This is a genomic window from Streptomyces echinoruber, from assembly GCF_014651135.1.
Classification (GTDB): Bacteria; Actinomycetota; Actinomycetes; order Streptomycetales; family Streptomycetaceae; genus Streptomyces; species Streptomyces echinoruber.
The window spans coordinates 1-56,031 of record NZ_BMWH01000017.1 but is presented as its reverse complement, the minus strand read 5'-3'; the positions used below and the strand labels follow the sequence as shown (position 1 = coordinate 56,031).

Annotated in this window: 59 protein-coding genes and 2 pseudogenes (1 of these 61 only partly in view); 44 read left to right on the top strand and 17 right to left on the bottom strand. The window is 71.5% G+C overall.

The window, feature by feature from the left end; translation table 11 throughout:
- The 3 genes from IE225_RS33305 to IE225_RS19815 all read left to right on the top strand — a co-directional run.
- On the top strand, positions 1-408 hold the end of the coding sequence (locus IE225_RS33305; RefSeq protein WP_229879778.1) for a phosphatase PAP2 family protein. Its footprint begins 453 nt before the window's first position; only the last 408 of its 861 coding nucleotides appear in the window; its start codon lies off the left edge, out of view; the stop codon is at positions 406-408.
- Between the two features lie 145 nt (positions 409-553).
- A complete protein-coding gene (locus tag IE225_RS19820; RefSeq protein WP_190058905.1) occupies positions 554-1,234 on the top strand; it encodes a response regulator in 681 nt (226 codons plus the stop codon).
- Between the two features lie 172 nt (positions 1,235-1,406).
- Complete coding sequence (locus IE225_RS19815; RefSeq protein ID WP_190058904.1) at positions 1,407-1,577, top strand: hypothetical protein; 171 nt, start codon at positions 1,407-1,409, stop codon at positions 1,575-1,577.
- 247 nt (positions 1,578-1,824) lie between these two features.
- On the opposite strand, the gene IE225_RS19810 is transcribed toward IE225_RS19815, so the two are convergent.
- From IE225_RS19810 to IE225_RS19795, 4 genes are all read right to left on the bottom strand, one after another.
- The gene (locus IE225_RS19810; protein WP_229879777.1) at positions 1,825-2,934 is read right to left on the bottom strand and encodes a glycoside hydrolase family 5 protein; all 1,110 of its coding nucleotides are present in this window, start codon (positions 2,932-2,934) and stop codon (positions 1,825-1,827) included.
- A gap of 167 nt (positions 2,935-3,101) precedes the next feature.
- Positions 3,102-3,443, bottom strand: coding sequence for a response regulator transcription factor (locus IE225_RS19805; protein WP_190058902.1), 342 nt, complete (start codon positions 3,441-3,443; stop codon positions 3,102-3,104).
- 324 nt (positions 3,444-3,767) lie between these two features.
- Entirely contained in the window at positions 3,768-4,832 is a 1,065-nt protein-coding gene (locus tag IE225_RS19800; RefSeq protein WP_229879776.1) for a glycoside hydrolase family 6 protein, read from the bottom strand.
- A gap of 11 nt (positions 4,833-4,843) precedes the next feature.
- Positions 4,844-5,842: a S8 family serine peptidase gene (locus IE225_RS19795; protein WP_229879774.1), complete on the bottom strand. Its 999-nt coding sequence runs from the start codon at positions 5,840-5,842 to the stop codon at positions 4,844-4,846.
- Between the two features lie 644 nt (positions 5,843-6,486).
- On the opposite strand from IE225_RS19795, the gene IE225_RS19790 reads away from it, so the two are divergent.
- The 16 genes from IE225_RS19790 to IE225_RS19720 all read left to right on the top strand — a co-directional run bounded on the left by IE225_RS19790 (position 6,487) and on the right by IE225_RS19720 (position 22,141).
- On the top strand, positions 6,487-6,909 hold the full coding sequence (locus tag IE225_RS19790) for a GtrA family protein (RefSeq protein ID WP_229879772.1): 423 nt from the start codon (positions 6,487-6,489) through the stop codon (positions 6,907-6,909).
- The gene (locus IE225_RS19785) at positions 6,906-8,198 is read left to right on the top strand and encodes a glycosyltransferase (RefSeq protein ID WP_190058899.1); all 1,293 of its coding nucleotides are present in this window, start codon (positions 6,906-6,908) and stop codon (positions 8,196-8,198) included. Before IE225_RS19790 ends, IE225_RS19785 begins: the two co-directional genes overlap by 4 nt.
- Entirely contained in the window at positions 8,188-9,891 is a 1,704-nt protein-coding gene (locus tag IE225_RS19780) for a glycosyltransferase family 39 protein (RefSeq protein WP_229879771.1), read from the top strand. The genes IE225_RS19785 and IE225_RS19780 overlap by 11 nt, the downstream gene beginning before the upstream one ends.
- A 144-nt stretch (positions 9,892-10,035) precedes the next feature.
- A complete protein-coding gene (locus IE225_RS19775; protein ID WP_190058898.1) occupies positions 10,036-11,382 on the top strand; it encodes a hypothetical protein in 1,347 nt (448 codons plus the stop codon).
- 62 nt (positions 11,383-11,444) lie between these two features.
- Positions 11,445-11,882, top strand: coding sequence for a hypothetical protein (locus tag IE225_RS19770; protein ID WP_190058897.1), 438 nt, complete (start codon positions 11,445-11,447; stop codon positions 11,880-11,882).
- Positions 11,879-13,792: a PAS domain S-box protein gene (locus IE225_RS19765; protein ID WP_190058896.1), complete on the top strand. Its 1,914-nt coding sequence runs from the start codon at positions 11,879-11,881 to the stop codon at positions 13,790-13,792. Before IE225_RS19770 ends, IE225_RS19765 begins: the two co-directional genes overlap by 4 nt.
- Positions 13,789-14,490: a response regulator transcription factor gene (locus IE225_RS19760; protein ID WP_190058895.1), complete on the top strand. Its 702-nt coding sequence runs from the start codon at positions 13,789-13,791 to the stop codon at positions 14,488-14,490. The genes IE225_RS19765 and IE225_RS19760 overlap by 4 nt, the downstream gene beginning before the upstream one ends.
- Before the next feature lie 151 nt (positions 14,491-14,641).
- Positions 14,642-15,214, top strand: coding sequence for an RNA polymerase sigma factor (locus IE225_RS19755; RefSeq protein ID WP_229879770.1), 573 nt, complete (start codon positions 14,642-14,644; stop codon positions 15,212-15,214).
- A complete protein-coding gene (locus IE225_RS19750) occupies positions 15,211-15,513 on the top strand; it encodes an anti-sigma factor family protein (protein ID WP_229879768.1) in 303 nt (100 codons plus the stop codon). The genes IE225_RS19755 and IE225_RS19750 overlap by 4 nt, the downstream gene beginning before the upstream one ends.
- Positions 15,514-16,021: 508 nt before the next feature.
- Positions 16,022-16,288: an anti-sigma factor family protein gene (locus IE225_RS19745; RefSeq protein WP_190058893.1), complete on the top strand. Its 267-nt coding sequence runs from the start codon at positions 16,022-16,024 to the stop codon at positions 16,286-16,288.
- A gap of 105 nt (positions 16,289-16,393) precedes the next feature.
- Positions 16,394-16,528, top strand: a complete 135-nt coding sequence (locus IE225_RS33790; RefSeq protein WP_268250005.1) for a hypothetical protein — start codon at positions 16,394-16,396, stop codon at positions 16,526-16,528.
- Between the two features lie 269 nt (positions 16,529-16,797).
- Positions 16,798-17,352, top strand: coding sequence for an RNA polymerase sigma factor (locus tag IE225_RS19740; RefSeq protein WP_229879766.1), 555 nt, complete (start codon positions 16,798-16,800; stop codon positions 17,350-17,352).
- Positions 17,353-17,426: 74 nt separating this feature from the next.
- Complete coding sequence (locus tag IE225_RS19735) at positions 17,427-17,912, top strand: PPOX class F420-dependent oxidoreductase (RefSeq protein WP_190058891.1); 486 nt, start codon at positions 17,427-17,429, stop codon at positions 17,910-17,912.
- Between the two features lie 522 nt (positions 17,913-18,434).
- On the top strand, positions 18,435-18,917 hold the full coding sequence (locus IE225_RS19730; protein ID WP_190058890.1) for an SRPBCC family protein: 483 nt from the start codon (positions 18,435-18,437) through the stop codon (positions 18,915-18,917).
- Positions 18,918-19,319: 402 nt separating this feature from the next.
- Positions 19,320-20,219 carry a DUF2199 domain-containing protein gene (locus IE225_RS19725; RefSeq protein ID WP_190058889.1) on the top strand — a complete coding sequence of 300 codons (900 nt, stop codon included), beginning with the start codon at positions 19,320-19,322 and terminating at the stop codon, positions 20,217-20,219.
- Positions 20,220-20,635: 416 nt separating this feature from the next.
- Complete coding sequence (locus IE225_RS19720; protein ID WP_373303237.1) at positions 20,636-22,141, top strand: alpha-L-arabinofuranosidase B; 1,506 nt, start codon at positions 20,636-20,638, stop codon at positions 22,139-22,141.
- Positions 22,142-22,281: 140 nt separating this feature from the next.
- Here the strand turns inward: IE225_RS19720 and IE225_RS19715 are convergent, their stop codons facing one another.
- A complete protein-coding gene (locus IE225_RS19715; protein ID WP_190058887.1) occupies positions 22,282-23,019 on the bottom strand; it encodes a flavodoxin family protein in 738 nt (245 codons plus the stop codon).
- A gap of 739 nt (positions 23,020-23,758) precedes the next feature.
- Between IE225_RS19715 and IE225_RS34275 the strand changes: the two genes are divergently transcribed.
- The 8 genes and pseudogenes from IE225_RS34275 to IE225_RS19690 all read left to right on the top strand — a co-directional run bounded on the left by IE225_RS34275 (position 23,759) and on the right by IE225_RS19690 (position 28,636).
- The gene (locus tag IE225_RS34275; RefSeq protein WP_452739790.1) at positions 23,759-23,902 is read left to right on the top strand and encodes an NADPH-dependent FMN reductase family protein; all 144 of its coding nucleotides are present in this window, start codon (positions 23,759-23,761) and stop codon (positions 23,900-23,902) included.
- Between the two features lie 15 nt (positions 23,903-23,917).
- Positions 23,918-24,370: pseudogene (locus tag IE225_RS19710) on the top strand (flavodoxin family protein); the annotation flags it as partial.
- Positions 24,371-24,414: 44 nt separating this feature from the next.
- A pseudogene (locus IE225_RS33300) lies at positions 24,415-25,146 on the top strand (amidase); the annotation flags it as partial.
- A 197-nt stretch (positions 25,147-25,343) separates the two neighbouring features.
- The gene (locus IE225_RS33295) at positions 25,344-25,832 is read left to right on the top strand and encodes a PfkB family carbohydrate kinase (protein ID WP_229879764.1); all 489 of its coding nucleotides are present in this window, start codon (positions 25,344-25,346) and stop codon (positions 25,830-25,832) included.
- Positions 25,833-25,888: 56 nt separating this feature from the next.
- Positions 25,889-26,797, top strand: coding sequence for a methylenetetrahydrofolate reductase (locus tag IE225_RS19700; RefSeq protein ID WP_190058982.1), 909 nt, complete (start codon positions 25,889-25,891; stop codon positions 26,795-26,797).
- Positions 26,794-27,234, top strand: a complete 441-nt coding sequence (locus tag IE225_RS19695; protein WP_229879758.1) for a nuclear transport factor 2 family protein — start codon at positions 26,794-26,796, stop codon at positions 27,232-27,234. Before IE225_RS19700 ends, IE225_RS19695 begins: the two co-directional genes overlap by 4 nt.
- Positions 27,174-27,356, top strand: coding sequence for a hypothetical protein (locus IE225_RS33290; protein ID WP_229879756.1), 183 nt, complete (start codon positions 27,174-27,176; stop codon positions 27,354-27,356). The genes IE225_RS19695 and IE225_RS33290 overlap by 61 nt, the downstream gene beginning before the upstream one ends.
- Positions 27,353-28,636: an amidohydrolase family protein gene (locus IE225_RS19690; protein ID WP_190058886.1), complete on the top strand. Its 1,284-nt coding sequence runs from the start codon at positions 27,353-27,355 to the stop codon at positions 28,634-28,636. Before IE225_RS33290 ends, IE225_RS19690 begins: the two co-directional genes overlap by 4 nt.
- A 54-nt stretch (positions 28,637-28,690) precedes the next feature.
- Here IE225_RS19690 and IE225_RS19685 read toward each other — a convergent pair whose 3' ends face one another.
- Complete coding sequence (locus IE225_RS19685) at positions 28,691-29,200, bottom strand: MarR family winged helix-turn-helix transcriptional regulator (RefSeq protein ID WP_229879753.1); 510 nt, start codon at positions 29,198-29,200, stop codon at positions 28,691-28,693.
- Positions 29,201-29,795: 595 nt separating this feature from the next.
- Between IE225_RS19685 and IE225_RS19680 the strand changes: the two genes are divergently transcribed.
- Positions 29,796-30,392 (top strand): hypothetical protein, encoded by a 597-nt coding sequence (locus IE225_RS19680; RefSeq protein WP_190058885.1) that lies wholly within the window; start codon positions 29,796-29,798, stop codon positions 30,390-30,392.
- 90 nt (positions 30,393-30,482) lie between these two features.
- On the opposite strand, the gene IE225_RS19675 is transcribed toward IE225_RS19680, so the two are convergent.
- Positions 30,483-31,490: an ISL3 family transposase gene (locus IE225_RS19675; protein WP_229879812.1), complete on the bottom strand. Its 1,008-nt coding sequence runs from the start codon at positions 31,488-31,490 to the stop codon at positions 30,483-30,485.
- 301 nt (positions 31,491-31,791) lie between these two features.
- Here IE225_RS19675 and IE225_RS33285 point away from each other — a divergent pair, with 301 nt between their 5' ends.
- Positions 31,792-32,292 carry a SpoIIE family protein phosphatase gene (locus IE225_RS33285; RefSeq protein WP_308432527.1) on the top strand — a complete coding sequence of 167 codons (501 nt, stop codon included), beginning with the start codon at positions 31,792-31,794 and terminating at the stop codon, positions 32,290-32,292.
- On the opposite strand, the gene IE225_RS19665 is transcribed toward IE225_RS33285, so the two are convergent.
- Positions 32,293-33,231 (bottom strand): NADP-dependent oxidoreductase, encoded by a 939-nt coding sequence (locus IE225_RS19665; RefSeq protein WP_190058884.1) that lies wholly within the window; start codon positions 33,229-33,231, stop codon positions 32,293-32,295.
- A gap of 197 nt (positions 33,232-33,428) precedes the next feature.
- Between IE225_RS19665 and IE225_RS19660 the strand changes: the two genes are divergently transcribed.
- The 3 genes from IE225_RS19660 to IE225_RS19650 all read left to right on the top strand — a co-directional run bounded on the left by IE225_RS19660 (position 33,429) and on the right by IE225_RS19650 (position 36,149).
- Positions 33,429-35,018 carry an FAD-binding oxidoreductase gene (locus IE225_RS19660; protein ID WP_229879752.1) on the top strand — a complete coding sequence of 530 codons (1,590 nt, stop codon included), beginning with the start codon at positions 33,429-33,431 and terminating at the stop codon, positions 35,016-35,018.
- Positions 35,015-35,422: an SgcJ/EcaC family oxidoreductase gene (locus IE225_RS19655; RefSeq protein WP_190058883.1), complete on the top strand. Its 408-nt coding sequence runs from the start codon at positions 35,015-35,017 to the stop codon at positions 35,420-35,422. The genes IE225_RS19660 and IE225_RS19655 overlap by 4 nt, the downstream gene beginning before the upstream one ends.
- 112 nt (positions 35,423-35,534) lie before the next feature.
- Positions 35,535-36,149 (top strand): dTDP-4-dehydrorhamnose 3,5-epimerase family protein, encoded by a 615-nt coding sequence (locus IE225_RS19650; RefSeq protein ID WP_190058882.1) that lies wholly within the window; start codon positions 35,535-35,537, stop codon positions 36,147-36,149.
- A 135-nt stretch (positions 36,150-36,284) separates the two neighbouring features.
- On the opposite strand, the gene rfbD is transcribed toward IE225_RS19650, so the two are convergent.
- The 7 genes from rfbD to IE225_RS19615 all read right to left on the bottom strand — a co-directional run bounded on the left by rfbD (position 36,285) and on the right by IE225_RS19615 (position 43,130).
- Positions 36,285-37,214 carry a dTDP-4-dehydrorhamnose reductase gene (gene rfbD, locus IE225_RS19645; RefSeq protein ID WP_229879808.1) on the bottom strand — a complete coding sequence of 310 codons (930 nt, stop codon included), beginning with the start codon at positions 37,212-37,214 and terminating at the stop codon, positions 36,285-36,287.
- Entirely contained in the window at positions 37,214-38,245 is a 1,032-nt protein-coding gene (gene rfbB / locus IE225_RS19640; RefSeq protein ID WP_229879750.1) for a dTDP-glucose 4,6-dehydratase, read from the bottom strand. Before rfbB ends, rfbD begins: the two co-directional genes overlap by 1 nt.
- A 16-nt stretch (positions 38,246-38,261) precedes the next feature.
- The gene (gene rfbA, locus IE225_RS19635; protein ID WP_190058880.1) at positions 38,262-39,131 is read right to left on the bottom strand and encodes a glucose-1-phosphate thymidylyltransferase RfbA; all 870 of its coding nucleotides are present in this window, start codon (positions 39,129-39,131) and stop codon (positions 38,262-38,264) included.
- A 21-nt stretch (positions 39,132-39,152) separates the two neighbouring features.
- Positions 39,153-39,989 (bottom strand): SDR family oxidoreductase, encoded by an 837-nt coding sequence (locus IE225_RS19630; protein ID WP_190058879.1) that lies wholly within the window; start codon positions 39,987-39,989, stop codon positions 39,153-39,155.
- A 110-nt stretch (positions 39,990-40,099) separates the two neighbouring features.
- Positions 40,100-41,254 (bottom strand): nucleotide disphospho-sugar-binding domain-containing protein, encoded by a 1,155-nt coding sequence (locus tag IE225_RS19625; protein ID WP_190058878.1) that lies wholly within the window; start codon positions 41,252-41,254, stop codon positions 40,100-40,102.
- A gap of 209 nt (positions 41,255-41,463) precedes the next feature.
- The gene (locus IE225_RS19620) at positions 41,464-42,501 is read right to left on the bottom strand and encodes an AfsR/SARP family transcriptional regulator (RefSeq protein ID WP_190058877.1); all 1,038 of its coding nucleotides are present in this window, start codon (positions 42,499-42,501) and stop codon (positions 41,464-41,466) included.
- Positions 42,502-42,560: 59 nt separating this feature from the next.
- Complete coding sequence (locus IE225_RS19615; RefSeq protein WP_229879748.1) at positions 42,561-43,130, bottom strand: TetR/AcrR family transcriptional regulator; 570 nt, start codon at positions 43,128-43,130, stop codon at positions 42,561-42,563.
- Positions 43,131-43,549: 419 nt separating this feature from the next.
- Between IE225_RS19615 and IE225_RS19610 the strand changes: the two genes are divergently transcribed.
- Positions 43,550-44,485: an LLM class F420-dependent oxidoreductase gene (locus tag IE225_RS19610; protein WP_190058875.1), complete on the top strand. Its 936-nt coding sequence runs from the start codon at positions 43,550-43,552 to the stop codon at positions 44,483-44,485.
- Between the two features lie 68 nt (positions 44,486-44,553).
- Here the strand turns inward: IE225_RS19610 and IE225_RS19605 are convergent, their stop codons facing one another.
- Entirely contained in the window at positions 44,554-44,874 is a 321-nt protein-coding gene (locus IE225_RS19605) for an antibiotic biosynthesis monooxygenase family protein (protein WP_190058874.1), read from the bottom strand.
- A 188-nt stretch (positions 44,875-45,062) separates the two neighbouring features.
- Here IE225_RS19605 and IE225_RS19600 point away from each other — a divergent pair, with 188 nt between their 5' ends.
- Together IE225_RS19600 and IE225_RS19595 are read left to right on the top strand one after the other, a co-directional pair.
- Complete coding sequence (locus tag IE225_RS19600) at positions 45,063-46,619, top strand: FAD-dependent monooxygenase (protein ID WP_190058873.1); 1,557 nt, start codon at positions 45,063-45,065, stop codon at positions 46,617-46,619.
- A gap of 38 nt (positions 46,620-46,657) precedes the next feature.
- Entirely contained in the window at positions 46,658-47,785 is a 1,128-nt protein-coding gene (locus tag IE225_RS19595; RefSeq protein ID WP_190058872.1) for an acyl-CoA dehydrogenase family protein, read from the top strand.
- 372 nt (positions 47,786-48,157) lie between these two features.
- On the opposite strand, the gene IE225_RS19590 is transcribed toward IE225_RS19595, so the two are convergent.
- Positions 48,158-49,213, bottom strand: a complete 1,056-nt coding sequence (locus IE225_RS19590) for a beta-ketoacyl-ACP synthase III (RefSeq protein WP_190058871.1) — start codon at positions 49,211-49,213, stop codon at positions 48,158-48,160.
- A gap of 185 nt (positions 49,214-49,398) precedes the next feature.
- On the opposite strand from IE225_RS19590, the gene IE225_RS19585 reads away from it, so the two are divergent.
- From IE225_RS19585 to IE225_RS19545, 9 genes are all read left to right on the top strand, one after another.
- Positions 49,399-49,674, top strand: a complete 276-nt coding sequence (locus IE225_RS19585) for an acyl carrier protein (RefSeq protein ID WP_190058870.1) — start codon at positions 49,399-49,401, stop codon at positions 49,672-49,674.
- Positions 49,675-49,756: 82 nt separating this feature from the next.
- Positions 49,757-50,749: an acyltransferase domain-containing protein gene (locus tag IE225_RS19580; RefSeq protein WP_268250007.1), complete on the top strand. Its 993-nt coding sequence runs from the start codon at positions 49,757-49,759 to the stop codon at positions 50,747-50,749.
- A gap of 75 nt (positions 50,750-50,824) precedes the next feature.
- The gene (locus IE225_RS19575) at positions 50,825-51,073 is read left to right on the top strand and encodes an acyl carrier protein (RefSeq protein ID WP_190058868.1); all 249 of its coding nucleotides are present in this window, start codon (positions 50,825-50,827) and stop codon (positions 51,071-51,073) included.
- A 77-nt stretch (positions 51,074-51,150) separates the two neighbouring features.
- The gene (locus IE225_RS19570; protein ID WP_190058867.1) at positions 51,151-51,489 is read left to right on the top strand and encodes an antibiotic biosynthesis monooxygenase family protein; all 339 of its coding nucleotides are present in this window, start codon (positions 51,151-51,153) and stop codon (positions 51,487-51,489) included.
- 23 nt (positions 51,490-51,512) lie between these two features.
- Complete coding sequence (locus tag IE225_RS19565; protein WP_190058866.1) at positions 51,513-52,007, top strand: aromatase/cyclase; 495 nt, start codon at positions 51,513-51,515, stop codon at positions 52,005-52,007.
- Entirely contained in the window at positions 52,007-52,762 is a 756-nt protein-coding gene (locus IE225_RS19560; protein ID WP_190058865.1) for a cyclase family protein, read from the top strand. The genes IE225_RS19565 and IE225_RS19560 overlap by 1 nt, the downstream gene beginning before the upstream one ends.
- Positions 52,759-53,379 (top strand): malonic semialdehyde reductase, encoded by a 621-nt coding sequence (locus IE225_RS19555; RefSeq protein ID WP_373303232.1) that lies wholly within the window; start codon positions 52,759-52,761, stop codon positions 53,377-53,379. The genes IE225_RS19560 and IE225_RS19555 overlap by 4 nt, the downstream gene beginning before the upstream one ends.
- A gap of 113 nt (positions 53,380-53,492) precedes the next feature.
- A complete protein-coding gene (locus tag IE225_RS19550) occupies positions 53,493-54,758 on the top strand; it encodes a beta-ketoacyl-[acyl-carrier-protein] synthase family protein (protein WP_190058864.1) in 1,266 nt (421 codons plus the stop codon).
- Positions 54,755-55,990 (top strand): ketosynthase chain-length factor, encoded by a 1,236-nt coding sequence (locus tag IE225_RS19545; protein ID WP_190058863.1) that lies wholly within the window; start codon positions 54,755-54,757, stop codon positions 55,988-55,990. The genes IE225_RS19550 and IE225_RS19545 overlap by 4 nt, the downstream gene beginning before the upstream one ends.
- Positions 55,991-56,031: the final 41 nt, after the last annotated feature.

Here is a 56,031-nt window from a genome sequence, read left to right as displayed (position 1 = left end):
GCGCTGGTGGTCGGGCTGACCACCGTCTACCAGGGGTACCACTGGTTCAGCGATGCCCTGGGCGGCTGGGCCGCCGGGGCGCTGGTGCTGCTGGCCCTGCCGCGCTGCGAGCGCTTCGCCGAGCGCCTGACCGTATGGGGCGGGGAGCTCCGGGAACGCCCGCGGGCCGATCCCGTGCCGTGGCCGGCCCCCGCGGTGGCCGCGGCCGGCGGGGCGCCGAGGGCCCGTGGGCGCGGAGGACGGCGCCGGGCTGCGCCGGGTTCAGCCGGTGTGGCGGCGTGGGGCCCCTCAGCCCGTGCCCCCGTGTCTCCCGTGTCGCGGCAGGCGAGCCCCGCCGCGGCGACGGCCGCCTCGCATCCCCGGGTGTGGAATGAGCGCGGGCCACCTCGGGTTCCCGGTATGTCCTGAAGGTTCTAAAAAGTTCCTTGCTGTCTGGGGCTGCCTGGGCAGCGGAAGGAACGCTGGGACGACGCCGACCGCGTCGGCCGCGGGCACGTAGCGCGAAGCAGTCGTGGTGACGCCGTGAGCCGGTGCTCGACAACGGAGATCATCAGTGGCAGTGCATGTTCTGATCGCGGAGGACCATGCGGTGGTCCGGCAGGGCCTGCGTGACTTTTTGAGCCTTGACGGTGACATCGCGGTGGCCGGTGAGACGACCAACGGCCGGGAGGCCGTGCGGTTGGCCCGGGAACTGAGCCCGGACGTGGTGCTGATGGACCTGACGCTGCCCGTCATGGACGGCATCGAGGCCACGGAGCAGATCCGCGAGGAGCTGCCCGAGGTCAGGGTCGTGGCGCTGACGAGCGCGCTCGACGGGGGCACGGTGATGGCGGCGGTACGGGCGGGCGCGACGGGTTTCCTGCTGAAGAACGCGGAGGCCGACGAGCTGCGGCACGCGGTGAAGGCCGCGGCGGCCGGGAGGACGTACGTCTCCAGCGCCGCGGTCGCCCGTCTGGTGGACCAGGTCAACGGCGCGAGCGGGCCGGAGCGTCTCACCGAGCGTGAGTCGGAGGTACTGGTCATGCTGGCGCGCGGCAAGGCCAACAAGGAGATCGCGCGCGAGCTGGGCATAGGGCAGCAGACCGTGAAGACGTACGTCAGTCACATCTTCGACAAGCTCGGCGTGCACAGCCGGACCCAGGCGGTCGCCCACGCCCTGCGGCTGGGGCTCGTGTCGTCCGGTGAGCTCGCCCGCGGTCTCGTCGCGGTGGACGAGTACCGGTGGTCGGCGTGACGGACCCCACCCACCGGGAACGCGCCGGGCGGATCCGCCCGGACGGGGTGCGCTGCCGGCCGAGACCGTGATCGGCCCGGCCGGCGAGCCCGGCGCCGCCGTGCGGGCACCCTCCCGCGGGCACCCGCCCGGAAGGCGGCCCACGCGGTGATCCGCGCGGTCGGCCCGTGCGGTGATCGAGGAGCACGGCCGGAGCCGGCGGGCCGGGGCGTACGGCCAGGTCTTCGGGTCCGGCCTGCTGGACGCGTCGGCACCGATGCCGCCGATCACCGGGTTCACCGCGCCGGACGGTCCCCGGGAGCGGGCCACGGACGTCGCCGTACCGCCGTACGGGAGCGGCTGACCGGTCCGAGCGGTCCGAGCGGCCCGAGCGGTCCGAGCGGTCCGAGCGGCCCGAGCGGTCCGACATCCACCGCTACCGGCGAATCGACGACGGACCGGCGGGCGCGGAGGGGCCCTTTTTGACGTGTTGTGACGTGTCCCTTTCGACGCGGCCCGGGTGATCGGCAGGGCGGAAGCGGGCGCGTACGGCCGAGAGGCCGCGGGCACGATGCCCGCGGCCTCTGCCTGTCCGCCCGGGGGTGCGGGGACTACTGCGAGGACTGTGCCGTCCTCGCCCCCGGCAGCGGCTCCTGGTAGATGGAGAGCAGCGCCTTCTTGCCCGGGTCGACCGTCTTCCAGTCGTTCTTCAGAACGCCGCCGGTGTCGCCCGAGTCGGGGTTCCAGCACCAGTAGGTGTAGCTGATGCCGTTCTTCTTCAGGTACCGCATCAGGCTCTTCTGCCAGACGGCCTCGGTGTTGTTGCCCGTGCTCTTCTTGCCGCCGAACTCACCGAGCAGCACGGGAGCGGTGTTGGTCTTCTTCAGGAAGCCCCAGTGCTTGTCCCAGAAGGCGGGCATGTTGTTCGGGAAGCTCTTGTCCATGAACCAGTTCTGGTTGTACACGCCGGGCCCGTAGTCGTGCGCGGAGTACACGACCTTGTCGGACTCCTTGAGCTTGACCGGGTGGTCCTTGGCGCCCCGCAGCTCGCCGCCCCACCAGGTGGACTCGTTCTTGTACGTGTCGTTGCCCTCGACGAAGATCAGCCAGTTCGGGTTGACCGAGTGGATGGTGTTGCCGGCCTTCTCGGCGGCCATCCTCCAGTCGGTCTTGGGGTTGCCGTCGCCCCAGGTGGCCCGGCCGCGCGGTTCGTTGTGCAGGTCGGCGCCGATGACCTTGTCGTTGTCCTTGTAGCGCTCGGCCAGCATCTTCCAGTCGGACAGCCACTTGCTCTCGGGGAGCTTCTCGGTGTACCAGAGGTCGCTCTGGCCGTACTGGTCCGGGCGGTGCTGGTCGAGGATGACCATCATCCCGTGATCGGTGGCGCTCTTGACGACCTTGTCCATGATCTGCAGGCCGTTGAGGCCCTTGAGCTCGGGGTTCTTCTTGTAGTCGATGCCGTTGGGCTTGCTCTTGGCGTCGAAGAGCTCGTTGGAGTACGGCAGCCGGAGGGTGTTGAACCCGGTGTCGACCATCTGCTCGATCATGGAGTCGAGGTTGCGGGTCCACAGCCCGTGCGGTGCGAACGTGCCGGTTTCCAGGCCGAACCAGTTGACGCCGGTCAGCACCACCTTCTTGCCGTCGGCGTCGACGATGTCGCCGCCCTTGGTGTGCAGCGGGCCGTGCACCCCGGGAGCGGTGGTGTTCTTGGAGCCGCTCACAGAGTCCACTGTAAACGCGGTGGCGACTCCACCGGCGGCTGCGACCGCGACGGCCGCCGCCGCGACACCGAGCACCAGCCGCCGCCGACTGCGGTTCCGCTTCTTCTCTTCGGTCGCGGATTCGGACACGGGAGTGGTCGAACCGGTGTTGTTTCCCAGCGGGGAATTCATGAGGTGAGACTCCTGAGGAATTCGGGTGCGTCGGTCTTGAGAATGCTGATGCAGGGCGTTTCTGCCGGTGGTTCCGGGCACTCCTTGCATGGCTCTGCGGCCGCGGAAAGAAAGACCAGCAAAGCCGTGGGAAGGAGTTCGCCGATTCGGCGGGACTGCCGGTCCGACGCGTCCGCGTCGACCAGGACCACGTCCGGCATCAGCTCACTGACCAGCGGCATCGCCTCGGCGATGGTGGTGAATGCCCCCGCCAGTTCGCATCCGGGCTCGTCCTCCACGAGTTCGGAAAGGGCTCCCCGTACCTGCGGATGAGGCTCCACGATGAGAACTCTTTTCATGGGCGGTGGGCTCCTTCGGACTTTCTGTCGCGTTGCCCACGAGGCTAGGAAAAGAGTCCTGGCCGAATCTTCGTACGGCCGAGCTAATTTCGTGCACACCAAAAGGCCGAATCCCGCGCACGCCAAAAGACTGAATCCCGCGCACGCCAAAAGACTGAATCCCGCGCGCGCCAAACGGCTGAATTCCGCACACACCGAAAGACCGAACTCCGCGCACGCCAAACGGCCGAATTCGGTCTACTTCAATTGAAGTAGACCGAATTCGGCCGTTTGGTTACTTGTATTCCTTATGTGCGCGAAGAGAGGATGGGTGGTTTCGTCTCGTCACCGAGCGAGCAGGTAGGCGTACCGTGCGTCGAAGGTCCCCGCGGCCGCCGCGCAGCCGTCGGTCTGGCCCGGCGGCTTCACCCACAGGTAGGCATCGACGCCGCGCACGCCGGTGTCGGTCGTCGGGGCCCGTCCCAGGCGCCGGCCCGACGGATCGCAGGCGCGGTGGCCCCGGGCCGGACCGGCGCCGTTGCGGCTGGTGTCGATCACCATGGTCAGGCGGGCGCTGCCCAGCTCACGGAGGACCGAGCGGCCGTAGTCGATCTCGTCACGGGTCCGGTTGAAGTTCGACACGTTCAGCGCGATGCCGTCCGCGTAGCGGGTGGCCCCGGCGCGCCTGAGCCGGTCGGCCATGGTCCGGGCGGGCTGCCACCCGGAGTGGCCCGCGTCGTAGTAGACCGAGGAGCGCGGGGCGTGGTGGCGGAGCATGCGGCCCGCGTAGGACAGGGCCGCGAAGCGGATCCGCCGCTCCCGGGAGTTGAGGCAGTCGGCGAGTGCGAGGGCGTCGGGTTCGAGGACCACCAGCGCCTTTGCCGAGCCGATTCCCCGGGCGAAGTTCTCGATCCAGTCACGGTAGGGGGCCAGATCGCCGGTGCCGCCGTCGCTGTGTCCGGAGCAGTCGCGGCGGTGCACGGCGTAGGCGACCAGGACCGGCATCGCGCCCTGGACCCGGGCCGCGTCGACCACGGCGCGCACCTCGCCCGCCACCTTCGACGGATCCGGGTTGGTGAACCAGGCCCCCTGCGGCCGGGCGGCGATGCGCTTTCGGATGACCGCTGCCCGGGGATCCCGGGCGTGTGCGCGCACCCAGCGGGCGGCCGGGGTGTCGGAGGCGGTGTAGAGACGGGTCACGGCGGGGAAACGCGGCTTTGGCGGGGCGGGAGGCGGGGCGGCGCCGGTGCCCGGGTGCGGGGGGAACGGGACGGCCGTCGCCGCGGCGACCGCCACGAGGAGGCCGAGGGCGGCCAGCAGAGCCGCCAGCCGCACCCCTTGCGGACGTGGCTGCGTGCGCGCCGGGACGGGTGTTTCGGGGCGCGTGCGCTCGGGAGCGTGGCTGGTCAACCGGCCCGCCGTCAGTCGTCGTCCGACGGGGTGACGCTGCGCCGGATCAGGAACCAGGCGATGACGGCCAGGACGAACATCGCCGCGGTCACGGCCAGGACGACCAGCGCCGGCCCGGTGTCGGAGGACGTGCGGCTGTCGGTGTCCGCCGCCCGCTCGTTCGGCGGCGCGGGCACGGAGCCGGACGGGACGGCGCGCTGCGCCAGCGCCGCCGCGGGGGCGACGGCCCCCCAGCCGTACCGCGCGTTCCAGCGTGCCTTGCCGTGCCCGGCGGCCGTCCCGGTCAGTGCCCGGGTGACCTGCTCGACGGTCCACTTCGGGTGCTCGGAGCGCAGCAGCGCGGCCGAGCCCGCCACCCAGGACGCCGCGAGCGCGGTGCCGGAGCCGGTCCAGTAGTCGTGGTTCCTGGCGGTGGTCAGGATGTCGACGCCCGGCGCGGCCAGGTCCACGTCCTTGCCGTGGTGGGAGCCCGGCCAGAGCGCGCCCTTCTTGTCGACGGCGGCGACCGAGAGGACCCCCGGATAGGCGGCCGGATAGGTCTGCGCGTCGTTCGTCCGGCCGGTGTCGCCCGCGCCGGCCACGACCAGGGCGTTCCGGTCGGCCGCGAACTCGACGGCTCTCCTGAGGTCGTCGCTGGGGCGGAGGAAGGCGACAGTGACGTCGATGACGTCGGCTCCCCGGCGCGCGGCGTCCGTGATCGATTGGGCGGTCGCGGCGGTCGGGGCCGTGTTGTCGCGGTAGACCCGGAAGGGGAGTACGTGCGCCTGCGGAGCGAGCCCGAGCAGGCCGTGGCCGTCGTAGTTGCGGCCGGTTCCGGCGATCACGCCCGCCGCGTGGGTGCCCTGGACCGCGGCGGAGCCCTCGTCGTGCGCGCCGTCGGCGTCCTTGCCGCCGACGACACGGCCCGCCAGGTCGGGATGGGAGGCGTCGACGCCGGTGCCGATCACCGCGACCGTCACGCCCTCCCCCCTGGTGGTCTCCCAGGCCTGCTCCGCCTTCAGGGCGGTCAACGCCCATTCGGACTCGCGGAGCGTCCCGGAGTCCGCCGGAGCGGCCGTGCCCGAGAGGCCCGCCGGAGCGGCCGCGCTCGAGAGGCCGACGGCCAGTGCCAGCGCCGCGACGGCAGCTCCGGCGCGCGCGGCGAGTCTGGAACCCGGCGTTGAACAACCCGACGCTGAACGATCGGCCATGGCGACGCACCTACCTCCGGTGCTGGTGGGCCACGAGACCGGGCTGACGGAAACAGGACGGCCCGGCCGCCCCGGCCCGGCCCTCCCCTCCGGAGGACCGGGCCGGGACACTCCTGCGCGCTCCATGGTCCGCAGGCGGAGAGCGGCGCAGCACCCGCCGACGGGGGAGAGGGAGCTCCCCCCTTCGGGGGAGGAAAACCGCTCCCCCGGCCTTCGGGCCGATCGTGGCGGACCCCCGAATGGGGGAGGGAGAGATCCCCAGAAGGGGGCGGCTTCGCTCACCCGTTTATGTGATGCCCGCGCCTGCTCAGGAGCGCAGGCTGGTGTGTGATGTCCCGCCGAGCGGAGCCGGGGCGTCTCCCGCTTGGAGGGCACAGATGCGCTGTTTCCGGACGGTACCCGTGCACACCGGCGAACCGCGAGGGGAGACGGAACCGTCCCCGCGGCCTGCCGTGAAACCCGCCGTGTCCACGGCCCGGCGCGATCGGACCAGAGCGCTGCCGGCGAGCCGGATCCTGCGGTTCGCGGTGGTCGGCGGTGCGGGCACGGCCGTGAACACGGCGGTGCTGTACGTCCTCCACGGCGTGCTGCGGATGCCGCTCGTCGCGGCCTCCGTCCTGGCCGTCGAGCTCGCCGTGGTCCACAACTACCTGCTCAACGACTGGTGGACCTTCGCCGCGCGCACACCGTCACTCAGGGGATTCGGGAAGTTCAACGTGTCCATGCTCACCGGCCTCGCGGTCAATGTGCTCGTCCTGTGGACCCTGGTGCACGGCGGGGTCCAGCTCGTGGCGGCGAACCTGCTCGCCATCGGCGCCGCCTTCGCCGTCAACTACGCCTCCAGCGCCCTGTGGGTGTGGGACGGGACCGGGGGGAGGATCCGATGACCCTCCTCCTGCACACCGGACTGGTTCTGATCTCCGTCCTGCTCACGGTGCAGTCGGCCCACGTCCTGTACCTGATGCTCTACACCTGGGACCAGAAGGACGCCGAGGAGAGGGCCCGGGCGCCGGAGGAGTTCCTGCCGCCCCGGCTGTCCTTCAGCGTGCTGCTGCCGGCCCGGCACGAAGAGGACGTCATCCAGACCACCATCGAGCGGGTGGTGCGCGCCGACTATCCGGCCGAGCTGCTGGAGGTCTTCGTGATCTGCTCGGCGGACGACACCGGCACGATCGCCAGGGCCGAGGAGAAGATCGCCGAACTCGGCCGGGAGGGGGTGCACAACGTCGGGGTCGTCGTCTTCGACGACCAGCCCGTCAACAAGCCCCACGGCCTCAACGCGGCCCTGCCGCACACGAGCCACGACGTGGTGACCATCTTCGACGCCGAGGACGACATCCACCCCGCGATCTTCGCCCTGGTCAACACGGTGATGATCCAGGACCGGGTCAACGTCGTCCAGGCCGGCGTGCAGCTGATGAACTATCAGTCCACCTGGTACTCCGCCCTGAACGTCCTGGAGTATTTCTTCTGGTTCAAGAGCCGTCTGCACTACCACGCCCTCGAGGGGGCCATCCCGCTCGGCGGCAACACGGTGTTCTTCCGGCGCGAGTTGCTGGTGCGCCTGGGCGGCTGGGACGACCACAACCTCACCGAGGACGCGGACCTGGGGCTGCGGGTGTCCGCCGCGGGGGAGCGGGTGCGCGTGGTCTACGACGACCGCTACGTCACCAAGGAGGAGACCCCGCCCACGCTCGGCCACTTCGTCCGGCAGCGCACCCGGTGGAGCCAGGGGTTCATGCAGACCCTGCGCAAAGGGACCTGGAAGCAGATGCCCACCCGCAAGCAGCGCTGGCTCGCCTTCTACGTCCTGGCGTTCCCGCACGGGCAGGCGCTGCTGGGCCTGTACCTGCTGGTCTCCCTCGGCATGATGCTCTTTTTGAAGGTCCCGGTGCTGGTGGCGCTCATCTCCTGGCTGCCCGTGCTGATGCTGGCGGCGCACTTCGTGACGCAGGCCGTGGGCCTGTACGAGTTCACCGACGCCCACGGACTGCAGGCGACACCGAAAGCCGTCCTGCGGATGGCCGTCGCCTGGTACCCGTACCAACTCGTCCTCTCCTACGCCGCGCTCCGCGCCATGCGACGCCAGATGACCGGCCGCAGCGACTGGGAGAAGACCCAGCACGTCGGCGCCCACCGGGCCGAACCACCGGAGGCGGACTCCCATGTCGCATGAACCGGGACGGGATGCGGCCAGGCCCCAGTTGGTCGTGGTCCCCGACGAAAGACGCGCACCCGCCGCACAGGCCACCGGGCAGGCCCCGGCACCCGCTGGGCGCGCCCCGCAACCGGTCGTCACACTGGGCCGGTTCCGCCCGCTGGGGCGGCGCGGACGGATCGCGCTGGGCGCCGCCGTGCTCATGGGGCTCGTCACGCACGGCTGGCACCTGTTCCAGTACCCGCTGTACCTCACCGACGAGGGCATCTACATGCAGCGCGCGTGGTCGCTGGTGCGGCAGACCAGCCTGTCGCCGTACACCTACGACTACGACCACGCGCCCGGCGGCTGGATCCAGCTCGCCGGCTGGGCCTTCCCGTTGCCGAACCAGTTCGAGACGTTCGGCAACGCGATCAACACCGGCCGGTTCCTGATGCTGCTGGTCCACCTGGCCGGCGTCGTCCTGCTCTTCGAGATCGTCCGGCGGCTGACCGGCAGCCTCCTGGCCGCCTCCGTGACCTCGTTCTTCTACAACGTCTCGCCGATCGCCGTCTACTACCAGCGGCAGGTCCTGCTGGACAACCTCATGATGTTCTGGGTGCTGCTGAGCCTGTACCTGCTGCTCTGCCGCGACATGAGGATCCGCCACGCGCTGGGCGCCGGGGCCGCACTGGGGATGGCGCTGATCACCAAGGAGAACGCGGTCTTCTTCGTGCCCACCCTGGTGTATCTGCTGCACCGCAGGACGAGGGGTTCCGCCCAGCGCCGATTCGCCAAGTCGCTGTGGCCGTTCGCGCTGGCGGTCCCGGTCGGCGGCTACGTCCTGTACGCGGTGCTGAAGAACGAGCTCATGCCCAGTGGCCTCGACTTCGACCTGAACAACCCGCCGGCCGACCACGTGTCCCTGCTCTACACCCTGTGGTGGCAGATCAACCGCAACCAGGGCTCCCTGGTCGGCCATGGCAGCCTCCTGTACGCCAGCTGGCTCCCCCGGGACGGGGTGTTCCTGATCCTCGGCCTGCTCTCCGTACTGGCCGCCCTGTACTGGGGCGTCCGGGACCGCGGGCGGAACCCGGGCTTCCTGATCATCGGCACCCTCGCCTTCGCCTACAGCCTCTACCTGGTGCGCGGCAGCGTGCTGCTGGACTTCTACATCACCCCCCTGATCCCGCTGTTCGCCGCGACCATCGGCATGACGGCGGACCGGCTGCTGCGCCGCTTCCGTCCAGGGCTGCGCAAGGCGTTGCCCGCCGCATTCGGTGCCGTGGTGCTGCTCCTCCCGGCCACCGGCTACCTGCTGACGGTCAACGACGAGGGGCGGGTGGCGATCGCGGACCAGTACCAGCCGAAGCTGAACCTGACCCGCATGCAGGAGCGGCAGGTCGCCTGGATACGGAAGAACGTCCCGGCGAACGCGCGGATCATCATGGACGACGACCTGTGGAGCGAACTCCACGACGTGCCCCCCTTCTACCCGTTCGCGCATTCCCACTGGAACGCCTCGTCCGACCCCGACGTGCGCGACAAACTCTTCGCCAAGAACTGGCGGAACATCGACTACATCATCATGTCCAACAAGATGCGGCAGGCCATGGACGGCAACAACGGCGACGGGCGCGAGAACTGGATCCTGACCGCGCTGAAGAACTCCAGGAAGGTCTGGGAGACCAGTCAGGGCGACATCAAGCTGCAGATCTACCGGGTCGGTTAGTCCCGGGCCGAGGAGGTGAACGTCATGCCCGAAAACCCCGAGGGCAGGGAAAAGGGAACACCGGATAGCCCTGAGGGAACCGAGCGTATTCCTCCCGAAGGAACCGGAGGAACGAAGAGGCGGTTCACCTGGAAAAAGCTCCTGATGATCGCCGTGGCGCTCCTGGTCGTGGGCTCCCTCGTCCAAGTCGTCGCGAAGAGCGGCGGTTTCGGCGGGGCGCTCAACACCACCGGAGACAACTCCAAGTCCCACAACAGGAAAGGCGAGCCCAAGGAGCTCGACACGCCCTCCCAGAAGACGAAGACGGTCAGGCTGGGAGGACAGAAGGTCCCGAGGGAGGCCGGGCCGATCATCGTGATCAACCCCGGCCTGGTCGCGCCCGGCGGCAAGGCCACCGTCGAAGGCGCGGGCTTCGACGCCAAGTCCACCGTGGACCTGTTCCTGAAGACCTCGGCCAAGCAGACCGAGGGAAAGAGCATCGCCACGGCGAAGACCGACCGGTGGGGGTCGATCAACGCCCAGATCACCGTGCCCGAGGAGGTCAGCAGGGGCGCCGTCGTGGTCGCGCAGCAGCACGACGGCGACAAGGCGGCCGAGGCCCAGCTCGTCTCGGGCGGCGTGATCGGCTCCGTGAAGGTCAACAAGCAGGTGGGCAAACCCGGCGACTCGGTGTCGCTGAGCGTCCGCGGCTTCCAGGCCGGGGAACCCATCGACGTCTACTGGGGCCGCGCCGGCGGCAAGCCGGACGCCACCTTGACCGCCGACGGTTCCGGCGGCATCGGCCGCGCGGACATCAAGGTCGGCGTGGCCCCCACCGGCCCCAGCACCCTGATCCTGGTCGGCAAGAAGAGCCGGACCACGGCCAGCGCGCCCTTCCAGGTCCTGGGCCTGTACCCGTCGATCAAGTCGTCGCCCTACGCCCTGAAGGCCGGACAGCGGATCACTGTCTCCGCCGGCGGGTTCGCCCCCGGCGAGCGCATCCTCTACTACATCAACAGCGTCGGCGGAATCCCGGCCTTCACCACCAACGCGGACGCCAACGGCAAGGTCGGAGCCGTGTCCTTCAGCGTGCCCTTCGGCCTGAAGGGCAGGCAGAGCCTCACCGCGATCGGCGACCAGACCCGCGCCGTGGCCCGGTCCGGCTTCCAGGTGATGCCCTACTCGCCGGCCGCCGAGCCCAGCACGTACTCCGCCAAGGCCGGTACGACGGTGAGCTTCTACGTCACCGGGTTCGCCGCGAGGGAGAACGTCACCCTCTACGTCGGCGGTCCGAACGGCGACGCGAGGAAGATCACGACCTTCCAGGTCAACGACAAGGGCGCGGCCGATGCCGTGGGCTCCTACCAGATCACCAAGGCGGACGAGGGAGGCGTGACCTTCCAGCTCATCGGCAGCAAGAGCGGCGGCCAGGCCAAGACATCCGTCAACGCGGCCAAGCAAGGAGGCCAGCAGAACCAAGGACAGCAAGGACAGCAGGGGCAGGGCCAGTAGGCCGGACGGGACGAACGAGGGGCCCGAAGCCGGCGGAGCGACAGACACGGAAGGAGAGCACCATGAGTGTCGTCTTCGGGCCCAACACCCGAGGGGTCCTGCGGTTCCTCACCCGCATCGAGGACCTGTCGGCGCAGCAGATCGACCGGGTGGCCGGCCTGTGGCGGCAGACCTCCAGCCAGACCCGCGCCGAGGCATGGGCCGAGGTACGGCGTACCACCACCGAAGAGGAGCGCTACCGCATCCTGGTGGCGGCCTCGGCGGCCCGCCGGGCGGCCCTGGACACGGCGCTGAGCCACCAAAGGCACGACTGGGCGTTCTGGGCCGCGGTGTGGGACGCGGTGATGGCGATCGCCGTCTGCGACCGGATCGGCGATCACTACGACGTCCTGATCGCCCCGGTCGCCGCCGTCATGCCGTCGCTCGGAGCCTGCCGGCGCGACCAGTTCGGCACCCGCCACCTGCCGGACACCGTGTTCGGAAGGAGCGGACAGCCATGAACCACCGCATCACCGTCATGGTGGCCGACAACGACGCCGAGGTCCGCGAGGCGCTCGCGGACCTGGTCCGGTCCCACCCCGCCTTCCAGATGGTGGGGCTGGCCGTCGACCACGCGCAGACGGTCGCGGTGGTGAGCCAGACCCACCCGCGGGTGCTGGTCCTGGACGTGCAGATGCCCAGGGGCGACGCCCCCGCCACCATACGCACCCTCCGCGAACGCGCACCGGACACGAGGGTCCTGGCCCTGTCCGCGTACGCGGACCGCGAGACCGTGACCGACGTGCTCGCCTCCGGAGCCGTCGGCTACCTGGTCAAGGGCGCGCCCGCGGAGGAGATCCTGGAGGCGATCGCCCGTGCCGCCCGTGACCAGTTCAGCATCTCGGCCGAGCTCGCCGAAGCCTGCCTGGAACCGCTGCGGCACCTCCCCAGGCCGCCGGTGCCCAGGGCGGGAACCGCGCCCGCACGCATCGACGAGAAGGCCTGCCTGGACGTGCTCGAACGGGCCCCCTGCGGCGTGCTCGTCATCGGGGCGCAGGGCCGGATCGAACTCGCCAACGCGCCGGCCCGGCACATGTTCGGCTACAGCACGGCCGAACTGCGCGGCAAGCGGCTGCGGGACCTGCTGCCCGAACACCCGGGCCCCGGAGCGGAGGTCACCGGACGGGAACTCGCGCCCGCGACACCGGGTCTGCGCCGGGACGGCTCGGAGTTCCCGGCCCGCGTCGGCGGCGGCCGGCTGCGGGGCGGGCGCCCCCGCTACGTGGTGTACGTGACGGATCTGAGCGAAGCGGGCGTGACCGGTGACCGGCTGCGCCAGCTCGTCGAGTCGTCTCCCGACGCGATGATGATCGTGGACGCGGAGGGCCGCATCCGTCAGGCCAGCCCCCGCGCCGAAACCATGTTCGGCTACAGCCGTGAGCAGTTGCTGGGCACGCACCTCGAAGTACTGCTGCCCGACCAGCCGTTGACCGTCTCGCCGCGCGACTGGGCCGGCCCGCGCCAGGAGCCGACGGGACGCAGTGTGGAACTGGTCGGCCGGCGCCACGACTCCAAGCAGTTCCCGGCCGACGTGAGCGTCACCCCGCTGCGTACCGCCGAGGGCGTGTTCACCGTGCTGACCGTCCGGGACATCACCGAGATACAGCGCGCCCAGTTCGTCCTCGAGCGCAGCCTGGAACTCCTGGAGGGCACCGACCGGGACCGGCAGGCACTGCTCAGCCACCTCATCCATGTGCAGGAGGAGGAACGCAGACGCATCGCGGCCGACATCCACGACGACACCATCCAGGTCATCACCGCGGCCGCGCTGCGCCTGCAGCAGCTGCGCAGACGGCTGACGGACCCGAAGGACCTGCAGGTGATGGACCGGCTGGACGAGACCCTGAAACTCTCGCTCAGCCGCCTGCGGCAGCTCATCTTCGACCTGCGGCCCTCCAGCCTGGAGCACGGCAGCCTGGCCACCGCCCTGAAGACCCTCCTCGACCGGATGCGCGCCGAGACCGGCACCCGCTACAAGTTCGAGGACCAGCTGGAGGCCACCCTGCCGGTCGACACCATGGTGCTGATCTACCGGACCGCGCAGGAAGCCCTGATGAACGTGCGCAAGCACGCCCGGGCCACGACGGTGCGCGTCCAACTGCTCGGCGTCGAAGGGGGCTGCCTGATGCGGATCGTCGACGACGGCGTGGGCTACAACCCGCGCGAGGTCGAGTCCCGCCCCGGCCACCTCGGCCTCATCCTCATCCACGAACGCGCCCAGATGGCGGGAGGCTGGAGCCGGGTGGAGAGCGAGCCGGGAACGGGCACCACGGTCGAGTTCTGGGTGCCGCTCGTGGAGGCGCCGCCGGCGGCCCCGGAAGCCGGGGCGGAGGAGGACGGTGCCTCCGCGCCGGAGGACCCGGAGCCATGAAGCCCGAACCCGACCTCATCAAGGTGCTGCTCGTCGAGGACCACCGGGCGGTCGCGGAGGGGTTGTGGGCCCTGCTCGACGAGTACGACGACCTGACCGTGGTCGGCTGGGCCGACTCCGTCGCCGAAGCCGTGCCCATGACGGAACAGCTCTCCCCGCAGGTGGCGCTGATCGACTACCGGCTCCCCGACGGCACCGGCGCCGAGGCCGCAGCCCGCATCCGCGCCCTCGACCCCGCCGTCGTGGCCGTCTTCCTCAGCGCCGACACCAGCGACGCCGCCCTGCTGGCCGCGGCCGAGGCGGGCGCGAGCGGATACCTGCTCAAGTCGGCGGGCGGCGACGAGATCGCCACGGCGATCCGCGCGGCGGCCGCGGGCGAGATCCTCATCCCCGCCCGCACCCTCATGGAGGTCCTCGCCCGCCATCGCGAGACCACCCGCGCCTCCGACCAGCAGGCGGAACGACTGGGCAGGCTCACCGCCCGGGAAAAGGAGATCCTCGCCCTCATGACCCAGGGGCTGGACAACCGGGCCATCGCCGACCGCCTGACCATCAGCTACGCCACCGTACGCACCCACGTCCGCGGGATCCTCGAGAAACTGGAGGCCCGGTCCCAGCTCGAGGCGGTCGCCAAGGCCTTCGAGTGGGGCTTCCGCCCGGCCGCGCCCGACCCGGCACCGGAGCCGGACGGGCCGTGACGGTCCGCGGCCCCGCCCCGGGCGGCACGCACCCCGCCCGGCCGGGCCTGGAATGCCGCTGAGGCGGAAACCGCCTAGAGTGAACGAAGGGTATTTCGACCACGTTCGCCGCGGTCCGTACGGAAAGGGAATGCGGACTCAGGAGCGAAGGGTGTCCGTCATTGTGGAGGAGCGGCTGCCGTGCGCCCGGACGGAGCGGGACAAGAAGTACGCGCGGTGCGTGCTGCCCGAGACGGAGACGCTGCTGCGGGCGGCGAGGACGTTGACCGCGCGGCCGGACCAGGCCGAGGAGCTGGTGCGGGACACCCTGCTGCGGGCGTACCGGATGTGCGACCGGCTCGACGAGCGGCAGCCGCGCATCTGGCTGCTGACGCTGATGCACCAGGCCTGCGCCGACCGGCGTCGTGACGGCGGATCACCACCGCCGAGCGGCCGGGAGAGCGGCCCCGGCCGGGCGCCGGCGGGCGTTCCGGGGCGTCCCGGGGAACCGCCCGTGGCCGGGCCGGCGTTCCACGAGGCCGTGGACGGCGCGCTGGCGGCTCTGCCGGCCAGGTACCGGCAGGTGGTCCGCCTGGTGGACGTCGACGGTCTGTCGTACGCGGAGGCGGCCGGTCTGCTGGGCCTGCGCGAGGCGACCGTGACGAGTCGGCTGCGCCGGGCGCGCAGGCGCATCCGCGTCCGGCTGGCGGCGGCCGGGCTGGTGCCGGGACGAGGTGAACGGTGAGCATCTGGGGAAAGCGCGGACGGCCCGCCCAACGCGGGATGACCTGCATGAAGGCGGCCCGGGTCCTGCAGGCGTACCTGGACGGGGAGACCGACGAGGTGACCGCCCGTCGGATGGCGGCCCATCTGGAGGACTGCGGCCGCTGCGGACCGGAGGCCGAGACCTACCGGAGGATCAAGGGCGCGCTCGCCCGCCGGTCGGAGCCGGACCCCGACGCGGTCAAGCGACTGCGCAAGTTCGCCGAGGGACTGCTGCAGAGCGACGAGGACGGGGAAGAGAGGCGCACCACCGGGGTCTGAGGCCGCGGGGACGGCAGGAGCGGGCGGCTCGCGCAGCCCGTCACGGGCGCGTACGTGAACTCCGCGCCCGTTCCGTTGCCCGGGGCGGGCTTTCGGCACCGCGGCCGCCGCCTCGCGCCGGCGCGTGCCGTTTCGGAGGGGGCTGTCGGAGGGGGCTGTCGGAGGGGGCTGTCGGAGGGGGCGAGGGGAATGCCGAGGTGCCGCGAGCGGGTTCCCTGTGCGGGGAACGACCGTCACCGGGCGTCGACACCACCTGTAGGGCGGTACGCGCGGTACGCCGGGCCGTCGACCACCCGACGCACGGCGCGGACGCTCTGGCGCACGGTGCGGGCGGTCCGGTTTCCGAGCGCGCGTGCCCGAACGAGCGCCGTCCGTGTGCCGTCCGTATGCGCGGGTGCCGAAGCCGTCCTTCAGCGGGGGACGGCGTCGACGCGGCGGCCGGTCCGGGATCGAGGCGAGGTGGGCGATGAGGCTGTGGCCGAGGCGGCGGGAGGCGTCGGAGCGGAGGATGAGCTGCGCCCGGTCGAGCCGCGCCCTGCAGGCGTATCTGGACGGGGAGGTGGACGAAGCCACCGCCCGCCGGGTGACCTCGCACCTGAACGGCTGCCGCGACTGCGGGCTGGAGGCTGATCTGTACCGCGAGATCAAGAGCGCACTCGCCCGGCAGCAGCAGCCCGACCCGCGGGCGGTGGAGCGGCTGTACACGTTCGCCGAGTCCCTGCTGCACACCGGCTCGGACCCGGGCGACGGGGGCGATCGCGCACCTGGCGGATGAACGCTCCCTGCCGGCTGCCCGGATCCGGACCCTGCTCTCCGGCCGGCCGTCCGCAAAAGGGGCGGGCGAGTTGTTTCACCCTTTCGGCGGACGGCCGGGAGAACCGTGAGGCCGCCGGCCTCGCTGCTGAGCCGGATCGGCCGGATCGGCCGGATCGGCCGGATCAGCCGGATCGGCCGGATCGGCCGGATCAGCCGGATTGGCTCAATCGGCTGGATCGTCGCGGGATTCCGGGTATGACGGCCCGCCCCGCCTGCCGGCGGCCCGGTCAGCCACCGGCAGGCGGGGCGGTGCGGGCGGTGCCGTCACCGAAACGGCGTATCCAAACCTCGGCCGCGCGGCGCGGCCGCCCGGGGTGCGGCCTCGCGCGGCACTCCGCCCGCGATCGGTATCGGCACGGTCTGGGGGCACCCGGCTCCGTCCCGCGCCGAAAACCCGCGTTATGGCGTACCTCGTTCCGTGGAATGCTCCGGTTGGCCTGGGGGATTCCAGCCCGTGGGAGAGAGAGCGTGGCCGAGCCGTCGAAGGTGCGGGACAAGGCGTTCGCGGAGTTCGTGCTGCCCGAGGTGGAGGTGCTGCTGCGGGTGGCGATGACACTGACCGCGCAACCCGCCGACGCCGACGACCTGGTGCAGGACACGCTGCTGCGCGCCTACCGGGCGATCGACCGGTTCGACGGCAAGCATCCGCGCGCCTGGTTGCTGACCATCATGCGCCGGGTGGAGATCAACCGGCACCGCCGCCGCAGGCCCCACCTCCTCGACGACCCGGACACCGACCTCGACCGTGTGCCGTCCGCCGGGGCGGCGGCCTCGCCGGAGGAGGTGGTGGTCGGCAAGGGCTTCGACGAGGCGGTCGGCGCCGCACTGGCCGCCCTGCCCGACAAGCATCGCGAGGTCGTACGGCTGGTGGACATCGGCGGACTGAGCTACGCGGAGGCCGCCGAGGTGCTCGGCGTACCGGAGGGGACCGTGATGAGCCGGCTGCACCGGGCCCGCAAGCGCATAAGGACCCAGCTCGCCGCGGCCGGACTCGCACCGAAGCCGGGCAGGAGGAGGACGTGACCGGGCGCCGGGACGGCCGCCGTACCGCTCCGACGGGCCGTCGTACGCCCCGAAGGGCATGACAGCGAAGGCACGTGAGGAGTCCGATCCCCGAAAGCCACCGCGATCTGCTGGAACGGCCGCTCTTCGTCCATCCGGCGACGATCCGGCCGGACGGCGGACCGCAGGTGAATCCCCTGTGGTGCTCCTGGGACGGCACCCGTCTCCGTTTCACCGGCATCAGGACCCGCTTCAAGTTCCGCGACGTGACGGCCGATCCACGGGTCGCGGCCTGCGTCAACGACCCGGACGAGCCGTACCGCCACCCGGAGATCCGCGGAGTCGTCGAGCGGGTCGACGACGACTCCTCCGGCGCGTTCTTCGCCGAACTGGCCGAGCGGTACCGCAGGGAGCTCGACGGGCGGCTGCCGCCGGACGTGGAAGACCGGGCGGTGTACGTGGTCCGGCCGACCGCCGTCAGCCACCAGCGGGCAGCCCGGACAGGACCTCGTCGGTCGTGCGCACCGCGGCCCCGGCCCGGGCGAACCGGCCGAGCACGCGGTCCTGTTCCTCGTCCGTGACCGTGACGGCGGAGTGACCGTGACGGCGGAGGCGTTCAGGGACGGGGAGGAGCGCTGACGGTACGCGCTGCTTCCGGCCGAGGCGCGGCTCATGGCGAACGCGGGCGACGAACGGCGACGGGACTGCGCCGGAGTGCGGGTGTGCGCCCGGCGCGCATCGCACGCCCTCGGGTACCCGTCGGTGCCCCGCTGCCGGGTGGACGGCGACGGCTCCTCCGGGCGCGTTACCGCCACCGTGACGCGGCCGGGCGCGTTCACGGCGGTTTCGGGCCGGTGGCGCGTAATGGACGGTGTGATCGCGACCGCGGTCGTGGCAGCCTGATCGCGCACCGGTCACCGACGAACGACAGACACGAATCCCCCAACCGGCCACCCGAACCGGTCGGCCACCCGAACCGGCCGACCGGCCAACCATCCGAACCAACGCCGGCCACCCGGCCGGCCGAACCGGTCAACCGGAAAACCGATCGACGCTGTCCTGGCGAACGAAGCGATGCGTCTTGCCGATGGTCCCCACGTGGAGTGCGCGACGGAGATCGCCGCGCCCCGGAACGGGTGGGGGAACTGGTCTCGGACATCTCCACCTCGGCCCGCCACAGCCCGGAGCTGCAGGAGGTGGAGTGGCTGGGCGGGGCCACGGGGCCCGCGGTCGGCGCCTGCTTCTCCGGCCGCAACCGCAACGACGGGCTGGGCGAGTGGCGCACCGTCAGCCGTATCGCCCAGATGTCGGAGCCGCGTGTCTTCGAGTGGGAGGTGGTCCACTACAACGACCGCCGGCACGGCGAGCCGCTGGCCATCTGGGCGTACACCCTGGAGCCGCTCGCGGACGGCTCCGGCACCCGCCTGCGGCACGGCATGCGCTTCGGCTCCGCCCGCGGCCCGCTGCACGAGGTGATCGAGCGCTATCCGGAGCGCGAGGAACAGATCGTCGACGGCCGCCTCGCCCTGCTGCGCACGGGCATCGAGACGACACTGGCCGGAGTGAAGGCCGAGGCGGAGGCCTGACGGCGGGCGCCGCCGTCACCGCACCGGGCGCCCCCGGCGGACGGTGCCGCAACCCGGACCGTCCGGAAGGCCGTGGCCGAGGGGGGAGCTCTGCGGCGCGGGGACGGGGAGAGGGCGCGCTTCGAGGATCCTGGCGGCGCGGCTCGCACCTTGCGGGCCGCGCCGCTTTCTCACGGAGTGGCGTGCGCGTCCGTGACGCCGAGGATGCGAAGGAAGGCGGTTGCCGCGGGCGTGCGTCTGCCGACCCTCCGCGGACGTACAGGTCGTCTCTCTGCGGACGCACAGGTCGTCGTGGACGCCGACCCCGGCCGTGCGGTGGCTGTCACCGCACGGCCGCACACGCCCGGACACCACCCCGGCCGCGTGATCACGGCCTCCTGCCCCACGCTTTAGGGTGTCGGCATGAGCACCCCATCCGCCTCCTGTTCCTGCTGCGGTGAGCCGCTCGCCGACGAGCAGCGCATCGACGTCCGCTTCGGCCTGCCGGACGCGGCGCTCACCGCGCCGGAAGAGGCTCGGCACACCCTCGGGCCCTCCGCCCTGCTGCGTGTGGAAGGCATCGGGTCCTTCATCCGCTGCCTGCTGCCCCTCGCGCTGACGGGCGGGATCGAGCTCGTCCTGGGCGTGTGGGTGGAGACCGACGAGGACACCCTCCGGCGCGCCGCAGCCGTGTGGGAGGACCCGGCGTACGCGGAGCTGGTGGTGCGAGGCGGGCTCGCGAACGCGGTCCGCCCCTGGGGCGAGAGCATCCTGGGAGCGCCCGTCACCGCCCGGGTCGCACACGACGACGAGCTGCCGTACGTCGTCGAAGGCCACGACGGGACGGCGCGCCGGCTTCTCACCGAGACCTGGGACCGCGACCACGTCCTGAGCCGCTTCCCCCACCAGTTGCCCGTCGCCGTGCGCACCCCCCTGGACGACGAGTGGTCCGTGGAGCGCTCCGCGGGACTCGCCGGCCGCGTCGCCGACGGGGTGCATCAGTTCGCGGGCCCCGACCGCAGCGTGGCGGCCACTGTCTTCCGGGACGACAGCCCCGGCCGCGCCCCCGAGGACTTCCTGGCCGCTCTCCTCCAGGGCGGCCCCGAGGCCCCGCCCGCGCAGCGGCTGACCGAGCACCTGCCCGACGGCCTGCGCCACGCCTTCTGGCTGACCCCGGACGATCACGACCGGCCCCGGCACGAGCTCTACGGCTACACGGTGGCGCGGGACGGTTCCGCCGCCGCGGTGTTCTGCACCCACGAGTCGGCGGACGCGCTCGCGTGGGCGCACCACGTGTGGCGCTCCCTGGACCGGGGCCGCTGAGGCCCGTCCTTCCGGCTACGCGTGCGGCCGGTCCCCTCCTGCCTCCCGGGCCGGCGCCGCCGCCATCGGCGCGGTGTCCAGTCCGCCGGCCTCGGACTTCAGTGGTCGAAGTATCGGACGTGCGCAATGTGTTGACACCCTTCGGGCGCTTCCTATCATCAAAGCTCGTCCGTCACTACGACCAACGTTCGAAACATCGAACATTGGGAGCCTCTCTGGCGGCCTTGGACGCGCACGGCGGACTTCGCCCCACTCCGGAACTTCCCGAATGGCATGCACATGACCTTGGCGGATTCGTCCGGCCCCGGCGGCGGGACGCCGCCGACCTCACTCATCCTCAGGAGAACCCCATGTCTGTGACAGCGGCCCGCTTAAAGCGGGTCAGGCTGCTCGCTCTGCCGGTACTCGTGCTGGCCATGGCCACGGCCATGCTCGGCGGTCGGGCCGCCGCCGGCAGCGGCGCCGCGGCCGCCGGCTCGCTGCCCTGCGACCTGTACGCCGCCGGCGGCACGCCCTGCGTGGCCGCGCACAGCACGACCCGCGCCCTGTACTCCGCGTACAACGGACGTCTCTACCAGGTCAAGCGCGCATCGGACGGCTCCACCCGCGACATCGGCGTGCTCGGCGCGGGCGGATATGCCGACGCCGCCGCGCAGGACTCCTTCTGCGCGGGGACGAGCTGCCTCATCACCGTCATCTACGACCAGTCCGGCCGCGGCAACCACCTCACCCAGGCACCGCCCGGCGGCTTCTCCGGCCCCGCCGAGGGCGGGTACGACAACCTCGCGGAAGCATCCGCCGCACCGGTCACCGTGGGCGGCCACAAGGCGTACGGCGTCTTCATCGCCCCCGGCACCGGATACCGCAACAACCACACCAACGGCATCGCGACCGGGGACCAGCCGGAGGGCATGTACGCGATCCTCGACGGCACCCACTACAACGGCGGTTGCTGCTTCGACTACGGCAACGCCGAAACCAGCAGCCGGGACACCGGCAACGGCCACATGGAGACCGTCTACTTCGGCAACATCAAGGTCTGGGGCTACGGCACCGGCAACGGCCCCTGGGTCATGGCCGACCTGGAGAACGGCCTGTTCTCCGGAGTCAACCGCGGCTACAACGCCAACGACCCCAGCGTCAGCCACCGGTTCCTCACCGCCGTCGTCAAGGGCGGACCGAACCATTGGGCGATCCGGGCCGGCAACGCACAGTCCGGCGGCCTGTCCACCTACTACGACGGACCGCGCCCCAACGTCTCGGGCTACCACCCCATGCACAAGGAAGGGGCCATCATCCTCGGCATCGGCGGCGACAACAGCAACAGCTCCGCCGGCACCTTCTACGAGGGCGTCATGACCTCCGGCTACCCGTCGGACGCGACCGAGAACGCCGTACAGGCAAACATCGACGCGGCCGGGTACGCCCCGTCCACCCTGGCGGGCGCCCCCACCGTGGGCTCCAGGGTCTCGCTGCGGGCCACCACCGCCTGCTGCACCAACGACTACCTCCGGCACAACAGTTCCGACAGCAACGCCGCCATCGCGGCGATCTCCTCGTCCAGCTCCTCCGCCGACAAGGCCGCCGCCACCTGGATCGTGCGCCCGGGCCTGGGCGACGCCTCCTGCGTCTCCTTCGAGTCCGCCGACAAGCCGGGGCAGTACCTGCGCCACTACGACTTCCGGCTGCGCGTCGACACCCTCGACGGCAGCGCACTGTCCCAGCAGGACGCCACCTTCTGCCCGCAGGCGAGCCACAACGGCCAGGGCATCTCGCTCCGGTCCGCCAACTACCCGAGCGACTTCGTACGCCACTACGACTACGGCGTCTACATCGCCGGTCACGGCGGCTCCCACGACTGGGACAACACCACCGCCTGGGCCGACGACACGAGCTGGGTCGTCACCTCCCCCTGGGCCTGACACCCGCCACGCGACACCCGCACCACGGTCGTGCCGCCCACCCCGGCGGCACGACCGCCTCCTGCGGCCCTTGCGGGACTGTGAATCGTTCGGTGAGGGCGGGACCGGGGCGGAAACGGCTGCCCCAATCGGGGGTTGTCCTACCGGTGTTCGGGGTTCTCGTAGTCGTGGCGACAGCCGGCGTCCCAGGCGGTGCGCTGGTTGCCGTAGGCCGGAATGCCGCCGAGGTCTTTCAGCGCCCGGGCCAGATGCAGCAGGTTCCAGGTCATGAAGGTGGTGTTGCGGTTGGTGAAGTCGTTCTCCGGACCGCCCGAGCCGGGATCGAGGTAGGAGGGGCCCGGCCCCGCCTCGCCGATCCATCCGGCGTCCGCCTGCGGAGGGATCGTGTACCCGAGGTGCTGCAAGCTGTAGAGCACGTTCATGGCGCAGTGCTTGACGCCGTCCTCGTTGCCGGTGATCAGGCAGCCCCCGACACGCCCGTAGTAGGCGTACTGTCCGGCTTCGTTGAGCAGGCTGGAGCAGGCATAGAGGCGTTCGATCACCTGTTTCATCACGGAGCTGTTGTCGCCCAGCCAGATGGGCCCGGCGAGGACGAGGATGTCGGCGGCCATGACCTGCCGGTACAGGTCCGGCCAGGCGTCCGTCTCCCAGCCGTGCTCCCGCATGTCGGGCCACACCCCGGTGGCGATGTCGTGGTCCACGGCCCGTACGACGTCGACGCGCACCCCCTGGGCGTCCATGATGGCGGTGCTGCGGTCGATCAGGCCCTGGGTGTTGCTGGTCTCCGGTGAACGCTTGAGGGTGCAGTTGATCACCAAGGCCCTCAGATCGTCGTACCGGGCCGGCGGTGCGTCGTTGGCGGGCGACGAAGCGGTCACACGGTCCTCCCGGAGCCTGCCGCCGCACGGCGGACGGCGGTACGTCCATGTCCGTTCCAGCCTGTGCGCCGACCTCGGCGGCCGCCACCGCAACACCTCCGAACGGCCCCGGCGGCGCTTGACCGCAGGTACGGTCCGCGCGAGGCGCATCACCACGGGCGCGCCGACGGGCGCGCCCGGTCGTTCCGCGGGGCCAGGACCGCGCGCGTTCCGTGGGGCCAGGACCGTGCGCGTTCCGTGGGGCCAGGACCGTGCGCGTTCCGTGGGGCCAGGACCGTGCGCGTTCCGTGGGGCCAGGACCGTGCGCGTTCCGTGGGGCCAGGACCGCGCGGGCGAGGCCGCCGAGGCCCCGGCCGTCGGCGGCCCCCGACCCGGTCTCGCATCAGGGCGCCGGACGGGGACCCGCCGCCGCCCCCCGCTTCCTCTCCCTCCGATGAAGGCGAAGGAGCGCAGCCACATGCAGCCGAGGGCGATCGCCACGCATGCAGGTCAGGGCCTCGCGCGGGCGGGGGTAGTCCGCGGTAGGTGTGGCCGTCCTCGTCCTCCAGCGTGTGGTCCCCGCCCGCGCAGGGGTGGCCCCGCAAAGAAAGGACCAGGTGCGGAGCGCGACGCGTCGGCTGTCCGAAGCGGCTTGCCTTCCGGCTCGGCACCTGAGTAGAGTCTCTTCCGTCAAAGCTTTTCTGGATGCTTTACGTATAAGTAATTCGCCGCTCCGGGCGCTGTCGCCAAGGGGGATTTCATGCAGGTCAAGGTGGCTGTGGCGTACCACAGCGGTTACGGGCACACGGCGAAGCAGGCGGCTGCCGTCGTGGCCGGGGCGGAGAAGGTGCCGGACACCCAGGTCACGCTCGTCTCGCTCGCGGAGCTGACCGACGAGCTGTAGGAGACGCTCCAGGAGGCCGACGCGATCATCTTCGGGACGCCCACCTACATGGGCGGCAGCAGTGCCGTCTTCCGTGCCTTCATCGAGGCCACGAGCAAGGTCTGGGGGGACAACCTCCGCTGGAAGAACAAGATCGCCGGTGGCTTCACCAACAGCGGCAACATGTCCGGCGACAAGCTCAACACGCTGTTCGACATCGCCCTGTTCGCCGCCCAGCACGGCATGATCTGGGTCGGCCTCGCCGAGTACGGCGGCTGGAACACCTCGGCCGGCAGCCCGGAGGACATCAACCGGCTCGGCTGCTGGCTCGGTGCCATGTCCCAGGCCAACAACGACGAGGGACCCGACGTCACGCCGGGCGCCGGCGACCTGCGCACCGCCGAGGCTCTGGGCCGTCGCATCGCCGAGACCACGCACGTCTTCCTGGCCGGGCGTCAGGCCGTGGACTTCGAGGGCGCGTCCGCCTGACCAGCGGGCACGACCTCGCAGTCGAAGCCTGTGTGTGGGGGGACATGGGGATGACCGACTGGCAGGAACTGGCATGGCTCGACGCGCACGCCCAAGCCGATATGGTCCGGACGGGGCAGATCGGTGCGGACGAACTGGTCGAGGCCGCGATCGGACGGATCGAGGCGGCGAACGCCACGGTCGGCGCGGTGCCCATCACCGACTACGAACGGGCCCGGAAGCAGGCCGGTGCCCCGGAGTTCCGCAGAGCGCTCACCGGATCGGAGCCACCGGGGCCACTGGCCGGCGTGCCCTTCCTGCTCAAGGACCTGGGGGCAGCCTGCGCCGGACTGGAGGCCACGCAGGGGTCCGGTCTGCTGGCGGGCTTCGTCCCCGACCAGGACAGTACGCTGGTCGAGCGGTTCAAGGCCGGCGGACTGCTCATTCTTGGCCGGAGCAACTCGGCCGAGTTCGGTGTCCTGCCCACGACCGAACCCCGTCGGCACGGTCCCACGCGCAACCCGTGGGACCTCGGCAGGTCCGCCGGCGGGTCCAGCGGCGGTGCCGCGGCGGCCGTTGCGGCAGGCCTGGTGCCGCTCGCCCACGCCAACGACGCCGGGGGTTCCATCCGTATCCCGGCCGCGTGCTGCGGAGTCTTCGGCCTCAAGCCCACCCGGGCCCGCACCCCGCTCGGCCCCCAGGTGGGCGACCTCATGAACGGGCGCGCCGGTGAGCATGTGGTCAGCCGCTCGGTACGGGACAGCGCGGCGGCCCTGGACCTGATCGCCGGTCCCGCCCCTGGCGATCCCTACCCGGCGCCACCGCCGCCCGGCCCGTTCCGCGACGCCGTCGCGAAGCCCCGCGCCGGCTGCGCATCGCCTTCACCACGCGCGCCGGCACCGGTCCCCTGCACACCGCGTGTGCCGAGGCCGTCCTGCAGGCCGCCCGGCTCTGCGCGGACCTCGGGCACACGGTCACCGAGGACGCGGCCGCCATGGTCCGGCACGCCGAGGCGTGCCGCCGCCACGGCATGCCGTTCGCGGCGGACCCGTCCCAGCAGCTGGCCCGCCTCGAACCGGACGCGATCCCCGGCCTGTTCGAGGGCGCGCGCTATCTGTTCACGAACGCCTACGAGCAGGCGCTGCTGTTGCGGCGCACCGGCCTGAGCGGGCAGGACGTGCTGCGCCGGGTCGGCGCGTGGGTCGTCACGCTCGGGGCCGACGGCGCCCGGATCGAGCGGCACGCCGCCCCCGCCGTGACCGTGCCCGCCGTTCCCGTCGCGCGAGTGGCCGACCCCACGGGGGCGGGCGACGCCTTCCGGGCGGGTTTCCTCGCCGAACACGCGCGCGGCCGCGACGACACGGAGGCGGTGAGAACCGGCTGCGCGCTGGCCGCCACCGCTTTGGAGTCGGTCGGCAGCCAGGACTACGAGGCGAGTTACGGGTCGGTACGGGAGCGTGCCCTCGCGGGGGCGGGACGGTGACCGGCGGCCTCCCGAGGGGCGGCGGCGGTGGCCGTGACGTCACCGTCGCGTCGGCCCTGCGGCGACCCGGGCCGTCGTTCTCGGTGGAGTTCTTCCCGCCGCGCGACCCGGCGGGCGAGCGGCGGCTGTGGCGGTGCGTGAGGGAACTGGAGCCACTCGCCCCGGTGTTCGCGTCGGTGACGTACGGCGCCGGCGGCAGTACCCGGGAGCGCACGGTGCAGACCACGGCCCGGCTGCGCGAGCAGACCACCCTGTGCACGGTGGCCCACCTGGCGGCGGTGGGCCACTCGGTCGCCGAACTGCGGCACGCTCTGTCGTGGTACGCGGCGACCGGCGTACGCAACCTGCTGCTGGTCCGCGGTGACCCGCCCGGTGACCCGGGCGGCGAGTGGATCGCCCATCCGCAGGGCCTCACCCACGCCGCCGAACTGGTGGCGCCGGCCCGGACCCTCGGCGACTTCTGCGTCGGCGTGGCCGCCTTTCCGCACGGGCATCCGCGCTCGCCCGACGCCGCCTCGGACCTCGCACACCTGGTGCGCAAGATCCGGGCCGGCGCGGACTTCGCGGTGGCGCAGCTCTTCTTCGACGTGGAGGCGTTCCTGCGGCTGCGGGACCGGCTCGACGGACAGGGCTGTGACGTGCCGCTGCTGCCCGGCGTCCTGCCGATGACCACCCCCAAGGTGCTGCGCAAGGCGGTCGAGCTGTCCGGGGTGTGCGGGGTGTGCGGCGAGCCCGAGCAGGCGCGGGTCCTGCTGCGGTACGCCGACGACCCCGCGGCGTTCCGCGCCGCCGGCCTGGACGCCGCCGTACGACTGTGTGCGCGGCTGCTGGACGAGGGCGTTCCGGCCCTTCACTTCTATTCCCTGAACACCACGGCGGCCACCCGGCACGTCCTCGACGCCCTGGGCGTCGGGACGCGGCCCGCGATGGCGCCGTCCCTCCGACTGGAAGCCGAGCGCGTATGACTCTCCGTCCCGCCCGCCGTTCCCTGTTCCGCGCCGGTGCCGCCGCCGTACCGCTGCTGACGGCGCCACCGGCTCTCGCCGGGCGGGCGGTCGCCGCCCCGTCCGGCGAGCAGCCCGGGAGCCAGGCGCTCACCCGCGCCTTCGTGTCCCGGTGGACCACCGCCTACCTGGAGGCGTGGCGCACCAAGGACGCCGCGGCCGCCGTACGTCTCTTCGCCCCCGACGCCCTGTACGAGGCGGTGCCCGGCGACGAGTCCCAGACCTACCGGGGCCGGGACGCGATCGGCCGCTACTGGCGTGACGTCACCTCGGGGCAGTCCGACATCGGCCACCGGCAGGGCACCCCGTCGTCACCGGCGACCGGGCGGCCGTCGAAATGTGGGTCACCCTGCGCGCCCCGGCCGCCCATCCGGACGGGGACCACTGGATCACCCTGATCGAAACCAACGTCCTCACCTTCGGCACCGTCGGATCCGAACGGCTGTGCACCCGCAACAGCGAGTACTGGATCCTGCGCACCGGCCGCCACGACCCTCCGCAGGGCTGGGGCCGGGCATGAGCGGACGCCATACCCTCATCGCCGGCGGGCACGTCCTGAGCATGGACCCGGCGATCGGGGAACTGCCGTGCGCCGACGTGCTGGTGGAGGACGACGTCATCCGGTCCGTCGGCCCGGACGCCGGTGACGCGGACGCCGACGACCGCATCGACGCCCGTGGCCGCCTGGTGCTGCCCGGTTTCGTCGACACGCACCGGCACATGTGGCAGGCGGTGCTGCGCGGCTGCGGAGCCGACCAGACGCTCGGGGAGCACTTCGAGACCGTCCTCGGTGCCCTGGGCCCCCGGCTCACCCCGGACGACCTGTACGTCGGCAACGCGCTCAGCGCGTTGGCGGCCCTCGACGCCGGCGTGACCACGGTCCAGGACATCTCGAACGTCGGCAAGCCCACTCCCGAGCACACCGACGCCCTCCTCGACGCCCTGGAGTCCTCGGGCGTGCGCTGTGTCTTCGCCTACGGGATGGGCCCGGCGCAGGACGCCCGCCGTGTCCGCGAGACTCGTCTCGGCACGGATGACGCCCTGGTGACGATGGCCATCAACGCCGACGGCGGCGGGGACGGCGACGGCCGGCGGATCTGGTCCCTGGCCCGGGACCTGGCCGTTCCGGCCGCCCCGCACGTGCGGGGCGGCCGGCCGGTCTCCCGGCTGCACCGGCTGGGCGTGCTCAGGCCCGGCACCGTCTTCATCCACGGCACGGGCCTGGAGGAGGGCGAACTGCGGCTGATGCGCGACAGCGGGGCGGCGCTCTCGATCGCGCCGGCGATCGAGATGACCATGGGCCACGGTCTGCCGCCCTTCGGAGCGGCGGCCGCGGCGGGTCTGCGGCCCGGTCTGAGCACGGACGTCGAAGTGGCCGCCGCGGCCGACCTGTTCGGCCCGATGCGCACGGGTTTCCAGGTGGCGCGCCTGGCGGCCCTGCAGGGTCTGACGGAGGGGCCGGACGGGCAGGCCGCCCTGCCCACGACCCGGGACCTGCTGGAGTACGCCACGATCGCCGGTGCGGAGGTCCTGGGCCTCGGCCGCCGGACGGGGTCGCTCACCCCGGGCAAGCAGGCGGACGTGGTGGTGCTGCGCGCCGACCGGCCAGGGGTGGCTCCGGTGTACGACGCCGTGGGGACGGTGGTCTCGGCCATGGGCCCGGGTGATGTGGAGACGGTGCTCGTCGCCGGCCGTGTGGTGAAGCGCGACGGCAGGCTTCTGCACCCTGGTCTGCCCCGCCTGCTGGAACGCGCGGCAGCGGTACGCGACCGACTGCGGGAGCCGGCGCCGAGGAGGTGAGCACCGGCTGCGGCGGGCCCGGCCGTCCCGAGGCCGGGCCCGCCACCGCTGGGCTCACCGGTGGACGAGGACGCCCTCCTCGACGGCGGCGAGGGCGACGCGCAGGTGTTCGCTCAGGGCCCGGGCGGTGGCGTCGGGCATCCGGGAGACGAGGCGGGTGTGGGCCGCGGTGGTGGCCCGCACCGCCTCTTCGGCCGTCTTGACACCCAGCGGGGTGAGTTCGACCCAGCTGCTCCGCCCGTCCTCGGCGTCGGCCTGCCGGCTCACGTACCCGGCGGCCACCAGCCGCTTGATCACGTTGCTGGTGCCTCCGGAGGACAGCAGCAGTGCCTGCGTCAGATCGGTCGGTTTGAGCCGGTACGGCGCGCCGACCCGGCGCAGGGTCGCGAGCACGCCGTACTCGGCCTGGGTGAGGTGCAGTTTGTCCAGCGCGGCGGCGGCGGCCAGATCGAAGGCCGACATCAGCAAGGCGGTGCGCTTGGCGAGTTCGAGGGGGAGGCCGGCGATCTCCGGCATCTCGACGCGCCAGGCCGAGATGATCTCGTCAACGTGGTCGGGCTCCACTGGCACCACCTTCTTTCACGGTTTTGCTCAAGGTAAAGATACGGGGAGGCCGAAAACGCTCGGACCTCGGCAGCCGCCTCACCCGCGGGGCCAGTTCACATTTTAGCTTTCTGGGTACCTTTGCATAATGCTTCCTTGTTGGTGTTTCTTGTACGAGTGCCCGACACGCACGTCGCGTACTGATGGCCACCTTGGCCCTGACCGCTGTGGGAGCCTGCGCGCCCGACGGCTCCACCGGGAGCCGCAGCCCCGCACCCGCACCCGCACCCGGAAAGGCGACCGCCGTGCCGGACCTCCGCCTGTCCAAGACCGCCGCACCGGCCTGCTTCGCCGGCAGCGGCGCCACCGCTCACCTCCAGCCCGGTGCCTCCCGCTCCCGCATCGTCACCCTGGGCTCCGGCCCCGTGGTGTCGTCCTCGCCCCCATCTCCTGGGGCGATGTCTGCGAGTGGGCCGCCGAGGCGAAACGCCTGGCCGCGGCCGGTTACCGCGTCGCCGGCCTCGACTGGGGCGCCGACCGGCGACGCACCGTCTCCCACGCCACCCGCCTGCTGCGCGCCCAGGGCGCCGACCGGGTCGCCCGGGTCGGCGGCTGCATGGGCGGCAACGTGATGCTGGGTCTGGCACCGAAGACGAGCGGCGCCGAACGCCCGGTCGGAGTGGCGGGCATCAGCCCCCTCGCCTCGCTCGGCGGCTACGCGCCCTCCGCCTCGAAGCCCTACGACGGCCGGCTGTTCCTCCTCGGCACGGCCGACGACCCGCCGGCCGACGCCCGCCGCCTGCGCGAGGTCGCGGCGAGCTTCCCGAGCGCCGAGGTGGTCGTCCTTCCCGGCACGCTGCACGCCGCGGAGATCTTCACGGGCCCACACGCCGACCGGGCGCGCAAGGAACTGGACACGTTCCTGGAGCTGTCGTTCGCCCACGCGACCACGTCGAGCCCGGGTATCCGACCCCTCGACGGCTTCCCCACCGCGCCGGGAGGAGGCCTCCGATGTCGTACGCACCCGCGCTCGCGGGCGCGCCGCAGGCCGGCCGGGCGGGCGCAGCGTTGGGGCACGTCCCGTGGCGCGGCGTCGACCGTGGCCGGCCGGGCAGGTTCCGCGCGGTGGCCGGCCTTGACGACTTGGCTCTCCACAGGGCGGAGCGCAGGGACCTGGTCCGGCGCACCCGGCTCCCCATCTTCTTGCCCGTGACCGGCTGTCGGCGTCGCTTGAATCGTGGTTCTGGTCAACTTTCCGTGCCAGAGCCACGGAGGGTCACCACAACCGCGATCACGAAAGGCCTCACGCCGCGAGGAGGACCCGTTTGCGGAGCAGGTCGAAGTCGGCGCGGCCGAACATCTGCCGCTTGATCATCTTGATCTTGTTGTTGTGGCCTTCGACGGTGCCGGAGCTGTAGCGGAGACTGAGCCCGGCGACGACGGCGTCGAGGTCCTGGCCGAGACCGGTGACGAAGCCGTGCGGGGCGGGCACGTCGTCAGCCTGCACGCGCTCCCTCCACTGACCGAGGTCCCCACCCCGACGGTCGTTCATCAACTCGGCGAAGGCGCGGACTTCCTCGAACAGCCGGCGGACGACGGTGCAGCCCTCCGCCCACCGCTGATGGAGGCAGGACTTGCAGGGGGCGAGGATGCTGGCCCGGACGGTCCACCGTCCGACCAGGAGCTCGTCCGCGGTGGCCGCATGCGCGAGGCGGCGGACCGTGTTGCGGGCCAGGCCCGGTCGGCGGGCGATCGGCCGCCGACCGAGGCCTTCACCCAGCAGGGCATGGACGGCCGCGTGCTGTTCGCGTACCCGGTCGGACAGACGGCCCGACTGCCGTGGTTCGTCCGGGGAGCGCGGTGCAGGCTCCGGGCTCCCCAGGGGCTCGGCGGCGCGGACCGGGGCGGTGTTCTCCGGCTCGCGCAAAAGGGCGCGGTGCTGGATGACCGTCTTCTCGACGGCCTCCGCCAGGTTCTTCCAGACATGCCACCGGTCCGCGACGTGCATCACGTCCAGGGCGCCGAGTCGTTTGGCCTCGGCGTATGCGGTGGACCGGTCACGGCATATCACCTCGACGCCGGGGTGGTCGGCGAGCCAGGCGGCCGCCGTCGCCGTGACCCGGCCGGGCAGCAGATCGATGGGACGGCGCGTGTCGATGCCCACCAGGATCGTGCCGTAGTCGTGTCCCTTGCGCAGGGCGAACTCGTCCACCCCGAGCACCCGCGGCGTGTGCACTCCGGGCTCCGGCAGACGGCGTATCAGCCGCAGGAGCGTCGACCGGCTCGCCCGGACGGCGAGCGTTTCCGCCAGGCGAACGCGGTCATCGGGCCGCTCGTCGCCCAGGGATCGTCGTACCGGCGGGCGAGCAGCACGCTCACGACGGGCAGCGCCCCGACGCCCAGTTGCCCCACGCCGCTGGCCCAGGTGACCGGCCGGAGCGGGCGGTCACGGACGAGTACGGCCGCCCCGCTCAGCAGGTCGGCGGGCCGGGGCCGGGCCTCGCACGCCCGATCCCGGATCTGGGCCGCAGCGAGAACAGCAGCAGGCCGCCCGCCGTCGCTCCGGCGCCCAGCACGGCCAGGGCGAACACGGCACCCTTCTCGGGCTCGGCCTGTCGTACCTGCCGACCCGGAAGATCGACGCCGCGCCCGGGCCACTGGTCCTCCTCGTCACGAACGGACTGATCGAGCGCCGCCACGAGGACCTCCAGCACTCCTTGCGCACCCTCGCCGTCGTGACCGCCGAGGCGCCCGCGGCCCCTGAGGAGGCCTGCGCGCACCTGCTGGACCACCTGATACCGGACGGCAGCGACAACGTGACGCTGGTGGTCGTGCGCCTGAACGCCGTCCACCCGGACCGGCCGGCGCCGCCGCCGCTGGCCGGCGGCACCTCCGGAGCCGGGCGAATCCGGCCGCTTTGGCCGGGCTGGGGCTCACCGGGGATGCGGGCCGCTCACCTCGCCGGCGGACGCTGCCGGCCCGGACGGGCCGCACGGCCGCCGCCCCGGCCACGGGCTCCCGGCACGAGCGGGGAGGCGGTGGGGCCGTGGGCTGCCCGGGCCAGGGTCTGGCCGGGGCAGCCGGCCGGGGGTCCGCGCCGCCGCAGGGGCTGATCAGTTCGCTTTGCCGTGCGGGAGGATGACGAGCTTGCCCCGGACGTGGCCCTGCTCGCTGACCCGATGCGCCTGGGCAGCCTCTTCCAGGCAGTACGTGGCCGCGATCGGCACGGTCAGCCTGCCCTGGGCTGCCAGCGCCGCCGCGGCGCCGATCCGCCGGGCGGCGCCCTCCGCGTCCGCGGAGATCATGCGCACCCCCAGTCCGGCGGCGGAGAAGTCGGCGATCGTGACCACGCGGTCCGCACCGCCGGCCACCTCGATGAGTGCGGGCAGCGAACCGCGGCCGGAGGCATCGAGTACCGCGTCGACGCCCTGCGGGGCGACGGACCGGATGCGGTCCGCGAGCCCCGCTCCGTACTCCACCGCGACGGCGCCGAGCGAGCGCAGGTACGCGTGATTGGCCTCCCGCGCGGTTCCGACGACCCGGGCGCCCCGGAGCGCGGCCAACTGGACGGCCACCGTCCCCACACCGCCCGCGGCGCCGTCGATCACGATCGTCTCGCCCTCCCGCAGCTTCAGCTCGTCCAGGGCGTACAGGGCGGTGTTGGCGGCGACCGGAAGAGCCGCGGCCGTCTCCCACGGCACCGGGGCGGGCTTCTTGGTGAGCATCCCGGCACCGACGACCACCGCCTCGGCGTAGCCGCCGAAACCGATCGAGCCGAGCACCTCGTCACCCACGGCGAATTCGGTGACGCCGGGCCCGACCGCGTCGACCACCCCCGCCACGTCCCCGCCCGGCACCACCGGGAACTCGACCGGTAAGAAAGACGCCGCAGCACCGCTGCGGACCTTCCAGTCCAGGGGGTTGACTCCCGCCGCACGCACGGCCACCCGGACCTCGCCCGCTTTCGGGGCGGGAAGAGGACGCTCCACCACCTGCAGCACCTCGGGACCGCCGTATTCGGAAAAGGTGACCGCCCGGTAGTTACCCTGCATGGACTTCCTCCTGAAAAGATTTCACCGACGGCGTCGGAGCATAGCAACTCCACTTGCTTGCAAGGCTGCTGACGGTTACGAAGCAGCCAGTGGCGTGGTGAGTGTTCCTTGAGCAAGTGAGGAGCGCGGCGCTCGACCGTGGTCAGCGACAGGACCACGTGCGACCGGCCGAGTCCTGAACAAGAGGAAGACTTCTCATGGCAGACACAATGAGTCCTGCCTCTCCGGCAAGGACGCCGCCCCAAAGCGGCGCGACACCGCCTCCCGTCACCGTCCGGCCCGGCGACCCGCGCTACGACGACCTGGCGTTGCGCCGCCGCAACGAGCGGTTCGACCAGCGGCCGGCGTACTTCCAGCTGGCCTGGACCACCGACCAGGTGGTGGCCGCGGTGAACGAGGCGGTCCGGGCCGGACGGCCGATTTCCGTACGCAGCGGCGGGCACTCCATGGAGAATTCCGTGGGTGAACACCCGGACGGCGTGGTCATCGACATGGCGGGAATGAACGCCGTCTACTACGACCCGGAAGTCCGGGCCTTCGCCGTGGAGTCGGGTGCGACATTGGGGGAGGTGTTCCGCCTTCTCTACCTCAATTGGGGAGTCACCATTCCGGGCGGCTGGTGCCACTCCGTCTGCGTCGGCGGCCACATCCAGGGCGGCGGTTACGGAGCGCTCTCCCGCAGCCTCGGCTCAGTGGTGGACTACCTCCACGCGGTGGAGGTCGTGGTGGTGGACGGCACCGGCTCCGCCCGGGCGGTGGTGGCCACCCGCGATCCCGAGGACCCGAACCACGACCTGTGGTGGGCGCACACCGGCGGCGGTGGGGGCAACTTCGGAGTGGTCACCCGGTACTGGCTGCGCTCACCCGGGGCGGAGGGCGACGATCCGGCGGCCCTGCTGCCCAAACCCCCGGCGTCCCTGCTCAGCGGCGCGATCATGTGGTCCTGGACCGATCTGCCGCGGGACGCGTTCCGGCGGCTGATGCACAACCACGCCGCCTGGCACGAGGCCAACAGCGACCCCGACAGCCCCGCCCGGACCTTGCACTCCACCCTGATGATCACCTGCCGGGGAGAGCAGGACACACCGGCCGACGTGCTGGTCTTCGCGATGCTGGACGGCAGCCGGCCCGACACACGGGCTCTGATGGACGGGTACCTGGACAGCCTCGCCGAAGGAGTCGGAGGCATCCGCCAGGTCGGCGAGCCGGCACCGTGGCTGCACGCCGTCATCCCGCACGACGTGGACGCCGACTCCCAGCGGGGCTCCGAGTACGCCCGGTACAAGGGGAAGGCCGGCTACCTGCGGCGCGGGTACACCGACCGGCAGATCGACGTCCTGTACGACCATCTGACCGAGCCGCGGCCCCACCTGGAGATCGGCAGGCTGTGGCTGGTCTCGTACGGCGGGAAGGTCAACGCGGTGGCCCCGGCGGCGACCGCACTGGCCCAGCGGGACTCGATCCTGAAGGCGGTCTACACCGCCACCTGGACCGACCCGGCGCACGACGCGGAGAACCTGGACTGGCTGCGCCGCTTCTACCGCGACATCTACGCGGACACCGGCGGAGTTCCGGTGCCCGGCGAGGTCAGCGACGGCACGTACATCAACTACCCGGACACGGACCTCGCCGACCCCCACTGGAACACGTCCGGAGTGCCCTGGCACTACCTGTACTACAAGGACAACTATCCGCGGCTGCAGCGCGTCAAGAGCCGGTGGGACCCGCTCCACGTCTTCCGGCACTCCCTGTCCATCCGTCCCGCAGAATCCGGAGGAAACGCATGACGAGCACCGATGCCGCCCGCACGGAGATCGAGAGCGCGGTCCACGACGTCCTGGACCGTCTGCAGCAGACGTGGACGGCCAACGACCCGGACGCCGTCGCCGACCTCTACACCGAGGACGCGACGCTGGTCATGACGGGGGTGTTCCTCAACGGGCGGGAGGACATCCGCAAGTTCATGTCCGACGCGTTCGCCGGTCCGCTGGTCGGCAGCCGCCCGCACAACGTGCCGAGGCTGATCCGTAAGGTCGGCGCCGATACGGCTGTCGTCAACAGCGACATCGGCATCGTCCTTGCCGGCAACGACGGCGTCGCCGAAGGCGACGAACGCGTGGCCACCTGGGTCCTGACACGGCGGGACGGCCACTGGCTGATCGCGGCCTACCACAACTGCCCCGTCGGCTGAACCACCCTCCCCGTGCACCACGGCGCACCTCTCGAGCGCCGTGGTGCACTCCCGTCCCGGGCCGCCGGACATCACAACGTGCGGCCGCGCCTCGCCCCCGGAGCCGAAGACCATGCAGGTGCGCAAGCTCGCAGTGCAGGACGCCTACGAACTCGTCCCCCCGACGTTCCCCGACCGGCGCGGTGTCTACTGCGCCCCGTTCCAGGCCGCCGTGCTGGCTGGCGTGCTCGGGTACACTCCCAGATTCGTGCAGGTCAGCCACGCGGTGTCGCACCGGGGAGCGGTACGGGGCCCGCACTACGCCGACGTTCCGCCGGGGCAGGCCAAGTACGCCTTCTGCACGCAGGGGTCGCTGCTGGACTTCGTCGTCGACGTCCGGGTCGGCTCCCCGACCTTCGGCGCGTACGACACCGTACGGCTCGATGCGACCGGTTACCACGCGGTCTACCTGGCCGAAGGGCTGGCCCACGCGGTGGTCGCGCTGGAACCCGGCACCACGCTCACCTACCTGACCTCCACCGGCTACAACCCGGCCGCCGAGCACGGCATCGACCCGACGGACCCGGACCTCGGCCTACCCCTGCCCGAGGGCCTGAAGCTGATCCTGTCCGACAAGGACCGGTCGGCACCGTCCCTGGCCCGGGCCCTCGCCGAGGGCCGGCTGCCCCGGTACGAGGACTGCCTCGCGCACTACGACCGGCTGCGCCGGGCCGCCGCGGTCGCCTGACGCACACCGCCCCCGGCGCCCGTCCGCCGTGCCGGCCGCCTGGCGTGGGTGTGGCCCGGCCGCACCACCCGGCCACAGGAAGGGCGGCGCGGCCGGGCCACAGGGCGAGGTCCGCGTCGGAGGGGCCGCTGTCGGTCAGGCCCGCTGGACGGCCCGTCCCTCGCCGGCGCGCTCCGCGCGCAGGGCCGCGGTGACCTCCGGCAGGGCCGCCTGCCACGGCCGCGGCGCAGGCAGTCCGGACGCGGCCCACGCACGGACGCTCAGCACCGAGTAGGCGGGTCTGCGCGCGGGACGCCCGAACTCGGCCGACGTGCACGGCCGCACCCGCCGGGGATCGGCACCGAGAAGCCCGAAGACCGTCCGCGCCAACTCGTACCAGCTCGCTCGGCCAGTGTTGACGTAGTGCAGCACCCGCTCGGCCGGGCCGGCGCCCTCGGCGACGCGCCCGGCCAGCGACAGCAAGCCCGACGCCAGGTCGGCCGCCGAGGTGGGGGAGCCGGTCTGGTCGTCGACCACCGCCACCTCGTCGCGTTCCCGTTCCAGCCGGGCCATGGTGCGGACGAAGTTGACGCTGTGGGTCGAGTACACCCACGCTGTCCGGACCACCCAGGCCTCGGCGCCGGAGTTGAGGACGGCCCGCTCGCCCGCGAGTTTGGTGCGGCCGTAGGCATTGAGCGGGTTCGCAAGGGCCGACGCCTCGTACGGCTCGGCCGCCGTGCCGTCGAAGACGTAGTCGGTGGACAGGTAGATGAGCGGCACACCGTGTTCCCGACACGCCGCCGCCAGGTGTCCCGCACCCAGGGCGTTCACCCGGAACGCCCGCCGCTCGTCGCTCTCGGCGGCGTCCGCGTCGGTGTAGGCGGCGGCGTTGACCACCACGGGCGGCAGACCGAACTCGCGGGCCGCGGCGGCGAACCTGCCGAGTGCGGCCGTCGTGGCCTTCGGGTCGGTGATGTCCACCTGGTGCGACGTCGGCGCCACGAGGACGTTCTCCGGCGGGCACACACGGGCCAGTTCGGTACCGACCTGGCCGCGGCCCCCCGGTACCCAGATCGCCTTCCTCATCATGCCCCCCGGGCCGGGGCGGTGACCGCACCGCCGACTGCCGCACGGATCTTCAGCGGTTCCCACCAGGAACGGTTCTCGGCGTACCAGCGCACCGTGTCGGCCAGGCCGGTACGGAAGTCGATCCGGGGCCGGTAGCCGAGCTCCGTCCGGATCCTCGTGTCGTCGATCGAGTACCGCAGGTCGTGCCCGGGCCGGTCGGGGGCTGGCCTGACCGCGTCCTGCCAGTCGGCCCCCAGCTCCCGCAGCAGCAGGGAGGTGAGCTCGCGGTTGGTCAGCTCCGTCCCGCCGCCGACGTGGTAGACGGTGCCGGGCCGGCCGGCCTCCGCGACCAGCTGGACACCGCGGCAGTGGTCGTCGACGTGCAGCCACTCGCGGACGTTGTGGCCACTGCCGTACAGCGGCACCGTGCCGCCGTCGAGCAGGTTGGTGACGAAGAGCGGGATCATCTTCTCCGGGAACTGGTACGGCCCGTAATTGTTGGAGCAGCGGGTGACGCAGACGGGCAGGCCGTACGTCCGGTGGTAGGCCAGGGCGAGCAGGTCCGCGCTCGCCTTCGACGCGGAGTACGGTGAGCTGGGGTCCAGCGGCTGGTCCTCGCGCCAGGAACCCTCGGCGATCGATCCGTACACCTCGTCCGTCGACACCTGGACGAACCTGCCGACACCCGCGTTCCGGCAGGCTCGCAGCAGCGTGTGCGTGCCCTCGACGTTGGTCCGCACGAACTCCGCCGCTCCGGTGATGGAGCGGTCCACGTGGGACTCGGCGGCGAAGTGCACCACCACGTCGGTCCCCGGCAGCAGGTCGTCGAGCAGGTCCGCGTCGCAGATGTCGCCGATGACCAGCCGGAGCCGCTCGTCGCCGGCGACCGGTTCCAGCGCGGCCTCGGTTCCCGCGTAGGTGAGCTTGTCCAGGACGACCACGGCGGCCCCGGCGAAGGCCGGATAGGCACCGCGGACGAGCCGGCGTACATAGTGCGATCCGATGAACCCGGCACCCCCGGTCACCAGGATCCGCAGCTGTCGCGACATCCGTTCCTGCCTCCCCTCAGCCGGCCTGCGCCGCGGTCATGACGTACTGGCCGTATCCGGAGTTCTGTTGCTTGCGGCCCAGCGCGTAGCAGGAGTCCGCGTCGATGAACCCCATCCGTAACGCGATCTCCTCCAGGCACGCGATGCGCACACCCTGCCGGTGCTCCAGCACCTGCACGAACTGGGCGGCGTTGAGCAGGCCGTCGTGCGTCCCGGCGTCCAGCCAGGCGAAGCCGCGCCCGAAGGACCTCAGCCGTGCCCGGCCCTCGGAGATGTAGACCCGGTTGACGTCTGTGATCTCCAGCTCGCCCCGCGCCGAGGGAGCGAGGCCACGCGCGATCTCCACGACGTCATTGGTGTAGAGGTACAGTCCGGTGATCGCCTCGGAGCTCTTCGGCCGAGCCGGCTTCTCCTCGATGTCCACCAGGCGCCCCTCCGCGTCGAACTCGGCCACCCCGTACCGCTGCGGGTCGCGCACCGTGTGACTGAAGAGGGTGCAGCCGATCAGGTCCCGCATGCTCGTCTGCAGCAGCTCGGACAGACCCTGGCCGTAGAAGATGTTGTCCCCCAGGATGAGGGTCACCGGATCGGCGCCGAGGAAACGGGCACCGATCCGGAACGCGTCGGCGATGCCTGCCGGCTGCGGCTGCTCGGCGTACCTCAGGTCGAGGCCGAGTTCGGACCCGTCGCCGAGCACCTGCCGGAAGAGAGGCAGGTGCGTCGGCGTCGAGATCACGAGGATCTCCCGCACGCCGCCGAGCATCAGCGTCGACAGCGGGTAGTAGATCATGGGCTTGTCGTAGACCGGCAGGAGCTGCTTCGACATGGCCATCGTCAAGGGGTGCAGCCGACTGCCGGTGCCTCCGGCGAGGATGATCCCTTTCATCGTCCAGCCGTCCTGACGGGCTCAGCGGAAGTCGTCGGCGTGGTCGAGGGCCCACTGCCGGTAGGACCGGCCGGGGCTGCCGAGCAGCTGCTGACGCTGGTCGATCACCGGCACCGGCCGCTTGTTCCACATCTCCAGGTACCGCAGCAGCTGGTCGACGACCTGGCTGCGGCCCCAGCGGCTCAGCGTCTCGCGGTACTGCTCGGGCTGGAGTTCCTCGAACCTGATCGGCCGACCGATGGCCTCGCCGATCAGGACGACCTGCTCCCGCTGGGTGACCGGCGCCGGCCCGCTCAAGGCGTAGGCGACGCCGGCGTGCCCGTCCTCGGTGAGGGTGAGCACTGCCACGTCGGCGATGTCGTCCTCGTGAATGGGCGCCGCGTAGGCCTCCGGATACGGCGCGTGCACCACCCCGTCGGTGCGGATCGACTCGGCCCACTGCAGGGTGTTGGTGGAGAACGTCCCGGCCCGCAGGAACGTCCACGGAAGCGACGACTGGCCCAGCGCCCGCTCTACCTGGACGTGCAACTGCGCGATCGGGTTGGTGTCCGCGTCCAGGAAGGTCAGCGACCGCGTCGACAGGAAGGTCACGTGCTCGATCCCGGCGTCCTCCAGGATCTCCACCTGCGCGCCGGCGGTCTCCGGCTTGGCGTACAGGAAGACCTTGGAGACGCCGTCGAGCGCGTCGGCGAGCGTCCGCGGGCGCGCCAGGTCGACTTCGACGATCTCGGCGGTGCCGTCGAAGGAGGTGTTCGCCGGGTCGGAACTGCCGACGCGCACCTTCTCGCCCGCGGCCAGCAGCCTCTTCGCGACACTGCGACCGACATGTCCACGGCCACCGGTTACCAGAACAGTCACAGGGATCTCCTCATGATGCGGCAGGAAAGGGGGAGGGGAGTTCTTGGCTCGATCGGCGGAACCGGCGGGACGGCCCCGTCAGCCGGGGCGTCCCGGGTTCCGGAGCGCGGCTACTTGACGATGTCCTCGAGCAACGCGGCGGTCTCCCGCGGCGTCGGCATGGCCTGGATCTCCTCCTGCACCTCGGCGGCGGTCCGGGCCAGTTCCGGGGACGCAAGGGCGCGGGCGATGAGCTCCGCGGTCAGTTGTGTCCTGTCGGCGGCGACACCCAGCCCGCGCCGGGCCACCACGTGCGCGTTGAAGTGCTGGTCGGCGCCGTGCGCCAGGATGATCTGGGGGACGCCGGCGCACAGCGCGGCCAGAGTGGTGCCGGAGCCGCCGTGGTGGACGACCGTGCTGCACGAGCCGAGCACGGCGTTCAGCGGCAGCCAGCCCTCCAGCCGGACGTTGGACGGGACGGGCGGGATCTGCTCCTGGTCCACGTCGCCGAGTGCGAGCACGAACTCGGCGTCCACGGACTCCAGTTGGTCCATCAGCTCCGGCAGGACGGCGAGCCCGCCGTACTTCGGCACGAACGTGCCGAGTGTGAGCAGCACCCGGTGCCGTCGCGGTTCCCGCATCAGCCAGTCGGGCAGGGAACCGACGTCCAGATAGGAGCCGTTGTAGGGGATGTGGCGCATCGGCAGGTGGTCGGAGCGCTGCGGGTTCATGCTGAGTGGTGTCGTCCTGACCGGCTGCACCAGCCGGGGCGCCCCCGAGACACCGTAGTGGTCGTACGTGGCGGCCATCGCGCCGCGCAGCCGCTCGACCATGTCGGGCACGAGCGCGAGGAGATGGCTCAGGGGTACGAGGGGCACCGAGAGGAGGCTCGCGATCAGCGGGCCCGAGCCCTGGATGTCGGTGGACACGACGAGTTCCGGCCGCCACCGCCGGGCCAGTGACACCGCGCCGGGGGCCACGAGGTCGGAGAGCTCTCCGAACAACGTCACCGCGGAGCTGACGTCGGCCTCCTCGATCACCCCGGAGCGGTACCAGACCAACTGCCCGGAGGTGCCGGTCTGTTCGGCTCTGCGCCGGAACGGTTCGGTCAGGTCGACGTCCGGGGCCAGGTCGACGTAGGGAAAGCCCGCCTTGGCGCACTCCCGCATTCCGTCGCCGCCCCCCGCGTAGAGGACCTCGTGACCCGCGGACCGCAGCGCCCAGGCCAGCGGGACGGTCGCGAAGATGTCACTGGCCGTGGAATAGGTGCAGATGAGGATTCGCATGGCTGCGCATACGCCCTTTGTCGAGGAGTCGGCAATTCATCGAAAGCTGCCCCGACGCTAAGCGGCCATGCTCTGGGCCCGCTCAAGGAACACTTTCCGTCGGCTCTGCACACCCGTCGGCGGGCTCGTTCCCCGTGTTTCGTAAGCGGCTGTGGACGTGGCCCGCGGGAAGGACTACTCTGCGGGCCACGTCCAAGTGCGGTGCCCGGTTACGGCAGAGCCGCGTAGCTTGCGCAGCGTGATTCCAGGATCTCCCGCTGGAGGTTCTGGATCCTTTCGGACGGTTCCAGACCCAGCTCGTCCACCAGGGAGTACCGCAGGCGTCGGAAGACCTCCAGTGCCTGAACGCGATGTCCCAGCCGGTTCAGGCAGAACATCAGGTACTCGTGGTAGCGCTCATGATAGGGATGCCGCAGCGCCAGCATCGACAGTTCGCTCACCAGCTCGCGGTGCCGGCCGAGCCGCAGTTCACTTTCGATCCTGATTTCCCGGGCGACGGTGCGGCGCTGCTCCAGGCGCGCGATCTCGGACTGGAGCGGAAGTCCGTGTTCGACGTCCGGAAGTACCGGGCCGGTCCAGAGTCCTTCCGCCTTCGTCAGTGCCTCGATCGCCCTCGCGTCGTCTCCGTCGGCTACGGACTTCTCACCGAGATCGACGAGGCGAAGGAATTCATGGAGGTCGAAGGGGTGCCCTTCGAGTTGGAACTGGTAGCCTTCGCTGCGGGTGACGAGTATCTCGTCGCGGACCCGGCCCGAGGGAATTCCCAAGCCGCAGGCGAGCCGGGTGCGCAGATTGAGTACGTAGGTCTGCAGCGCTGTGCGGGCCCGCTTCGGCGGGTTGTCGGCCCATAACTCGTCGATGAACAGGTGAATGGGGACGGGCCGGGCGTAGTTGAAGAGGAGAAGCGCGAGCACCTTGCGCTCCTTGGGTGCGCTGGGGGCCGCGTTGCCGCCTTTCCTCCCTGTCATCGACAAGTTGCCCAGTATGGTGATCATGGAATCATCCCCTGTCCAGTCGGTGCAGTTCGTCGGGTTGCTCAGGGCACGGCGCTGTGCTTCCGAAGGCGACGCGGACGACAACATCAGCGTTGAACAGTCACCTCGTCGACGACGGGTCGTATCCGAAACCTCTTCCGTAAAGTTTTCGTCAAGGCTTTTCGTGCCTGCCCCGCGCAGGGCATCGTTCGGCGTTTCTGGGACTCCCGCGGCATGGCCCGGCAGCGTACGGCTCAGGTCATGAATGATCAATCGATTTTATTCCGGTGGAGTTGAGCCGGCCGTTCTTGTCTGTTTCCCTGCTGGGCCGCTCATGGTCTTCCGGCGGGCGGCGAGCCTGGCAGGCCCGAGAGGCCGACCAGGCCTTCCCGGATTCGATTCTGCGTCATCCCGCACCTTTCCACCAGGTATTCAATGACATCGGCCCTGAGTGCGGTGAACACGGCATGTGCCCGGAATTCTACGTCGGTTCCCGGGGCGGCCGTGGCGAGTCTCCTGGTGAGTTCGGCGATCCAGAATCGGCTGGCTTCGTTGGTGTAGTAGGCGTGCGGTCCGCGCACTTCAAGTGCGCGGATCAGCGGGCGGTTCGTCCAGGAAAAGTCGAAGAGGGCCTCGACAAGTGACGCCAGGGCCGCATCGGGGTTGCCTCCTGGACCCAACGGCGGGGGCCCTGACTCCACGGCGGATCGCAGCGTCGCGACCCGCGGCAGCAGAACGGCCTGAATAAGACTGGTACGGTCGCCGAAGTGGCGGAAAACCGTTCCTTTCCCCACGCCGGCGGCAGCCGCGATCTCCTGCATCGACACTTCAGCGGAGTTGGGCCGGTCGAACAAGGCGCTCGCTGCGATGAGAATGGCCTGCCGATTACGGGCGGCGTCCACCCGCTCCTTTCTCGCCATCTGACGCCCCCGTGGTTCTTCTTGTTATCCGGACCGCTGGCCCGTAGCGTACCCCGCGCATCACTCGTTCAAAAGAGCAACCGGTCCTGACTGGCCATGGTCGCATTCTGTCCTCTCATGACCGATTTGCCGATATGCGGCTGCTGGGTTCCGGGGGCTCTCCGGGTACTTCTCCGCAGCGGTGCCGATCCCGTTCCCGGTGCCCGTGAGGCTGCCCGGGAGCCCCTGCGGGGACCGGTGCAGAGGGCCGGGGCGTGGGACGAACCACAGGCCGAAAATGTGGCCGAGATCACACATGCGTGCGCCGTTCAACGCGTGGGGCGCCGTGGCGGGCAGGCGCCTCTCCCGAGGCGAACGAGGGTGCTCTGCGCAAACCGATCTCTGAAATGGGGTGCTGGGCAATGGAGTTGCGGATCACCACGGAACCGCAGCAGGGCGCCGACCACGACGATCTGCTGCGGGCGGCCCGGATCGCGGAGTCGGCCGGTTACGACGGCTTCTTCCGGTCCGACCACTTCCTCCCGGTCGACGGCGGCGCGGGTCTGCCGGGGCCGAGCGACGCGTGGGTGACCCTCGCCGCCCTCGCGCGTGAGACCTCCCGCATCCGGCTCGGAACCCTGGTGACGGCGGCAACCTTCCGGCTGCCGGGGCCACTCGCGATCGCCGTCGCCCAGGTCGACCGGATGTCGGGGGGACGGGTCGAGTTCGGCGTGGGCGCCGGGTGGTTCGAGGCGGAGCACCGTGCGTACGGGATCCCGTTCCCCGGTCCCGCGGAACGCTTCGACGCGCTGACGGAGCAGTTGGAGGTCATCACCGGCCTGTGGGCAACGCCGCCCGGTGAGCGCTTCTCCTTCGCCGGAAAGCACTACACACTGCTCGACGCGCCGGCACTGCCAAAACCCGCGCAGCACCCCGGCCCCCCGGTGGTCATCGGCGGGGCGGGCCGGAAGCGGACCCCGTATCTGGCCGCCCGGTACGCCGCGGAGTTCAACGCCAACTTCACCTCGCCCCAGGAGGCGCTGGCACGTTTCCGCCGGGTCGAGGAGGCCTGCCGCTCGATCGGACGGGACCCGTCCGGCCTGGTGCGCTCGGCCGCCCACACCATCGCCGTCGGCCGCGACGACCTGGAGGTGGCGCGTCGCCGGCCCACGCTCGGGCCGGCCTTCGACGAGATGCTGGCGAACGGGCTCGTGGGCACCGTCGGAGAGGTGGTGGAAAAGATCGGCCGGTGGCGCGAGTCGACCGGGATCACACGCCTGTACCTGCAACTTTTCGACATCACCGACCTCGACCAGCTCGAACTGATCGCCTCGGACGTGGTGCCGCAGCTCGACTGACCGCCGGGCCCGGTGCCCGGACCCGGCGGCCCGGGCACCGGACCCGAGGAGGAGCGGCCGCCTTCCGCTCAGTGCCCCACGGAAAGGCGCAGCGGGTGGTGGCTGATCGTGTCGATCTCCCAGCTCAGCTCCGACTTCCAGTGCTCGATGAACGCGCGCACGGCCGGCGCGCCCGCGTACGACCGCAGCGCGTCGACGTCGTCGAAGGCGAGCTGCGCTATCACGGCCCGGGGCGGACGGCCGTCCAGCGTGACGAGCTGCGGCTGGTGGTCGAAGGCCCGTACCAGTCCCGTGCCGAGCGCCACCTCGCGGGCCTCGGCGAAGAACCGCTGCCGGGTCTCCTCCTCCAGCGGCTCGGAGAACCGGTACACCAGCGTGTGTGTGATCATCTGAGGCAGGGCCCCTTTCTGGATGGAGTGGTCCGCCAGGCTGGGCCGACTGCCTCAGCCATTGCTCAAGAGGCCCCCGCTCCCGCCCCCTTGACGGGCCTTGAGCCCGGCTTGAGCCGGCCGGACGAGATTCGGGCACGCCGGATGCCGACACCCGCGTCGGCTGCCGTCGCCGATGGGAGTGGGAGATGACGCGTCTCGAACCCGACGTCGTAGTGGTCGGCGCCGGCCCCGTGGGGTTGATGCTCGCCTGCGAGCTGCGCACGGCCGGTGTCTCCGTCGTGGTGCTGGACCGTCTCGAACGGCCGGACCCGGCGATCAGGGCGGGCTCCATCGGGCCGCTGGCTGTGGAGGCACTGCAGCGGCGCGGCTTCGGCAAGGAACTCCTCGCCGCTGAACAGGACACGCTCAGGCGCTACGCCGAGATGGCGGCTGCGGCCCCCCACCCGGAAGAGGAAGACGGGACGGCGAGCCCCAAGGAGCACTTCGCCGGACTGGACAAGATCGACTCCAGTCGCTACGAGGGCGTCGGACGCCGCCGGATGCGGGTCGAGCAGCCCGTTCTGGTGGAGATCCTGCTCCGGAGGGCGGAGGACCTCGGTGTCGACGTACGGCGTGAGCACGAGGTCGTCGAGGTCCGTCAGGACTCCGGCGGAGTGGTCGTGACGGCCGAAACGCCGGGCGGCAGGCGCGCGGTGCGCGGACGGTACGCGGTCGGATGCGACGGCGGTGGCAGCGCCGTGCGCCGGCTCACCGGGTTCGCCTTCGTGGGCACTCCGGCCACGGTCACCGGGCGTCGCGGTGTGGTGGAACTGGCCGACCCGTCGGCGCTCACCCCGGGATTCGAGTACGGACCCGGCGGGGTGCTCGTCTACGGGCTGGGCGTCAACCGGGTCGCCACCCTCGAGTTCGACGGACCTCCCGAGGACCCCGACCGGCCGCTCACCACCACCGAGCTGCGGGAGAGCGTGCGAAGGGTCAGCGGCACCGACGTGCCCATCACCGCGATGACTGCGGGCGGGTACTTCACCGACCACGCTTACCAGGCGTCGGCGTACCGGATGGGCCGTGTGCTCCTCGCCGGGGACGCCGCCCACGTGCACGCGCCCTTCGGCGGCCAGGGCCTGAACGTGGGCATCGTCGACGCGGTCAACCTGGGCTGGAAGCTTGCCGCCGAGGTACTGGGCCACGCCCCGCCCGGGCTGCTGGACACCTACTCCGCCGAACGGCACCCCGTCGGCGCCCGGCTGTTGCACAACACCCGGGCGCAGACGGCGCTGATGCGTCCCGACCCGCACAGCGCGGCACTGCGCGAGCTGTTCTCCGACCTCATGGACCTGCCCGAGGTGGACCGGTTCCTCGGCCGGATGCTGGCCGGCTTCGACATCCGCTACGACCTGGGCGACACCGACCGCCTCGTCGGCACCCTGCTGCCGAACCTGCTGCCGGCGGTGCGGGGCGACGGACCGGAAGGCAGCGTGACCGAAGCGATGCAGGCGGCGCGCGGTCTGCTGATCGACTTGCGGGGCCGCGGCGAGATCGCGGAGACGGCCGCCGGCTGGGCCGGACGCGTCGACGTGGTGACCGCCTGCGGGGAGCGTGCCGACGGCATCGGCGACGTCGAGGCCCTGCTGCTGCGGCCCGACGGCTGCGTGGCCTGGGTGCTGCGCACCGGCAGTCGGTTCGACGCCGGCCGGCTGACCGCCGCGCTCGGGAAGTGGTTCGGGGCACCGCTCGACTCGTGAGGAAACCAGGCCACGGCCGCGCACCGAAGGAGACTGATGTGACGCACCCAGTAGCCGCCGGGACGAACAGCCTCCTGCTGTCGTCCGCCGAGGTGGCCGAGGTCGCGGCACGGTACGCCGCGGATGCCGAACGGGACCGGAGTCTGCCGAAGGAAGTGGTCGAGGCATTGCTCGCCGCCGGCTTCGCCCGCCACTTCGTCCCCATCCGGCACGGCGGCCCGGCAGGGCGGTTCGGCGACCTGATCGACGCGCTGCTGACGGTGGCCGAGGAGTGCACCTCCGCCGCGTGGTGCGGGATGATCTTCGCGACGTCGGCCAGGATGGCCGGATACCTCCCCGAGGAGGCCCAGCGGGAGATCTGGGACGGCGGTCCGGACGTGCCCATGGCCGCGGCCTTCGTTCCCTCCGGAGACGTTCGGCGGGACCCGGCGGGCTGGCGGCTGACCGGCGAGTGGCGTTTCCTCAGCGGCGTCGACCACGCCGACTGGGCCCTGCTGTGCGGGACGATGCCCGTGGACGGCCGGCCGGTGCGGCGGTTCTTCGCGGTGCCGCGGCGCGACTACCGGATCAAGGACGTCTGGTTCACCGTCGGAATGCGCGGCACCGGCAGCAACGCCGTGGTGCTGGACGACGTGCGTGTGCCGCGGCACCGGTCCTTCGACGACGGTGCACTGATGAACGGGCAGGGCGGCAACCCCGAGTCCCCGTGCCACGAGGTGCCCCTGCTCGCCGTGGCGGCGCCGCTCTTCGCGGCGCCTGCGGTGGGCGCGGCCCACGGAGCGCTGCGACGCTGGTCGCAGCCGGCCGGCGACCGGGGCGGCCACGGCCGGCCCGCCGCGCACGACCCGCGCTCGCGGGAGACACTGACCCGCTCGGCGGCGGAGGCCGACATCGCGCGGCTGCTGCTGGAGCGGGCCGGGCAGGCCGCGGACTTGGGCGCGGTGACGCACGGACTCGCCGTACGCAACGCCAGGGACGCGGCCGTGGCGGCCGAATTGGCCGTGTCGGTCGTGGACCGGCTGTTCCGGGCCGGTGGGACCGGGGCACAGACGGAGACGAATCCCCTGCAGCGCTCGTGGCGTGACGTCTTCGCCGTGGCGTCGCACGCGGCACTGCGCTTCGACCGCAACAGCGACCACTTCGCGCGCCACGTCTGGGGCGGGTGACCCGTGCACCCGGCCGCCGCCCTGCCGTCCCCGGCATCGCGTGAGACGCCAGGCGAAGGGGGCGGCGGAACGGCGGGGACGCGAGACGACGGGCGGCCGGACTGCGGGCGCGTGCGGCCCAACGGCGCGTCCCAAGGCTGCGCGCACCACGCCTGTCGCGCCGCCTGTGACCGGTCCGCCCCGCCCGCCCAGCGGGGCCGGAACCGGGGCTCGGACGGACGCATGCCGCGCGGTCGTCCGCCGCGGACCGCGAGTCCGGCCGCCCGTCGGTGCGCCCACGGTGCCGGAACGCGGCCGGCCCTCGGAGCCCGGGCAGTCGGCGACGCTGTCCGCGCTCCGGGGACCGGCCGCCGCGCACCGGACGGTCCGCACCTACCGCCCGGCCGTCGTCGGCGCCTCGTCGCGGGTGGGGGCCGTGGGGGCGTCCGGCAGCAGCACGACCTGGCCCGCGTAGTTCAGGCCCGCACCGAACCCGATCAGCAGGGCCGGTCCGCCGGCCGGCGCCTCGCCGTCGACCAGCAGCCGCTCCATGGCCAGCGGGATCGACGCCGCTGAGGTGTTGCCCGCCGTCACCACGTCCCGTGCCACGGCCACGTGCTCCGGGAGGGCCAGCCGGTCGGCCAGGACGTCGATCATCCGCGAGTTCGCCTGATGCGGTATGAAGGCGACCAGGTCGTCGGCCGAGACACTGGCATCCTTCAGGGCCCGCCTGCCGGCCTCCACCACGCGGTCGACCGCCCAACGGAACACCCGGCGCCCGTCCATCTTCATCATGGGCCGGTCCAGTGTCGGATCGTCCCGGAACGCGGCCCAGGACGTGTTCATCCGCAGGGCGTCGAGGAAGGCGCCGTCCGCGCCCCGCACTACGGGCCCGATGCCCGGGTCGGCGGAGGGACCGACCACGACCGCACCGGCGCCGTCGGCGAACATGAACGCCGTGTTCCGGTCGTGTGGATCGACCATGTCGGTCATGCGCTCGGCACCGATCACCAGGACGTGCCGTGCGTCCCCGGCGCGCACCATGTCGCTCGCCACCGCCAGCGCGTGGCAGAAACCGGCGCACGCCGCGGAGAGGTCGAAAGCGGCGGAGTTCACCGCTTGCAACTCGTGGGCGACCGCGACCGCCAGTGGCGGTGTCTGCACCAGATGGGACATGCTCGCCAGGACGACGCAGTCGAGTTGTTCGCCACCGATCCCCGCGTGCGTCAGGGCCCGGCGGCCCGCCGCCGCGGCCATCGCACGGAGCGTCTCGTCCTCCGCGGCGAACCGCCGGGTGCGGATTCCCGACCTGGTCTCGATCCATTCCTCCGACGAGTCGATCAGCGCACACACCTCCCGATTGGACACCACCCGCCGCGGGCGATAAGCGCCCACTCCGGTGATCCTGCTGTGCCCGGTCGGGTTGGAGCCGAGTCGGCCAGCGCCCACGAGTTCCTCCTCGGATTCTTGGCGGTCTCCTCCCGCCTTCCGGGCGCCAGCGTGGCGCCGCCGGCTCAAGCATCGTCAAAGGCTTCGGCGCCACGCCGTTCAGTGGTCCTTGAATCCTCCTTGAGGATCGGACAGCACTGTCTCAGGACGTCGGAGTGCGACAGCATCCTTTTCGGGAGCCCGTCATGAAGGAATTCTCTCTCGCCGACCTGCGGCAGACGGTCGCCGCTTGCGTCGGAACCGGAAACGCGGATGTCGTGGACAAGGCGTCGCTCGACGTCTCGTTCATGGATCTCGGTCTGGATTCGCTCGCCCTGTACGAGCTGGTCACCCGGATTCAGGACGACCTTTCCGTGTCCATCGTGGACGAGGAGATCGACGAATTGAAAACCCCGCGGCTTCTCCTCGGCCGCGTCAACGAACTGCTCGGGCACACGGCCGGTCGGAGGGCGGACGCGTGAGGCTGTCGGCCCGCACCGGGGCGCGGTGGGCGACCGGACACGGGACCGCGTCGGCCGGTGACACGCCGGCGCTTTGGCGCGGGTGAGGCCGGGCGGGCCGGAGCGCCGGCCGGTCGCGCTGCTCCTGCCGGGCCAGGGTGCGCAGCACCGCGGGATGGCGGTCGAACTGTACGGGCGGGAGGCGGTGTTCACCGCCGTCCTGGACGAGTTCTTCACGTACCTGGGCGATGAGGGCGCCGCGCTGCGCGACCAGTGGCTCGCCGATCCACCCGACCTCGTGATCGACGACGCCTCCCGCGCCCAGCCACTGCTGTTCGCCATCGGCTACGCGCTCGGTCGCAGCGTGGAGTGCCAGGGCATCCGCCTCACTGCGCTGCTCGGGCACAGTGTCGGGGAACTGGCGGCCGCCGCGCTGGCCGGGGTGTTCGGTCTGCGGGACGCGGCCCGGCTGATGCGGGAGCGGGCCGCTGCCACGGCCGACGTGCCCGCCGGCGGCATGCTCGCCGCGGCCGCGTCGGTCGAGGAACTGCGGCCCTATCTCGACCCCGGGGAGCGCCCGGACAGCGTCGTCGTGGGCGCCCGGAACGGGCCGCGGCAGACCGTGCTCGCCGGCTCCGAACCGCGGCTCACCTCCGTCGAGGAGAGGCTGCGCCGCCACGGCGTGCCCTGTCGGCGGGTCGCGGCGCGGCAGCCGTTCCACAGCCCTGCCATGGCGCACGCGGCCGAGCGGTTCGAGCGGGCCTTTGCCACGATCGAGCTGCGGCCGCCGAAGGTGCCCGTCTGGTCGACGCGCACCGGCGCGCGCGTGAGCCGTCAGGAGGCGACGGATCCGGCGTTCTGGGCCCGGCAGCTCGCCACACCGGTGCAGTTCTGGCCGGCCCTCGACGCCATGCTGAAAAGCCGTGATTTCCTCCTTGTCGAAACCGGGCCCGGACAAGGACTTTCGATGTTGGCCCGGCGCCACCACCGAGTACGTCAGGGCCATTGCGAGGTCGTCCCGCTGCTGCCGCCCCGAGCGGCTGGGGCATTGCATACCTACCGGGCCGCCGTCCGGCGCATGGAAAACACTCCTTGAGTGAGTTTTGAGCTTGACCGGCGAGGCTCGAATAGGTGGAGAACGCGAACACGTTCCTGCAAGTGAGAGGTGCAGATGACCCTGGAAGATCTACGGCGAATACTGGCCGAGTGCGCGGGAGAAGGCGACTTCCTCGACCCCCGGGTCGACATCGCCGATACCTCGTTCACTGATCTCGGCTACGACTCGCTGGCATTACTGGAAACCGCCGCGCGCATCGAGCAGGAATTCGGTGTCTCCTTGCCCGAGGACCTGATCGCCACGCTCGACACGCCTCGTTCGCTGCTGGCCGCGGTCCGTGAGGCGTCCGTCCAGACGATCTGATCGGGACGGTCCCGGCCCCCGGACGCACATCACGCCCGAAGACATCGTGAACCGCCATGGAACCAAAGGGAGAAGACGTGATCGTACACACGCTGATCTACCGCTTCCCGGACGACGTCGCCGAGGAGCAGCGCGCGGAGTTCTTCGACGCCATGCGCCAACTGGTGCTGAAGACGGGGCTGATTAAGGGCTTCGACCACAAGCCGCACCTGTGGCTGCCCGCCGACGACCGCGCCCGCGGTATGACGGCGGCCTCGATTGCCCAGTTCACCTGCGACGACCTGGACTCGCTCCAGAAGTTCTCCGAACTGCCGGAGGTGTACGACTTCGTCACCGACTGGAAGAGGCGGCTGCGGTTCGAGGCGGCCTACGCCAACCACGAGGCGCTGACGCCGTCGAGCGACCTCCCCTCCTGACCCGGCGACCGAGAGGACCAGCCATGTCCCATCACGCGGAACACACCGTGACCGTCGAGGCCCCCGTCGACCTGGTGTGGGGTGTTCTCGTCGATGTCGAGGGCTACTCCCGCATCTTTCCGCCGACCCGTGAGGTCCACCTGCTGGAGGAGTCGCCGACGCACCAGGTGGCCCGGCTGCACGTCGACGTCGGCGGCGAGGTCCAGTCGTGGGTGTCGCGCCGGGACATCGACCCGCAGCGCCACGTCATCGCCTACCGCCAGTTGGAGACCGCCCCGATCGTCGAGCGCATGGGCGGCGAGTGGCGGGCCTTCCCGCTCGACGCCGGCCGTACCCAGCTCGTGCTGACTCACGACTTCGCCGCACGGCAGCCGGTGGACGGCAAGGCCGCGGGCCGGTTTTCCCTCGAGGAGGCGGATGCCATGCTCCAGGCGGCAGTGGAGCGCAACAGCGTGGCGGACCTGAACGCCGTGAAGAGTGAGGCCGAGCGCCGTGCGGACCGGGCGGCGGCCGCGTGATGCGCCGCTTTCTGGACCTGAGCGTGGCCACCCGGTCGACACCGAGCGAGGCGACGCCGGTGACCGTGGAGCTCCTCGACCACCGTACCGGCGCCACGGTCCTGGGGCTGAGCCCGGAGGACTTCCCGGACAGCATGGCGATCTCCAACGAGACGGTCACCCTGACCACGCACACCGGAACGCACATGGACGCGCCGCTGCACTACGGACCCCTCAGCGGGGGAGCGCCGGCCAAGAGCATCGACCAGGTGCCCCTGGAGTGGTGCTACGGACCGGGTCTGCGGCTCGACGTGCGCCATGTGCCCGCGGGCCGGGAGATCACCGTCGACCAGCTGATCGGCGCCATCGACGCCGCCGGTCACGAACCCGCGCCCGGGGACGTCGTGCTGCTGTGGACCGGTGCCGACTCGCTGTGGGGGACGGCGGAGTACCTGACCTCCTATCCCGGGCTGAGCGGCAAGGCCACCGCCTACCTGGTGGAACGGGGCGTGCGGGTGATCGGCATCGACGCCTGGGGGCTGGACCGGCCGATGCGCGAGATGGTCGAGGAGTACCGGCGCACCGGCGACAGCTCGGTCCTGTGGCCCGCGCACGTCTACGGGCGCACCCGGGAGTACCTCCAGCTGGAGAAACTCGCCGGCCTCGGGACGCTGCCCGGCTCCACCGGGTTCACGGTGGCCTGCTTCCCGGTGTCCATCGCCGGCGCCGGCGCGGGCTGGACCCGTGTGGTCGCCATCGTGGAGGGTCCGGAGTGACCGCAACGACGGCGGCACGGCTCCTGGCGCTGGACGCGGCGGCGCAGGACCTGTTGTTCCGCGAGGCCAGGACGGCGAACACCTTCACGTCGGAGCCGGTGACCGACGAGCAGGTCAAGGCCATCTACGACCTGGTCAAGTACGCCCCGACGTCGATGAACCAGCAGCCGCTGCGGATCGTGCTGGTGCGGTCGGCCGAGGCGCGGCAGCGGCTGCTGCGGCACATGGCGGGCAGCAATGCCGCCAAGGTGAGCGCCGCTCCGCTGGTGGCGCTGCTCGCCGCGGACTACCGCTTCCACGAGCACCTGCCGCGTCTCTTCCCGCACCGGCCGCAGGCCCGCGAGCTGTACGCCGATCGCACGGTGCGCGAGGAGTCGGCACGCTTCAACGCCACGTTGCAGATCGCATACTTCATCCTCGGCGTGCGCGCCGCAGGGCTGGCTGCCGGCCCGATCGTGGGATTCGACGCCGAAGGGGTCGACCGGGAGTTCTTCGGGGCGCCGGAGCAGCGCACCGCCACGGTCCTCACGGTCGTCAACATGGGCAGGCCCGCCGAGAACGCCTGGTTCGCCAGGCTTCCGCGGCTGGAGTACCACGAGGTCGTCACCACGGTCTGACCTCCGCCTGGGCGACCTCGTGCACGGGTTTGCGCTGCGGCGGAGTGCTGCGGCGGAGTGAGGGACCATCTGACTTTCTGGCATGTCCATGTCTGATATAGGGGAGACTCGTCATGAACCGGCGTGTCGTGATCACGGGTATCGGGGTAATGGCGCCCGGTGGGGCAGGCACGAAGGAATTCGTGGACCTGCTGACTTCCGGCCGTACCGCCACCCGGCGCATTTCCTTCTTCGATCCGTCGCCGTTCCGTTCGCAGGTGGCCGCGGAGTGCGATTTCGACCCGGAGGCGGCCGGACTGACGCACCGCCAGAGCCGCCGCATGGACCGGGCGACACAGCTCGCCATCCTCTCCACCCGCGAGTGCCTGGCCGACAGCGGCCTGGTGTTCGAGGAGATGGACCCCGGCAGGATCGGCGTCAGCGTCGGCACCGCCGTCGGTGCCACCACCAGCCTGGAACGCGAGTACCTCGTGCTCTCGGACACCGGCCGGGAATGGCTGGTCGACCCCGACTACCTGTCACCGCACATGTTCGACTACTTCGTGCCCAGTTCGCTGTCGGCGGAGGTGGCGTGGGAGGTGGGCGCGGAAGGGCCGGCCACCATCGTGTCCTCGGGGTGCACCTCCGGCCTGGACTCGGTGGGACACGCCTACCAACTGGTCGCCGAGGGCAGCGCCGACGTGATGATCACCGGGGCCGCCGACGCGCCGATATCACCGATCGCGGTGTCCTGCTTCGACGCGATCAAGGCCACCACCCCGCGCAACGACGACCCCGAGCACGCCTCCCGCCCGTTCGATCGGACCCGTGACGGCTTCGTCCTCGCCGAGGGGTCGGCCATGCTCGTCCTGGAGGAGCGCGAGCACGCGCGGCGCCGCGGCGCCCGTGTCCACGCGGAGATCACCGGCTATGCCACGCGCTGCAACGCCTACCACATGACCGGGCTGAAGCCCGACGGGCGGGAGATGGCGGCGGCGATCACCGCGGCACTCGACGAGTCCCGCATCGACCCGACCGCCGTCGACTACGTCAACGCGCACGGCTCCGGGACCAAGCAGAACGACCGGCACGAGACCGCCGCGTTCAAACGCACGCTCGGCGCCCACGCCTACGAGACACCGGTGAGTTCCATCAAGTCCATGGTCGGGCACTCGCTGGGCGCGATCGGTTCCATCGAGATCGTGGCCTGCGCGCTGGCCATCCGGCACGGTTTCGTGCCGCCCACCGCCAACCTGCACGAACCGGATCCGGAGTGCGACCTGGACTACGTACCGCTCACCGCGAGGCAGCGGCGGGTGGACACCGTGCTCAGCGTCGGCAGCGGCTTCGGCGGATTCCAGAGCGCCATGGTTCTCCGGCGTGAGGGAGAGGCCCGATGAGGCCGCCCGCAGTCGTCACCGGGATCGGGGTGATGGCCCCCAACGGAGCAGGCGGCGACGCGTTCTGGAAGGCCACACTCGAGGGGCACAGCGGCATCACCACGCTGGACCGGTTCGACCCGTCACGGTATCCGGTGCGGCTCGCCGGCCAGATTCGCGGCTTCGAGGCCGAACGGCACCTGCCCGGGCGGCTGCTGCCGCAGACCGACCGGGTCACCAGACTGGCCCTGGTCGCCGCGGAGATGGCACTCGCCGATGCCGGAGTCGATCCCGGGCAGCTGCCGGAGTACGGGATGGGCGTCGTCACCTCCAACGCCACCGGCGGATTCGAGTTCACCCACACCGAGATCAACAAACTCTGGACCAAGGGCTCCCGATTCGTCAGCGTGTATGAGTCGTTCGCCTGGTTCTACGCGGTGAACACGGGGCAGATCTCCATTCGCCACGGCATGCGCGGGCCGGGCGCGGTGCTCGTCGCCGAGCAGGCGGGCGGCCTGGACGCGGTGGGCCACGCGCGCCGCACCTTGCGGCGGGGGACCGCGCTGTCGGTCACCGGCGGTGTCGAGTCGTCGTTCGATCCCTGGGGCTGGGTGTCGCACGTGGCCAGCGGCCGACTGAGCAGACAGGACGACCCGCGGCGGGCGTACCGGCCCTTCGACACGCGGGCGAGCGGATACGTGCCCGGCGAGGGCGGCGCCATCCTAGTCCTGGAGGACGCGGAGGAGGCGGACCGCAGGGCAGTGCCCCATGTCTACGGCGAGATCGCCGGTTACGCGGCGACCTTCGACCCGCGGCCCGGGTCGGGGAGGCCGCCGGGGCTGCGCCGGGCCGCCGAACTCGCGCTGGACGACGCCCGCGTGCGACCCGACGAGATCGACGTGGTCTTCGCGGACGCCGCGGGCGTCGCCGAACTGGACCGGATCGAAGCGGAGGCGATCACCGGCCTGTTCGGCCCGCACGCGGTCCCCGTCACCGCCCCGAAGACCCTGACCGGTCGCCTCTACTCCGGCGGAGGACCGCTGGACATCGCCGCGGCGCTCTACGCGATCCGGGACGGGGTCGTGCCGCCGACCTACCACGTGGCCGACGTCCCGCCGGACTACGGGATCGATCTGGTGCGCGAGACGCCGCGCCACCGGCGTGTCGACTCCGCCCTGGTGCTGGCGCGGGGGAAGGGCGGATTCAACTCCGCGGTGGTCGTGCGGCGCGCCGGGCGCTCCTCGGCATCCTGACCCCGCCGCCCTCGGTCGGAACCCGAAGCGGGACCCGGTTG

What these genes read in the sequence shown, in the direction of transcription:
- IE225_RS19805 (WP_190058902.1), bottom strand. Translation starts at nt 3,443, where the DNA reads ATGAAAAGAGTTCTCATCGTGGAGCCTCATCCGCAGGTACGGGGAGCC.
- IE225_RS19785 (WP_190058899.1), top strand. Translation starts at nt 6,906, where the DNA reads ATGACCCTCCTCCTGCACACCGGACTGGTTCTGATCTCCGTCCTGCTC.
- IE225_RS19780 (WP_229879771.1), top strand. Translation starts at nt 8,188, where the DNA reads ATGTCGCATGAACCGGGACGGGATGCGGCCAGGCCCCAGTTGGTCGTG.
- IE225_RS19775 (WP_190058898.1), top strand. Translation starts at nt 10,036, where the DNA reads ATGATCGCCGTGGCGCTCCTGGTCGTGGGCTCCCTCGTCCAAGTCGTC.
- IE225_RS19770 (WP_190058897.1), top strand. Translation starts at nt 11,445, where the DNA reads ATGAGTGTCGTCTTCGGGCCCAACACCCGAGGGGTCCTGCGGTTCCTC.
- IE225_RS19765 (WP_190058896.1), top strand. Translation starts at nt 11,879, where the DNA reads ATGAACCACCGCATCACCGTCATGGTGGCCGACAACGACGCCGAGGTC.
- IE225_RS19760 (WP_190058895.1), top strand. Translation starts at nt 13,789, where the DNA reads ATGAAGCCCGAACCCGACCTCATCAAGGTGCTGCTCGTCGAGGACCAC.
- IE225_RS19745 (WP_190058893.1), top strand. Translation starts at nt 16,022, where the DNA reads ATGAGCTGCGCCCGGTCGAGCCGCGCCCTGCAGGCGTATCTGGACGGG.
- IE225_RS19725 (WP_190058889.1), top strand. Translation starts at nt 19,320, where the DNA reads ATGAGCACCCCATCCGCCTCCTGTTCCTGCTGCGGTGAGCCGCTCGCC.
- IE225_RS19720 (WP_373303237.1), top strand. Translation starts at nt 20,636, where the DNA reads ATGGCCACGGCCATGCTCGGCGGTCGGGCCGCCGCCGGCAGCGGCGCC.
- IE225_RS34275 (WP_452739790.1), top strand. Translation starts at nt 23,759, where the DNA reads ATGCAGGTCAAGGTGGCTGTGGCGTACCACAGCGGTTACGGGCACACG.
- IE225_RS33295 (WP_229879764.1), top strand. Translation starts at nt 25,344, where the DNA reads ATGGTCCGGCACGCCGAGGCGTGCCGCCGCCACGGCATGCCGTTCGCG.
- IE225_RS19695 (WP_229879758.1), top strand. Translation starts at nt 26,794, where the DNA reads ATGACTCTCCGTCCCGCCCGCCGTTCCCTGTTCCGCGCCGGTGCCGCC.
- IE225_RS33290 (WP_229879756.1), top strand. Translation starts at nt 27,174, where the DNA reads ATGTGGGTCACCCTGCGCGCCCCGGCCGCCCATCCGGACGGGGACCAC.
- IE225_RS19690 (WP_190058886.1), top strand. Translation starts at nt 27,353, where the DNA reads ATGAGCGGACGCCATACCCTCATCGCCGGCGGGCACGTCCTGAGCATG.
- IE225_RS19680 (WP_190058885.1), top strand. Translation starts at nt 29,796, where the DNA reads ATGGGCGGCAACGTGATGCTGGGTCTGGCACCGAAGACGAGCGGCGCC.
- IE225_RS19665 (WP_190058884.1), bottom strand. Translation starts at nt 33,231, where the DNA reads ATGCAGGGTAACTACCGGGCGGTCACCTTTTCCGAATACGGCGGTCCC.
- IE225_RS19660 (WP_229879752.1), top strand. Translation starts at nt 33,429, where the DNA reads ATGGCAGACACAATGAGTCCTGCCTCTCCGGCAAGGACGCCGCCCCAA.
- IE225_RS19655 (WP_190058883.1), top strand. Translation starts at nt 35,015, where the DNA reads ATGACGAGCACCGATGCCGCCCGCACGGAGATCGAGAGCGCGGTCCAC.
- IE225_RS19650 (WP_190058882.1), top strand. Translation starts at nt 35,535, where the DNA reads ATGCAGGTGCGCAAGCTCGCAGTGCAGGACGCCTACGAACTCGTCCCC.
- rfbD (WP_229879808.1), bottom strand. Translation starts at nt 37,214, where the DNA reads ATGAGGAAGGCGATCTGGGTACCGGGGGGCCGCGGCCAGGTCGGTACC.
- rfbB (WP_229879750.1), bottom strand. Translation starts at nt 38,245, where the DNA reads ATGTCGCGACAGCTGCGGATCCTGGTGACCGGGGGTGCCGGGTTCATC.
- rfbA (WP_190058880.1), bottom strand. Translation starts at nt 39,131, where the DNA reads ATGAAAGGGATCATCCTCGCCGGAGGCACCGGCAGTCGGCTGCACCCC.
- IE225_RS19625 (WP_190058878.1), bottom strand. Translation starts at nt 41,254, where the DNA reads ATGCGAATCCTCATCTGCACCTATTCCACGGCCAGTGACATCTTCGCG.
- IE225_RS19610 (WP_190058875.1), top strand. Translation starts at nt 43,550, where the DNA reads ATGGAGTTGCGGATCACCACGGAACCGCAGCAGGGCGCCGACCACGAC.
- IE225_RS19605 (WP_190058874.1), bottom strand. Translation starts at nt 44,874, where the DNA reads ATGATCACACACACGCTGGTGTACCGGTTCTCCGAGCCGCTGGAGGAG.
- IE225_RS19600 (WP_190058873.1), top strand. Translation starts at nt 45,063, where the DNA reads ATGACGCGTCTCGAACCCGACGTCGTAGTGGTCGGCGCCGGCCCCGTG.
- IE225_RS19585 (WP_190058870.1), top strand. Translation starts at nt 49,399, where the DNA reads ATGAAGGAATTCTCTCTCGCCGACCTGCGGCAGACGGTCGCCGCTTGC.
- IE225_RS19575 (WP_190058868.1), top strand. Translation starts at nt 50,825, where the DNA reads ATGACCCTGGAAGATCTACGGCGAATACTGGCCGAGTGCGCGGGAGAA.
- IE225_RS19565 (WP_190058866.1), top strand. Translation starts at nt 51,513, where the DNA reads ATGTCCCATCACGCGGAACACACCGTGACCGTCGAGGCCCCCGTCGAC.
- IE225_RS19560 (WP_190058865.1), top strand. Translation starts at nt 52,007, where the DNA reads ATGCGCCGCTTTCTGGACCTGAGCGTGGCCACCCGGTCGACACCGAGC.
- IE225_RS19550 (WP_190058864.1), top strand. Translation starts at nt 53,493, where the DNA reads ATGAACCGGCGTGTCGTGATCACGGGTATCGGGGTAATGGCGCCCGGT.
- IE225_RS19545 (WP_190058863.1), top strand. Translation starts at nt 54,755, where the DNA reads ATGAGGCCGCCCGCAGTCGTCACCGGGATCGGGGTGATGGCCCCCAAC.